The 47,106-nt window shown below is 72.9% G+C and carries 43 protein-coding genes and 1 pseudogene; 22 read left to right on the plus strand and 22 right to left on the minus strand.

The window, feature by feature from the left end; genetic code table 11:
• Positions 1 to 153: 153 nt before the first annotated feature.
• Entirely contained in the window at positions 154 to 1,020 is an 867-nt protein-coding gene (locus tag ACFWJO_RS27425; protein WP_386869274.1) for a hypothetical protein, read from the plus strand.
• Complete coding sequence (locus ACFWJO_RS27430; protein ID WP_386869276.1) at positions 983 to 1,669, plus strand: PhzF family phenazine biosynthesis protein; 687 nt, start codon at positions 983 to 985, stop codon at positions 1,667 to 1,669. Before ACFWJO_RS27425 ends, ACFWJO_RS27430 begins: the two co-directional genes overlap by 38 nt.
• Before the next feature lie 21 nt (positions 1,670 to 1,690).
• Here ACFWJO_RS27430 and ACFWJO_RS27435 read toward each other — a convergent pair whose 3' ends face one another.
• Positions 1,691 to 2,344 (minus strand): heme oxygenase (biliverdin-producing), encoded by a 654-nt coding sequence (locus ACFWJO_RS27435; RefSeq protein WP_386869278.1) that lies wholly within the window; start codon positions 2,342 to 2,344, stop codon positions 1,691 to 1,693.
• A 123-nt stretch (positions 2,345 to 2,467) separates the two neighbouring features.
• Complete coding sequence (gene map, locus ACFWJO_RS27440; protein ID WP_384413844.1) at positions 2,468 to 3,325, minus strand: type I methionyl aminopeptidase; 858 nt, start codon at positions 3,323 to 3,325, stop codon at positions 2,468 to 2,470.
• Positions 3,326 to 3,382: 57 nt separating this feature from the next.
• Between map and ACFWJO_RS27445 the strand changes: the two genes are divergently transcribed.
• Entirely contained in the window at positions 3,383 to 3,646 is a 264-nt protein-coding gene (locus ACFWJO_RS27445) for a hypothetical protein (RefSeq protein WP_386869280.1), read from the plus strand.
• Positions 3,647 to 3,678: 32 nt separating this feature from the next.
• Here the strand turns inward: ACFWJO_RS27445 and ACFWJO_RS27450 are convergent, their stop codons facing one another.
• Both ACFWJO_RS27450 and ACFWJO_RS27455 read right to left on the minus strand, forming a co-directional pair.
• Entirely contained in the window at positions 3,679 to 4,374 is a 696-nt protein-coding gene (locus ACFWJO_RS27450; RefSeq protein ID WP_386869282.1) for a zf-HC2 domain-containing protein, read from the minus strand.
• Positions 4,371 to 5,042 (minus strand): RNA polymerase sigma factor, encoded by a 672-nt coding sequence (locus ACFWJO_RS27455; RefSeq protein WP_386869284.1) that lies wholly within the window; start codon positions 5,040 to 5,042, stop codon positions 4,371 to 4,373. Before ACFWJO_RS27455 ends, ACFWJO_RS27450 begins: the two co-directional genes overlap by 4 nt.
• Before the next feature lie 113 nt (positions 5,043 to 5,155).
• Here ACFWJO_RS27455 and ACFWJO_RS27460 point away from each other — a divergent pair, with 113 nt between their 5' ends.
• Together ACFWJO_RS27460 and ACFWJO_RS27465 are read left to right on the plus strand one after the other, a co-directional pair.
• Positions 5,156 to 5,716: a plastocyanin/azurin family copper-binding protein gene (locus ACFWJO_RS27460; protein WP_386869286.1), complete on the plus strand. Its 561-nt coding sequence runs from the start codon at positions 5,156 to 5,158 to the stop codon at positions 5,714 to 5,716.
• A gap of 35 nt (positions 5,717 to 5,751) precedes the next feature.
• Complete coding sequence (locus tag ACFWJO_RS27465) at positions 5,752 to 6,243, plus strand: hypothetical protein (protein WP_386869288.1); 492 nt, start codon at positions 5,752 to 5,754, stop codon at positions 6,241 to 6,243.
• Positions 6,244 to 6,253: 10 nt separating this feature from the next.
• Here ACFWJO_RS27465 and ACFWJO_RS27470 read toward each other — a convergent pair whose 3' ends face one another.
• Together ACFWJO_RS27470 and ACFWJO_RS27475 are read right to left on the minus strand one after the other, a co-directional pair.
• Positions 6,254 to 7,555, minus strand: coding sequence for an MFS transporter (locus tag ACFWJO_RS27470; RefSeq protein ID WP_386869290.1), 1,302 nt, complete (start codon positions 7,553 to 7,555; stop codon positions 6,254 to 6,256).
• 70 nt (positions 7,556 to 7,625) lie between these two features.
• Entirely contained in the window at positions 7,626 to 8,231 is a 606-nt protein-coding gene (locus ACFWJO_RS27475; RefSeq protein WP_386869292.1) for a hypothetical protein, read from the minus strand.
• Between the two features lie 101 nt (positions 8,232 to 8,332).
• Between ACFWJO_RS27475 and npdG the strand changes: the two genes are divergently transcribed.
• Both npdG and ACFWJO_RS27485 read left to right on the plus strand, forming a co-directional pair.
• On the plus strand, positions 8,333 to 9,034 hold the full coding sequence (gene npdG / locus ACFWJO_RS27480) for an NADPH-dependent F420 reductase (RefSeq protein ID WP_386869294.1): 702 nt from the start codon (positions 8,333 to 8,335) through the stop codon (positions 9,032 to 9,034).
• A 37-nt stretch (positions 9,035 to 9,071) separates the two neighbouring features.
• Positions 9,072 to 9,296 carry a hypothetical protein gene (locus ACFWJO_RS27485; protein ID WP_384413817.1) on the plus strand — a complete coding sequence of 75 codons (225 nt, stop codon included), beginning with the start codon at positions 9,072 to 9,074 and terminating at the stop codon, positions 9,294 to 9,296.
• A 219-nt stretch (positions 9,297 to 9,515) separates the two neighbouring features.
• On the opposite strand, the gene ACFWJO_RS27490 is transcribed toward ACFWJO_RS27485, so the two are convergent.
• Positions 9,516 to 10,316: a site-2 protease family protein gene (locus ACFWJO_RS27490; RefSeq protein ID WP_386869296.1), complete on the minus strand. Its 801-nt coding sequence runs from the start codon at positions 10,314 to 10,316 to the stop codon at positions 9,516 to 9,518.
• Positions 10,317 to 10,551: 235 nt separating this feature from the next.
• Here ACFWJO_RS27490 and ACFWJO_RS27495 point away from each other — a divergent pair, with 235 nt between their 5' ends.
• The gene (locus ACFWJO_RS27495) at positions 10,552 to 13,917 is read left to right on the plus strand and encodes a BTAD domain-containing putative transcriptional regulator (RefSeq protein WP_386869298.1); all 3,366 of its coding nucleotides are present in this window, start codon (positions 10,552 to 10,554) and stop codon (positions 13,915 to 13,917) included.
• 34 nt (positions 13,918 to 13,951) lie between these two features.
• Here ACFWJO_RS27495 and ACFWJO_RS27500 read toward each other — a convergent pair whose 3' ends face one another.
• The 3 genes from ACFWJO_RS27500 to panB form a co-directional block, all read right to left on the minus strand.
• A complete protein-coding gene (locus ACFWJO_RS27500) occupies positions 13,952 to 14,812 on the minus strand; it encodes an ABC transporter permease (RefSeq protein WP_386869300.1) in 861 nt (286 codons plus the stop codon).
• Positions 14,809 to 15,810 carry an ATP-binding cassette domain-containing protein gene (locus tag ACFWJO_RS27505; RefSeq protein ID WP_386869302.1) on the minus strand — a complete coding sequence of 334 codons (1,002 nt, stop codon included), beginning with the start codon at positions 15,808 to 15,810 and terminating at the stop codon, positions 14,809 to 14,811. The genes ACFWJO_RS27500 and ACFWJO_RS27505 overlap by 4 nt, the downstream gene beginning before the upstream one ends.
• A gap of 146 nt (positions 15,811 to 15,956) precedes the next feature.
• Positions 15,957 to 16,820, minus strand: coding sequence for a 3-methyl-2-oxobutanoate hydroxymethyltransferase (panB, locus tag ACFWJO_RS27510; protein WP_384413802.1), 864 nt, complete (start codon positions 16,818 to 16,820; stop codon positions 15,957 to 15,959).
• Positions 16,821 to 17,067: 247 nt separating this feature from the next.
• Here panB and ACFWJO_RS27515 point away from each other — a divergent pair, with 247 nt between their 5' ends.
• From ACFWJO_RS27515 to ACFWJO_RS27525, 3 genes are all read left to right on the plus strand, one after another.
• Positions 17,068 to 18,642, plus strand: coding sequence for an MFS transporter (locus ACFWJO_RS27515; RefSeq protein WP_386869304.1), 1,575 nt, complete (start codon positions 17,068 to 17,070; stop codon positions 18,640 to 18,642).
• A 22-nt stretch (positions 18,643 to 18,664) separates the two neighbouring features.
• The gene (locus ACFWJO_RS27520; RefSeq protein ID WP_386869306.1) at positions 18,665 to 19,372 is read left to right on the plus strand and encodes a TetR/AcrR family transcriptional regulator C-terminal ligand-binding domain-containing protein; all 708 of its coding nucleotides are present in this window, start codon (positions 18,665 to 18,667) and stop codon (positions 19,370 to 19,372) included.
• 256 nt (positions 19,373 to 19,628) lie between these two features.
• Positions 19,629 to 20,651 (plus strand): endonuclease/exonuclease/phosphatase family protein, encoded by a 1,023-nt coding sequence (locus tag ACFWJO_RS27525; RefSeq protein WP_386869308.1) that lies wholly within the window; start codon positions 19,629 to 19,631, stop codon positions 20,649 to 20,651.
• A gap of 17 nt (positions 20,652 to 20,668) precedes the next feature.
• Here the strand turns inward: ACFWJO_RS27525 and ACFWJO_RS27530 are convergent, their stop codons facing one another.
• Together ACFWJO_RS27530 and ACFWJO_RS27535 are read right to left on the minus strand one after the other, a co-directional pair.
• On the minus strand, positions 20,669 to 22,438 hold the full coding sequence (locus ACFWJO_RS27530; RefSeq protein ID WP_386869310.1) for an NAD+ synthase: 1,770 nt from the start codon (positions 22,436 to 22,438) through the stop codon (positions 20,669 to 20,671).
• Positions 22,439 to 22,558: 120 nt separating this feature from the next.
• On the minus strand, positions 22,559 to 23,407 hold the full coding sequence (locus ACFWJO_RS27535) for a DUF4190 domain-containing protein (protein WP_386869312.1): 849 nt from the start codon (positions 23,405 to 23,407) through the stop codon (positions 22,559 to 22,561).
• 258 nt (positions 23,408 to 23,665) lie between these two features.
• On the opposite strand from ACFWJO_RS27535, the gene ACFWJO_RS27540 reads away from it, so the two are divergent.
• A complete protein-coding gene (locus ACFWJO_RS27540; protein WP_386869314.1) occupies positions 23,666 to 24,490 on the plus strand; it encodes a DUF998 domain-containing protein in 825 nt (274 codons plus the stop codon).
• On the plus strand, positions 24,487 to 25,347 hold the full coding sequence (locus ACFWJO_RS27545) for an alpha/beta fold hydrolase (protein WP_386869316.1): 861 nt from the start codon (positions 24,487 to 24,489) through the stop codon (positions 25,345 to 25,347). Before ACFWJO_RS27540 ends, ACFWJO_RS27545 begins: the two co-directional genes overlap by 4 nt.
• A 109-nt stretch (positions 25,348 to 25,456) precedes the next feature.
• Here ACFWJO_RS27545 and ACFWJO_RS27550 read toward each other — a convergent pair whose 3' ends face one another.
• The 4 genes from ACFWJO_RS27550 to ACFWJO_RS27565 all read right to left on the minus strand — a co-directional run bounded on the left by ACFWJO_RS27550 (position 25,457) and on the right by ACFWJO_RS27565 (position 27,720).
• Entirely contained in the window at positions 25,457 to 25,873 is a 417-nt protein-coding gene (locus tag ACFWJO_RS27550) for a CBS domain-containing protein (protein ID WP_386869318.1), read from the minus strand.
• Positions 25,874 to 26,013: 140 nt separating this feature from the next.
• Positions 26,014 to 26,634, minus strand: coding sequence for a DUF305 domain-containing protein (locus ACFWJO_RS27555; protein ID WP_386869320.1), 621 nt, complete (start codon positions 26,632 to 26,634; stop codon positions 26,014 to 26,016).
• The gene (locus ACFWJO_RS27560; protein ID WP_386869322.1) at positions 26,631 to 27,305 is read right to left on the minus strand and encodes a DUF3105 domain-containing protein; all 675 of its coding nucleotides are present in this window, start codon (positions 27,303 to 27,305) and stop codon (positions 26,631 to 26,633) included. Before ACFWJO_RS27560 ends, ACFWJO_RS27555 begins: the two co-directional genes overlap by 4 nt.
• 76 nt (positions 27,306 to 27,381) lie before the next feature.
• On the minus strand, positions 27,382 to 27,720 hold the full coding sequence (locus tag ACFWJO_RS27565) for a hypothetical protein (RefSeq protein ID WP_386869324.1): 339 nt from the start codon (positions 27,718 to 27,720) through the stop codon (positions 27,382 to 27,384).
• A 303-nt stretch (positions 27,721 to 28,023) separates the two neighbouring features.
• Here ACFWJO_RS27565 and ACFWJO_RS27570 point away from each other — a divergent pair, with 303 nt between their 5' ends.
• Positions 28,024 to 29,385 carry a glutamine synthetase family protein gene (locus ACFWJO_RS27570; protein WP_128983329.1) on the plus strand — a complete coding sequence of 454 codons (1,362 nt, stop codon included), beginning with the start codon at positions 28,024 to 28,026 and terminating at the stop codon, positions 29,383 to 29,385.
• Here ACFWJO_RS27570 and ACFWJO_RS27575 read toward each other — a convergent pair.
• Entirely contained in the window at positions 29,345 to 30,577 is a 1,233-nt protein-coding gene (locus ACFWJO_RS27575; RefSeq protein ID WP_386869326.1) for a TrmB family transcriptional regulator, read from the minus strand. The two genes, ACFWJO_RS27570 and ACFWJO_RS27575, sit on opposite strands and share 41 nt — an antisense overlap.
• A 143-nt stretch (positions 30,578 to 30,720) precedes the next feature.
• Here ACFWJO_RS27575 and ACFWJO_RS27580 point away from each other — a divergent pair, with 143 nt between their 5' ends.
• Entirely contained in the window at positions 30,721 to 31,224 is a 504-nt protein-coding gene (locus tag ACFWJO_RS27580) for a GNAT family N-acetyltransferase (RefSeq protein WP_386869328.1), read from the plus strand.
• Between the two features lie 9 nt (positions 31,225 to 31,233).
• On the opposite strand, the gene ACFWJO_RS27585 is transcribed toward ACFWJO_RS27580, so the two are convergent.
• Complete coding sequence (locus tag ACFWJO_RS27585) at positions 31,234 to 31,665, minus strand: VOC family protein (RefSeq protein ID WP_386869330.1); 432 nt, start codon at positions 31,663 to 31,665, stop codon at positions 31,234 to 31,236.
• A 111-nt stretch (positions 31,666 to 31,776) separates the two neighbouring features.
• Here ACFWJO_RS27585 and ACFWJO_RS27590 point away from each other — a divergent pair, with 111 nt between their 5' ends.
• Positions 31,777 to 34,779: a bifunctional [glutamine synthetase] adenylyltransferase/[glutamine synthetase]-adenylyl-L-tyrosine phosphorylase gene (locus ACFWJO_RS27590; RefSeq protein ID WP_386869332.1), complete on the plus strand. Its 3,003-nt coding sequence runs from the start codon at positions 31,777 to 31,779 to the stop codon at positions 34,777 to 34,779.
• A gap of 15 nt (positions 34,780 to 34,794) precedes the next feature.
• Here the strand turns inward: ACFWJO_RS27590 and ACFWJO_RS27595 are convergent, their stop codons facing one another.
• Positions 34,795 to 35,619: a DUF4344 domain-containing metallopeptidase gene (locus ACFWJO_RS27595; RefSeq protein ID WP_386869334.1), complete on the minus strand. Its 825-nt coding sequence runs from the start codon at positions 35,617 to 35,619 to the stop codon at positions 34,795 to 34,797.
• Between the two features lie 70 nt (positions 35,620 to 35,689).
• Positions 35,690 to 36,298, minus strand: coding sequence for a TetR/AcrR family transcriptional regulator (locus ACFWJO_RS27600; RefSeq protein WP_386869336.1), 609 nt, complete (start codon positions 36,296 to 36,298; stop codon positions 35,690 to 35,692).
• Between the two features lie 308 nt (positions 36,299 to 36,606).
• Here ACFWJO_RS27600 and ACFWJO_RS27605 point away from each other — a divergent pair, with 308 nt between their 5' ends.
• Both ACFWJO_RS27605 and ACFWJO_RS27610 read left to right on the plus strand, forming a co-directional pair.
• Positions 36,607 to 38,157: an APC family permease gene (locus ACFWJO_RS27605; protein WP_386869338.1), complete on the plus strand. Its 1,551-nt coding sequence runs from the start codon at positions 36,607 to 36,609 to the stop codon at positions 38,155 to 38,157.
• Positions 38,067 to 39,630, plus strand: a pseudogene (locus ACFWJO_RS27610) (amidohydrolase). Before ACFWJO_RS27605 ends, ACFWJO_RS27610 begins: the two are co-directional and overlap by 91 nt.
• On the opposite strand, the gene ACFWJO_RS27615 reads toward ACFWJO_RS27610, so the two are convergent.
• Both ACFWJO_RS27615 and ACFWJO_RS27620 read right to left on the minus strand, forming a co-directional pair.
• Positions 39,614 to 40,594 carry a phosphatase PAP2 family protein gene (locus tag ACFWJO_RS27615; RefSeq protein ID WP_386869340.1) on the minus strand — a complete coding sequence of 327 codons (981 nt, stop codon included), beginning with the start codon at positions 40,592 to 40,594 and terminating at the stop codon, positions 39,614 to 39,616. The pseudogene ACFWJO_RS27610 and the gene ACFWJO_RS27615 overlap by 17 nt on opposite strands.
• Before the next feature lie 87 nt (positions 40,595 to 40,681).
• Positions 40,682 to 41,722, minus strand: a complete 1,041-nt coding sequence (locus ACFWJO_RS27620) for a LacI family DNA-binding transcriptional regulator (protein WP_386869342.1) — start codon at positions 41,720 to 41,722, stop codon at positions 40,682 to 40,684.
• A gap of 303 nt (positions 41,723 to 42,025) precedes the next feature.
• On the opposite strand from ACFWJO_RS27620, the gene ACFWJO_RS27625 reads away from it, so the two are divergent.
• Genes ACFWJO_RS27625 through ACFWJO_RS27640 form a run of 4 tightly spaced genes read left to right on the plus strand, consistent with a single transcriptional unit; the run spans position 42,026 to position 46,998 of the window.
• Positions 42,026 to 43,303 (plus strand): extracellular solute-binding protein, encoded by a 1,278-nt coding sequence (locus tag ACFWJO_RS27625; protein WP_386869344.1) that lies wholly within the window; start codon positions 42,026 to 42,028, stop codon positions 43,301 to 43,303.
• 46 nt (positions 43,304 to 43,349) lie between these two features.
• Entirely contained in the window at positions 43,350 to 44,372 is a 1,023-nt protein-coding gene (locus ACFWJO_RS27630; RefSeq protein ID WP_386869346.1) for a carbohydrate ABC transporter permease, read from the plus strand.
• On the plus strand, positions 44,369 to 45,265 hold the full coding sequence (locus tag ACFWJO_RS27635) for a sugar ABC transporter permease (RefSeq protein ID WP_386869348.1): 897 nt from the start codon (positions 44,369 to 44,371) through the stop codon (positions 45,263 to 45,265). The genes ACFWJO_RS27630 and ACFWJO_RS27635 overlap by 4 nt, the downstream gene beginning before the upstream one ends.
• Positions 45,266 to 45,315: 50 nt before the next feature.
• Positions 45,316 to 46,998, plus strand: a complete 1,683-nt coding sequence (locus tag ACFWJO_RS27640) for an alpha-amylase family glycosyl hydrolase (protein ID WP_386869350.1) — start codon at positions 45,316 to 45,318, stop codon at positions 46,996 to 46,998.
• The last annotated feature ends 108 nt before the right edge of the window (positions 46,999 to 47,106 follow it).

The following is a 47,106-nucleotide window of genomic DNA, read 5'->3' on the forward strand; positions in this document are numbered from 1 at the left end:
AGGGGGGACTCGGGGGGGTTGCGGGGTTGGGTAAGGGCTTTGCCAAGTGGGGGGAGTTGTCCAGGTTTTGTTGGTGTAGGGGTGGGTTGGGGTGGGACCGCCCCCGGGAACGGGTGTTGTGCCCCCGCCGTCCACCGCGCTAGCGTGCGGGCCGTGCGCCGCGAGAACCTTCCCCTGGCCCTCGTCCTGACCGGTCACCCGGACCGGGTCCCGGCCCTCCGCCTGGAGACGGCCGCGGACCGTCGGACACTGCTCCGCCAGAACGGCCGTCCCGTCCTCCTCGCCCGCCTCGACGCGGACCGCCACGGCGTCACCGTCCACCGCCGCCACGGCTACCGCTCGCCGGTGTCGCCCCTGCGCGCCGACGAGGCCCGGCACCGTTCCGACTGGCTGCACCGCATCGCGGGGGAACTGTCGGCCTCCGACCGCGGCCCCCTCCACGCCGGCCGCCTGCTCCTCACCCGGCGGTCCGGTTTCCCGCCGTACGTCTGGCACACCGACCTCGTCCGTGCCTGGCCGACCGTCCACCTCGACTGGGACCGTGACGGCTGGAACGGCGTCCTGCCGCTGCGCCCGCTCTCCGCTCCCGACAGCCCGCGCGTCAAGGCGTACCGCCGCCAGGCCCGCGAGGGCGTCCTGCCGCCCGTACTGCTGTGGTGGCTCCCCGAGTTCGACGGCTGGCTGATCCTGGACGGACACGACCGCGCGGTGGCGGCCCTCGCGGAGGGCCGGGACCCCGAGGCGGTGGTGCTGGCCCATGGCGCGGACGAGGAGACCAACGCCCTCGCCCGAGCCGGCGCCATCGAGGCCTACGAGCGGTGGCTGGCGCAACTGGGGCCCGGACAGGGCCCGGCGCGGCGGGCGGTGAGCCGGTCGTACGCCGAGGCGCTCGCCTCCGTCCCGTACGACGAGGACAGCACGCCCACCTGGCCGATTCCGGGTGGAGCCGCCGAATGGGACGCCTGGATGCTTCAATTCCGCCATGAACACGACCGCGACGAGCCACTCCGCCGCCACTGACATCGACGTCCTGCGGGTCTTCTGCGCGGGCGACGGCCGGTACGGCAACGCCCTCGGCGTCGTGCGCGACGGGCGCGCCTTCCCCGACGAGGCGGCCCGGCAGGCGCTCGCGAAGGAGCTCGGCTTCAGCGAGACCGTGTTCGTCGACGACCCCGAGCGCGGGACCGTCGACATCTACACGCCCGGAGTGCGCCTGCCCTTCGCCGGGCATCCGCTCGTCGGCGCGGCCTGGCTGCTCGACGTGGAGGTGGTCTGTCCGCCGGCCGGGGAGGTGTGGGTGCGCGGGGACGGGGAGTTCACCTGGATCGAGGCCCGCGCCGAGTGGGCGCCGCCGCGCACGCTGCGCCAGTACGGCTCCGCCGCCGAGGTCGACGCCCTCGACGTGCCGGAGCCCGGGGAGTGGATCTACGCCTGGGCCTGGGAGGAGGAGGCCGCCGGCCGGATCAGGGCGCGTGCCTTCCCCGGGCGCGGCGACGGCATCGACGAGGACGAGGCGACGGGCGCGGCGGCGCTGCTGCTCACCGCCGAACTGGGCCGCGCCCTCAACATCACCCAGGGCCTGGGCTCGCAGATGCTCACCGCGCCCGGCCCCGACGGCATCATCGAACTCGGCGGCCGGGTCCGCCTTGAGCGGACCCTGACCGTCTGAGTGTGCGTGAGTGCGTGAGCGTCAGGCGGCGCTGAGCGGGAACTCGTCCGACAGCTGACGGAACACCGCGCCGTTGAAGTCGAACGCGCGCTTGCACTCGTCGACGATCCGCTGCTTCTCCAGGTCGTCGGCGTTCACCGCGTCGAGCAGCTCCCGGTACGCCCGCTTGAAGGCGGCCGGGTTGGCGATGTCCTCGAAGACGTAGAACCGCACGCCGTCGCCCTTGCGCGTGAAGCCCCACGTGCGCTCGGCCTTGTCGCGGATGATCTGGCCGCCCGAGAGGTCGCCGAGGTAGCGGGTGTAGTGGTGCGCCACGTAGCCGGCCGGCCAGTCGCGGGCGCACTCGGCGATCCGCGCCGCATACGCCTCGGTGGCGGGCAGCGCGGTCGCGCCGGCGCGCCAGCCGGGCCCGCGCAGGTGGGCGAGGTCCTGCTCCAGGGCCTCCATGCGGAACAGCTCCGGCTGTATGAAGGGCCCGGCGACCGGGTCGGTCCGCAGGGTCTCCGCGCCGTCCTCGAGCGCCCGGTACACGAACCACAGCTGCTCCGTGTAGCGGGCGTAGGCGTCGACGGCCAGCCGTCCGCCGAGGAGGTCGCTCATGAACGACGACGACTCCGCTTCCGTGTGCTGTGCGTGCGAGGCGGTGCGGATGAGCGTCGAGAAGGGCGTGTCCAAGGCGTGCCTCCGGGACCGTCGGGACCGTAGGGGTCGGGAACCACTGCCGATCGTGCCGACTTAGGTATACCTAAGTCAATGGTTCCCGACGTCCTGTCGGTAAAAACGTACCCCTCGGAGGCGTCAGGGCAACGTGAGGATCTCGGCCCCGTTCTCCGTCACCACGAGCGTGTGCTCGAACTGCGCGGTCCGCTTCCGGTCCTTCGTCACCACGGTCCAGCCGTCGTCCCACATGTCGTACTCGTGCGTCCCGAGCGTCAGCATCGGCTCGATCGTGAACGTCATGCCCGGCTGCATCACCGTCGTGTGGTGCGGAGAGTCGTAGTGCGGAATGATCAGTCCGGAATGGAACGACGAGTTGATGCCGTGCCCGGTGAAGTCCCGCACCACGCCGTAGCCGAAGCGCTTGGCGTACGACTCGATGACCCGGCCGATCACGTTGACCTGGCGGCCCGGCCTGACCGCCTTGATGGCCCGGTTCAGCGACTCCCGGGTCCGCTCGACGAGCAGCCGGGACTCCTCGTCCACGTCGCCGCACAGGTACGTGGCGTTGTTGTCGCCGTGGACACCGCCGATGAACGCGGTCACGTCCAGGTTCACGATGTCGCCGTCCTTCAGGACGGTCGAGTCGGGGATGCCGTGGCAGATCACCTCGTTGACGGACGAGCACAGCGACTTCGGGAAGCCGCGGTAGCCGAGCGTGGAGGGGTAGGCGCCGTGGTCGCACAGGAACTCGTGGGCGACCCGGTCCAGCTCGTCCGTGGTGACGCCCGGCGCGATGTGCTTGGCGGCCTCCTCCATCGCCTGCGCGGCGAGGCGGCCGGCGACGCGCATCCGCTCGATCGTCTCGGCGTCCTGCACCTCAGGACCGGTGTACGGGGTGGGAGCGGGCTTTCCGACGTACTCGGGGCGGCGGATGGACCCGGGAACGGAACGGTGGGGGGACAGCTCCCCCGGAACGAGAAGCGACTGGCCAGACATGTCAGCGAGTCTAACGACCGCGTCTGGGGCAGCATGGTGACGGAGGAAGGAGCCGACATGGCCCTGTTCAAGAAGCGCACGTCGGGCAAGCCGGGCGAGTGGTACTACTGCCTGGAGCACAAGAAGGTCGAGGAGGGCCCCGAGTGCCCGGCCAAGAACCGCTTCGGCCCCTACACCAGCCGTGAGGAGGCCGCCCACGCCATGGAGACCGCCCGGGAGCGGAACCTGGAGTGGGACACCGACCCGCGCTGGCACGACAGGGCGGGCGGGGGACCGGTCGGCGACGAGGACCCGGGCGACCGGGACGGCTTCGGCCGCTAGGACTTGTCCGGGGGATCAGGGCCGCACAGGCCCTAGGCCGTTTCTGTGAAGCGGGCCTCGGCGAGGACGGTGCCGTCCGGGCCCAGCAGGCGGGCGCCGGTCACCGATCCGGGATCCACTCCGGAGACCGGCGCACCCCAGTAGCCGTAACCGCCCTTCAGCGGGAACGAGCCCACGGGCGTCGTCGACCCGTCGGCCGCCACGAGGACGCACCGCACCGGGCCGCCGGCGGCCCGTTCCAGGTCGACCGACATGTACACCCAGCCGCCGCCGGCCCCCGCGTGGGCGTAGAACCGGCCCACCTCACGGCCCTCGGCGAGCAGCGCGGCGTCCCGCAGCAGGGTTCCGTCCGTCCGCTCGGCCACCGCCGGCGCGCCCTGGACCGCCGTTCCGACCGCCCAGCCGCCGAAGCCGAAGGCCAGCGCGCCGGCGACGGCCGCCGCCGCGAGCCGCAGCCGCCGCCCACGGACGCGCCCCGCCCGCCGCGGCACCGGGGGCTCCGGCGCCACGGCCCGCACCACCCGGGTCTCGAAGCCGACCGGCGGCTCGGCCTCCGGCAGCAGCCCGAGCAGCCCGTCGCCGACCGCCGTCAGCTCCCGGACCCGCTTCCGGCAGTCCGGGCAGCCGTCCAGATGGGCCACCGCCTCGGCCCGCTCCCGGGCCGGCAGGACCCCGAGCGCCAGCTCCGCGACCCGCTCCCGCAGCCGCTCGCACTCCGCGCCGCTCACCGTCTCCCCTCCTCCCCGTCGTCCGGCTCCCTCTCCTCGCGCTCCCCTCGGCCGCCCCTTCCCGCTTCGCGCACTCCCTCTCCGGGCTCCCCTTCCTCCAGCAGCGCCCGCACCCTGAGCATCCCCGTCCTGATCCGCGTCTTGGCCGTGCCCAGCGGAATGCCCTCGACGGCGGCCACCTCCCGCGCCGTCATCCCGTAGATCCCCGCCATCACCAGCGCCCGGGCCTGACCCCGCGGCAGCGCCGCCACCGCCCGCCGCACCCGCCGCGCGCTCTCGTCGGCGAGCGCCCACCGCTCCGGCGTCTCGGTCACCAGGCCGAGGAGCGCGTCCAGGTCCTCCGGCGGGACCGGGCTGGCCCGTCGCGCCCGTGCCGCGTCGACCGCCAGGTTGTGGGCGACGGCCGTCAGCCACGTCCGTACCGAACCGCGCCGCGGGTCGTACACCGGGGCGTGCCGCCACGCCCGCTCGAAGGTCTGCTGGGCGATGTCCTCGGCGAGCTGGGGATCACGGACGACGGCGACGGCCACACCGAAGACGGTGCGCTGGAAACGGCGCACGAACGCGACCGCGATCTCCGGATCGCCCGTCGTCAGCCCGGAGAGCAGTGCCTCGTCGGACACCCGCCCGAGGGGCAGGCCTCCGAGGGGAAGGGCCATGCGCCGCATACCCGTGGATACGTTCCGTCGCCCCGAGGGGATTGCCTACGGCCATTGTCCGCCGCGTGTGCGCGGCAATCCGTTCCCGCGGCCGCGCCGTATCTCTTGTGGAGGACCGAACCATGACGTACTCACGCACCCCGCCCAGCCCCAGCCCCCGTACCCCACCCGGCCCGCAGGCTCCCCACACCCCGCGCAGCCCCGGCGCTCGACGCCGCCGCCGCGACCGCGTGGCGCTCGGCATGTCGGCCGCCGCCCTCACCGCCCTGCTGGCCGCCGCATGCGGCGGCGACGGAGACGGTGACGGCGGCGCCACCACCCCTCCGCCTCCGGCCGACACCACGGCCTCGACCCAGGTCGACGCCACGCTCTCCGACTTCCGCATCGCCTTCTCCCAGCAGACCTTCGAGCCCGGCGACTACACCTTCACCGCGAAGAACACCGGACAGCACGACCACGCCCTGGAGTTCGAGGGGCCCGGCGGCGAGAACCGCAGCGCGACCATCAGCCCCGGTGAGTCCACGACCCTGAAGGTGACCCTGGAGTCCGGCACCTACGAGGTCTACTGCCCCGTCGACGGCCACAAGGACGCGGGGATGAAGACCGAGATCACCGTGGGCGGCGGCACGAACGGCACGCCGGACCGGAGTCCCGGCACCGACAGTCCCGGCACCGGCTACTAGAGACGGCCGCGAGAACCGGCCACGGGGAGCTCGACATGGCTACGAGAAGGGCGGTGGCGACGGTGCTCCTGCGGGTGACGGCCGCGGGCCTGACCGCCGCGATGGCCGCGATCCACCTGCATCTGTGGGACTCCGGCTACCGGGACCTCGCCACCATCGGCGCGCTGTTCCTCTTCAACGGCGTCCTCGGCTGCGTCCTCGCCGTGGCGCTGCTCGTCACGCCCACGCGCTGGCTCGGACCGGTGGCCGCCGTGACGGCGCTGTTCACGGCGGGGACCCTGGGCGCGCTGTTCCTCAGCCTCACCACGGGCCTGTTCGGCTTCGAGGAGTCGCCGGACGCGGAGCTGGTGCGGCCCACGCTCGGCGTGGAGACGGCGGGAGTGGTCGTCCTGACCACGCTGGCGGTGGCCACGCTCAGCCACCACCACTTCCAGCACCTCCCGCACCCTCCGCACCTCCCGCACCTCCCGCACGAGCCGCACCGCGCTCACCCCCGCCGGCCTTCCGGACGGGAGGACGGCTCGTAAGGCGTGAGCGTCAGGCCGTCGCCGTCCGCGTCGCCGATTCCGGTGCCGTCGCCTGCTGCTGGGCCTTTCGGGCCAGCGCGTCCTCGTCCGTCTCGGCGTCGTACGCGAGGAGCTTCGGCAGGGCGAGGCAGAGCAGCCCGACCGACGCCACGCACGCGACGCCGCCCGACCAGATCGCCGGCCGGGTGCCGGTCCAGCCGGCCATCGTGCCCGCGCGGACCTGGCCGAGCTGCGGGCCGACGCTGTACGACAGGACCTCGATGCCCGCCAGGCGGCCCCGCAGCTCCTCCGGGATCGTCTGGTTCCAGATGGTCGAGCGCCCGAGCCCGCTCAGCATGTCGCCGGCGCCCGCGAACGCCAGGCACAGCAGCACCGCCCACACGTTCCCGAACCAGCCCGCCGCCGCGATCGCGAGCCCCCAGCCGGCCGCCCCCGCCGCCACCAGGACGCCGTGCCGCCGCACCTTCGAGGTCCAGCCGCTGGTGAGCCCGAGGAGCAGCGAGCCCACCGACCCGGCCGCGTACATCAGACCCAGCGACCATTCCGCGTCGAGGTCGTCCGCGAGGAACGGGAAGACCGTGTTGGGGAAGGCGAAGAACATCGCCGCCAGGTCGACGGCGTACGTCCCCAGCAGCACCGGCCGCGACCACGCGTACCGCGCGCCCTCCACGATCCCGCGGAGCGAGGGCTTGTCGGCGTCGTGCGCCGGCGGCGCGGGCGACAGCCGCCGGCACAGCAGCACCGACACCAGATAGCCCGCGACGGTCACGGCGTACGCGGCGGAGTGTCCCGCGTACGCCACGACCAGGCCCGCGAGCGAGGGCCCGGCGATGGAGCCGATCTGCCAGCGCAGCGAGTTGAGCGCGGCGGCGGCCGTCTGCTGCCCGTGCGGGACGATGCGGGAGAGGAGGGAGTCGAGCGCGGGCCGCTGGAGGCCGGAGAGCGCGGAGACACCGGCCGCGACGACGTACAGCGGCCACAGCACGGGCTCCGGCAGCAGCGCGTTCACGAACAGGATCAGGGCGAGCACGCCGAGGCCCGCCTCCGTCGCCAGGATCACCTTCCGCCGGTCGACGGCGTCCGCGAGCGCCCCGCCGTACAGCCCGAACACGACCAGCGGGACCAGCTCCACGACGCCCATGGCACCGACCGCGAACGGCGAGCCGGTCAGCTCCTTGATCTGCAGCGGCAGCGCCACCAGCGCCATGAACGAGGCGAAGACCGTGACGGCGCCCTGCACCCAGAGCAGCCGGAAGTCGGCCGAGGAGCGCCAGGGCGCGAGATCGGGGAGGAGGCGGGCGAGGCGTTTCACGACGTGCCATGCTCGGCACGGTCCGCGCCCCCGGCAACCGATTTACGCGGGGCGGCGAGGGCCGCACCCGTCACCAGCGCGCCGGCGGCGGGGCCGTCAGCTGGTCGGCGAGGCGCGAGAGGCGGTCGCGGAAGCGGAGGCGGCCGCGCGGGGCGGGCGGCAGGCAGTTCTCGCCGGTCGCCGCGCTCACCAGGTGCTGCACCGTGTCCAGGTCGACCTCGGCGTCCGGCGCCACCGTCAGCGCCTCGTGCGCCAGACCGAGCAGCTCGGCGTCGCCACCGTCCAGCGACAGGACCGTCGCGCCCGCCCGGCGGGCGTCGTGGACCCGTTCGAGCAGCCCTTCGTCCGGCCGGGACGGCGCCACCATGAGCAGCGTCGCCCCGCGCCCCGCCGACTCGATCCGCCCGAGCCCGACGGCCAGGTGCGCCGGGTCACCGGCCCGCACCCGGTGCCGCACCAGGGTCGGGGCCAGCTCGGGGCGGCCCGACCAGGCGGACTCGTCGACCAGGTGCGCGGCCAGGTGCCACGGCTCGTACTCCGCCGTGCCGACGAGCAGCAGCCCGCCGCCGTGGGAGACGACGGAGGACCGGAGCGAGCCCGCGAAGCGCCGGGCGGCGGCCGGCCACTCGGTCCCGGCGAGCACTTCACGCAGCAGCGCGACACGTACGGCGTCCATGGCCCCGCATGCTGCCCGCCCGGCCCGCCGCGCGCAGCCCCTTCGCGGCGGACTCACCCGGACGGGGACCACCGGGCCGACCGGCCAGTAATGTCGAGGCCATGACTTCCTCCACGACTGCACCGCAGGCCCCGAAGGACCCCTGGGACCTGCCCGACGTCTCCGGACTCGTCGTCGGCGTCCTCGGCGGCACCGGCGACCAGGGCCGGGGGCTCGCCTACCGGCTCGCCAAGGCCGGCCAGAAGGTGATCATCGGCTCGCGCGCCGCCGACCGCGCCCGGGCCGCGGCCGACGAGCTGGGCCTCGGCGTCGAGGGCGCCGACAACGCCGAGTGCGCGCGGCGCAGCGACATCGTGATCGTCGCCGTGCCGTGGGACGGCCACGCCAAGACGCTGGAGGCGCTGCGCGAGGAGCTCGCGGGCAAGCTCGTCGTGGACTGCGTCAACCCGCTCGGCTTCGACAAGAAGGGCGCCTACGCGCTCAAGCCGGAGGAGGGCTCGGCCGCCGAGCAGGCCGCCGCGCTGCTCCCGGACTCGCGGGTCACGGCCGCCTTCCACCACCTGTCGGCGGTCCTCCTCCAGGACGCCTCGATCGACGAGATCGACACCGACGTGATGGTCCTCGGCGAGGTCCGCGCCGACGTGGAGCTCGTCCAGGCCCTGGCCGGCCGCATCCCGGGCATGCGCGGCGTCTTCGCGGGCCGGCTGCGCAACGCCCACCAGGTCGAGTCGCTGGTCGCCAACCTGATCTCGGTGAACCGCCGCTACAGGGCCCACGCGGGCCTGCGCGTCACGGACGTCTGAGCCGTACGCCCCGGCCGGCCCCGGCGCGGGGCGGGGCATGGGGGACACTGGACGGGCACCATCAGCCGTACCCGGACAGGAGCCGACCCCCATGCCCCGTCTCGCCCTCTACGCCCTCGCCGTCTGCGTCCTCGCGGTCGTGGCCGCCGTCGTCTCCTTCGCCCAGGGCAGCTGGCTGGGAGTGGTGTGGGTCCTGTTCGCCGGCCTGTCCTCGAACATGGCGTGGTTCTACGTCAAGCGCGCCCGCATGACCCAGGACTAGGCGTGCTCTTCCGGATCAGGGCCTAGGGGGTGTCTCGCCGATCATGCCGGGCTCGCGACGCCTGGCACCGCGCCTCGCCGCGTTGCCGAAGCGCCCCGATAGCTCCGCTATCGAGCCACTCCGGCGCCTTGCGATGCGTCCCCTCGGCCCTGGCGGGCCTGGGGAGACCCCATGCACCAGACGCCGCTCCCTGATCCGGCCTGATCGGCGAGACACCCCCTAGCCGACCCCGCAGACGTCCGGCGCCCCGCCCTGCCAGAAGCGGTACATCTCGGAGCCGCAGGCGCGGGACAGCTCCGGCACGTCCAGGGCCCGCATCAGCGCGTCGACGCCGTCGAAGAAGGCGCCGTTGACCGCCGGGACGAAGAGCAGCGCGATGACGACGAAGAAGCCGTACGGCGCGTAGGGCTCGATCTGCCGCTTGACGTTGTACGAGAGCCAGGGCTCGATCACGCCGTAGCCGTCCAGGCCCGGCACCGGCAGCAGGTTCAGGATCGCCGCCGTGACCTGGAGGAACGCCAGGAAGGCGAGCGCGTACTGGAAGGCGGTCGGCACGCCGTCGAGCGCGCCGAGCCAGAACGGCGCCGTGCAGACCACGGCGAACAGGACGTTCGCGAGCGGCCCGGCCACCGAGATCAGGCTGTGCTTCCAGCGGCCGTGCACCCGGCCGCGGTCGACGAAGACGGCGCCGCCGGGAAGACCGATGCCGCCCAGGATCACGAAGAGCACCGGCAGGATGACGCTCAGGACCGCGTGGGTGTACGCGAGCGGGTTGAGCGTCAGATAGCCCCGGGCGCCGATCGTGATGTCCCCGCTGTGCAGGGCGGTGCGGGCGTGGGCGTACTCGTGGAGGCAGAGCGACACGATCCACGCCGCGGTCACGAAGAGGAACACCGCGAGCCCGGGCAGCGCGGCGAAGTCCGTCCACACGGCCCAGCCGGTGACGGCCATCACCGCGAGGATCGCCAGGAAGACGGGGCTGATCCGCCGCTCGTCGTGGCGATGGGTGGTCGTGGACATGGAGCTTCTCCCCGGGGCTGCGGTCCGCCGGCCGGTCGGCCGCGTGTGCGGGAAACGTACCGGCCCGGCTCCGGGGTTCCGGCCCCGGCCCCCCGCACGGGCGGCCAGGGGCCGCGCCACTCGCACCGGCGGTCCGGCTCTCGCCCCAGCCGCGCCGGCGGTCCGCGCGGAGCCCCGTGCGCCCGGACGGGCGGCCCGTGCGCCGGGCGCGGGCGGGCTCGCGGAGAATGGGGGCGTGCGCTATTCCGTCCTCGGGGCCGCTGGGGCTCACACGTCAGAAGGCACCGTCACCGTCGGCGGGCCGCGGGTGCGTGCGCTGCTCACCGTCCTCGCGCTGCGGGCCGGCCGGGCGGTGCCCGTGGGCGTGCTCGTGGACGAGGTGTGGGGCGGCGAGCCGCCCGCCGACGCGGTGGCCGCGCTGCAGGCACTCGTCGGACGACTGCGCAGGGCCCTCGGGCACGAGCGGGTGCTGTCCACCGAGGGCGGTTACCGGCTCGCGGCCGCGCCCGACGACGTCGACGCGCACCGCTTCGCACGGCTCGCGGCCGAGGGCGTACGGGAACTGGACGCGGGGCGGCCGAAGCGGGCGGCCGAGCTGCTGGACGAGGCGCTGGCCCTGTGGAAGGGGCCGGCGCTCGCGGATCTGCCCGACGGCGCGGCCGAGGCCGCCCGTTGGGAGGCGCGCCGGCTCGACGCCCGCCGGGCCAGGCTGGCCGCCGCGCTCGCGCTCGGCGAGGCGGCCGCCGTGCTGCCCGAGCTCGACGCCCTGTGTGCCGGGCATCCGCTCGACGAGCCCCTTCAGGCCCTGCGGATCCGCGCCCTGCGGGACACGGGCCGTCCGTCGGAGGCGCTCGCCGCCTACGAAGCGGTGCGGCGCGAGCTGGCCGAGCGGCTCGGCGCGGACCCGTCTCCGGAACTGCGGGCCCTGCACGCCGAGTTGCTGGCGGGCGCAGCGCCGGCCGTTCGTCCTCACGCCGCCCCTCCGGGCTCCGTGACCGGCTCCGCGACCGGCCCGGCGACGGGCTCCGCTCCCCTCGTGGGGAACCTGCGTGCCCGGCTCACCAGCTTCGTCGGTCGCGAGGACGACATCTCCGCCCTCCAGGACGCCCTGCGGTCCGGCCGGCTCGTCACGCTCCTCGGGCCCGGCGGCGCCGGCAAGACCCGGCTCTCGCAGGAGGCCGCCGAGCGGGCCGGCGCCGGCGGGGGATGGCCCGACGGCGTGTGGCTCGTCGAACTCGCCCCCGTCACCGACCCGGAGGCCGTCACCGAGGCCGTCCTCGGCGCGCTCGGCGCCCGCGAGACCGTGCTGCGCGGCGCGGGCGCCGAGGAACTGCGCATCGGCGAGGAGCCCACGGGCCGGCTCGTCGAACACTGCGCCGGCCGCCGGATGCTGCTCCTGCTCGACAACTGCGAGCACGTGATCGGCGCGGCCGCCGGGCTGGCGGAGACGCTGCTCGCCCGCTGCCCCGGCGTGACCGTGCTCGCGACGAGCCGGGAGCCGCTGGGCGTGCCGGGCGAGGTGCTGCGCCCGGTGGGACCGCTGCCGCCGGAGACCGCCCTCCGTCTCCTCGGCGAGCGCGGCGCCGCCGTGCGGCCCGGCTTCGAGGTGGAGGAGGACCCGGAGGCGGCGGCCGAGATCGTGCGCCGTCTCGACGGTCTGCCCCTGGCGATCGAACTCGCGGCGGCCCGGCTGCGGATGCTGACGGCCCGCCAGATCGCCGACCGCCTGGACGACCGGTTCCGGCTGCTCACCTCCGGCGCCCGCACCGTCCTGCCGCGCCAGCAGACCCTGCGCGCGGTCGTCGACTGGTCCTGGGACCTCCTCGACGAGCCCGAACGCGCGGTGCTGCGCCGCCTGTCGGTCTTCACGGGCGGCTGCGACCTGGAGGCCGCCGAGGCCGTCTGCGGCGAGCCCGCCCAGGGCCCCGCCGGCCCCGGCGCGGGCCCCGCCGGACCCGAGGTGCTCGACGTCCTCGGGTCCCTCGTCGACAAGTCGCTCGTCGTCGCCGCCCCCGACGGTGGTCCCGGGGGCGGCGGCATGCGCTACCGGCTCCTGGAGACCGTCGCCGAGTACGCGGGGGAGCGGCTCGACGAGGCCGGGGACCGGGCGGCCACCGAGCGCCGGCACCTCACGTACTACCGGGAGCTCGCCCGGCTCACCGACCCCGAGCTGCGGACCGGACGACAGGTCGCCGCCATGGGCCGGTTCACCGTCGAGTACGGCAACCTGCGCACGGCCCTGCGGCGGGCGGTCGCCGCACGCGACGAGCACGAGGCCCTGCTGCTCGTCCACGCGCTGCTCTGGTACTGGAACATGCGGGACCTGCGCTCCGACGCCCTGCACTGGGCCGAGGCCGTCGCCGCGCTCGGGCCCGACCCGTTCGGACCGGACGCGGGCGCGGTCGTCCCGCTGCACGAGCCGGTCACCGCCGCGCCGCCGCCGCTGGACGAGGAGCGGCTCTGGGAGGCCCGGCGCGGGGTGCGGCTGGTCGAGCTGCTCAACATGGACCACCAGACCGGCCGGTGGACCACCCCGGAGGGCGTCGCGCGGCTGCGGCGGATCACCTCCGTCTACGCCCCGGGCCTGCCGCAGACCTGCCGGCTGCCCGGCTCCTTCAGCGTCTTCGCCGTCCTGCTCATCGCCGAACCCGGCCGCATGGGCGAGGCCCTGGACGCCCATGTCGCCGCCTGCCGCCGCTACGGCTACGACTGGGAGCTCGGCAACGCCCTCCAGCTGCGCGCCAACATGCGCGCCAACCGGGCCGACCTGGCCGAGAGCGCGGCCGCCGACGCCGAGGAGAGCCTGGAGATCTTCGTACGCCTCGACGACGCCTGGGGCGCGGCCGAGGCCCTGTCCTCGCGGGCCGAGGCCCGGGAGCGGCGGCTCGAGTTCCAGGGCGCGGCGGAGGACTTCGCGGCGGCCATCGAGTACGCGCGGCGGATCGGCGCCCAGTCCCAGATGGCGCTGCTGCGCGCCCGTTACGCCGACATGCTGATCGAGACCGGCCGGAAGGACGAGGCGGAGCGCATCCTGCGCGAGGTCGTCGAGGGCGAGCACGGCCGCGGTCACGAGCCGATGCTCGCGGCCCGGATCTTCCTCGCGCTGCTGCTCGGCCGGACCGGCCGCACCGCCGAGGCGCGGGTCCATCTCCACCGGCTCCTCGACGAGTTCAGCTCGGAGACCTTCTCCCTCTTCGAGGGCTTCACGCTCGGCAGCCTGGGCTGGGTGTACAACCTCGACGAGGAGTACGGCCCGGCGTTCGAGCTGTCCCGGAGGGCGTACCGACGGTCCCTCGGCGCGCTGTCGATGATGGTGGCCCCGGCGATGCCGGCGATCCACCTCGTCAGCGCCGCGTGGGCACTGGCCGGACTCGGAGGCCCCGGGGCCCGTACGGCGGCCGTCCTGCTCGGCGCGTACGAGGCACTGCTGCCGCCCGCTCACCAGGCGCCTCCGCTCGAGCGGGAGAACGTGGCGCGGGCCACCGCGCTGACCCGGGCGGCGCTCGGCGACGACACCGTGTTCGAGGCCGCGTACGCCGAGGGCGGCGGCCTCTCCCTGGAGGAGGCCGCCGCCCTGCTCGAACGCGCCGACGCGATCTGAGGCGCGCCGAGTACCGTTCCCCCGCGTCGGCGGATCAGGTCTTCTTGCGGAACTTGGCGACCGCGAGCGGCGCGGTGACCACGGTGATGCCGACGGCCCAGGCGAGCGTCATCCACACGGAGTGGGCGACGGGGCCGCCGTTGATGAGGGCGCGGGCGGCGTCGGCGAGGTTGGACAGCGGGTTGTAGTCGGTGAAGGTCTGCAGCCAGCCGGGCATCGTCGTCGGCATCGCGAAGATCGAGGAGCCGAACTGCAGCGGCATCAGGACCAGCATCGCCATCCCCTGGACGGCCTGGGCGGTCTTCAGCGTGAGGCCGAGCAGGATGAAGATCCACATCAGGGCGGCGCCGAAGACCATGGACAGGCCGATGGCGGCGGCCAGGTCGAGCACGGAGGTGCGGATCTCCAGGCCGAGCAGGAAGCCCATGCCCAGCAGGATCGCCGTGGCGACCAGCATGCGGCCGATCTCGACGACGATCTTCGCGATGAGGACCGAGGAACGGGCGATCGGCATGGTCCGGAACCGGTCCATGACGCCCTTCTTGAAGTCGTCGTTGATGCCGGTGCCGACGGCCATCGCGATGTTCATGCCCATCATGGCCATCATGCCGGGCACCAGGTAGTTCACGTACTCCTGCTGGTTGCCCTTGCCGGCGACGGCGCCGCCGAAGACGTACACGAACAGCAGGATGAAGACGATCGGCATCAGGACGGCGTCGAACATCGACTCCGGGTCCTGCTTGATCTGGAGCGCGTTGCGCCGGACCAGCGCGCCGATGTGGCGGAGGTTGGCCCGCAGGCCGATCCGGCCGTCGGCGGCGCCGCCGACGGGCGTCCGGGCGGGCGTGGCACCGGAGGCGCCCACGGGGGACTTGGAGAGGGTGGGGGCGCTCATGCGGCGACCTCCTCGCGGATCGCGTCGGACACGTTCGTCTTCTCGCCGGTGATGGCGAGGAACACCTCGTCGAGGCTGGGCAGATGGGTGCCGATGTGGCTGATGCCGAAGCCGCGGGCGCCGAACAGGCCCACGACGGCGGTCAGCTGCTCGTCGCTGAGGATCGGCACGTACAGCAGGCCCTCGTCGGGGACGACGGACGCGCCGCCGATCCCGTCGAGGCCGGCCTCGCGGATCGCCGCCGCCATGGCGGACAGGTCGGCCGGGTCGGCGGGGCGGACCTGGAGGGTGCGGCCGCCGACGCGGGCCTTGAGCTCGTCGACACCGCCCTTGGCGATGACCCGGCCGCGGTCGATGACGGTCAGCTCGCTCGCGAGCTGCTCCGCCTCCTCCATGTACTGGGTGGTGAGGAGCACGGTCGCGCCCTCGGCGACCATCCGCTGGACCTCGTCCCAGACCTCGTTGCGGGTGCGCGGGTCGAGACCGGTGGTGGGCTCGTCCAGGTAGAGCACCGCGGGCTGCCCGACCATGGAGGCGGCCAGGTCGAGGCGGCGCCGCATGCCGCCGGAGTAGTTCATCGCCGGGCGCCTGGCGGCCTCGGTGAGGGAGAAGCGCTCCAGCATCTCGTCGGCGCGGCGGCGGGCGTCCTTGCGGGAGAGGTCGAGCAGCCGCCCGATCATGTACAGGTTCTCCCAGCCGGACAGCTTCTCGTCGACCGAGGCGTACTGGCCGGTGAGGCCGATGGTGCGGCGCAGCTGACGGGGCTGGCGCACCACGTCGTAGCCGGCGACGACGGCGGTCCCGGCGTCCGGGACGAGGAGGGTGGACAGGCAGCGGACGAGGGTGGTCTTGCCGGCGCCGTTGGGACCGAGGACGCCGAGGACGGTGCCCTCGCGGACGTCCAGGTCGATCCCGTCGACCGCCCTGGTCTCGCCGAAGTGCTTCACGAGGCCCCGGACCTCGACGGCGTTGGTGTGTGATCGCGTCATGTCCACCATGGAACAGCCCTCCACCGACAAGCCCCCGACAGGCGGCCGACAGCCCCGCCGACGCGATGTCGGCGGGGCTGTCGGTGGGCTGTCGGCGCGGGCCGGGCGTCCCCGGCCCGCGGCCGTCGGGACGGGGGACGGGTGTCCCGCGCGTCTCAGTGGAAGGTGTGCTCCTCGGCGGGGAACGCCCCGCCGGTCACGTCCTCCGCGAAGGCGCGGGCGGCGTCGCCGAGCGTCTCGCGCAGGTTGGCGTACTGCTTGGTGAAGCGCGGCACCTTGCCGCCGGTCAGACCGGCCATGTCGGTCCAGACGAGGACCTGGGCGTCCGTGTCGGGACCGGCGCCGATGCCGATGGTGGGGATGTGCAGGGAGCGGGTGACCTCGGCGGCCAGCTCGGCCGGGACGAGCTCCAGGACCACGGCGAAGGCGCCCGCGTCCTGCGCGGCCTTGGCGTCGCGCAGCAGCTTGTGGGCGGCCTCGTCGGAGCGGCCCTGCACCCGGTAGCCCATGGTGTTGACGGACTGCGGGGTCAGGCCGAGGTGGGACATGACGGGGATGCCGGCCTGGACGAGCAGCTCGGTCTGCGGCAGCGAGCGCTCGCCGCCTTCCAGCTTGACCGCGCCGACGCCCGCGTCCTTGACCAGCCGGGTGGCGTTGCGCAGGGCCTGGACGGGCCCTTCCTGGTACGAGCCGAAGGGGAGGTCGCCGACGACGAGGGCGCGCCGGGTGCCCCGTACGACGGCGGCGGAGAGCAGCGTCATCTCGTCCATCGTGACGGGCACGGTGGTGTCGTAGCCGAGGTGACAGTTGCCCATGGAGTCGCCGACGAGGATCACCGGGATCCCGGCCTCGTCGAAGACGGAGGCGGTCATGGCGTCGTAGGCGGTGAGCATGGGCCACTTCTCGCCGCGGGTCTTGGCGGCGGCGATGTCGTGGACGGTGATGCGGCGGGTGCCCTTCCCTCCGTACAGCGCCTTGCTGCTGTCGGCGGGCGGTTTCTGGGCAGCCTGAAGCGTCATGGTGAACGGCTCCTTTTGTCATCTCGAGGCGCCCTGTGGCGTCCCCGGACCACATCCATGGTGGCACCTCGCGGGGCGGGCGGGGAAGCGGGGCGGGGCAGCGGAGCGGCGTGGCGCTGTTCACACCGCGGAAACACCGGGCGAGGGGGCCTCCGGGCGCCGGCGGGAGGCCGGCCGGAACGTAAAGAGTCCGTCAGCTTTTTCGATACGAGACGGTCTCGTATCGAAATTGACCTAGGGTGGGAGCATGTCAACGTCACACAGCCGTCGCTGGGCGATCCTCGGCGTGCTCATGCTGAGCCTCTTGATCGTCGTCCTCGACAACTCGATCCTCAACGTCGCGGTCAAGACGATCGCCAGTCCCGCCCCCGTCGGCATCGGCGCCACCCAGAGCGAGCTGGAGTGGGCCATCAACTCGTACACGCTCGTCTTCGCCGGCCTGCTCTTCACCTCGGGCCTGCTCGGCGACCGCCTCGGCCGCAAGAAGGTCCTGCTCTTCGGCATCGCCGTCTTCGGCATCGGCTCCGCGCTCGCCGCGTTCTCCACCGGCCCCGGCGAGCTCGTCGCCTACCGGGCCGTGATGGGCCTCGGCGCCGCCTTCGTCATGCCCGCCACCCTCGCCGTCCTGATGAACGTCTTCGAGCGCGACGAGCAGCCCAAGGCCATCGGCATCTGGGCCGGCGGCGTCGGTCTCGCCATCGCCATCGGGCCGATCACCGGCGGCGTGCTCCTGGAGCACTTCTGGTGGGGCTCGGTCTTCCTGGTCAACGTCCCCGTCGTGCTCCTGGCACTCGCGCTCATGGTCTGGCTGGTCCCCGAGTCCAGGGACCCCAGGCCCGGCCGCGTCGACGTGCCCGGCGTGCTGCTCTCCGTCCTCGGCCTGGTCCTGCTCGTGTACGGCATCATCCGCGGCGGCGAGCTCGCCAGCTTCACCGACGTCACCGTGCTCCTGCCGTCCCTCGCGGGCCTCGCGGTCCTGGTCGCCTTCGTGCTGTACGAGAAGCGCAGCGACCACCCGGCGCTCGACATCTCGTACTTCCGCAAGCCCGCCTTCTCCGCCGCCGTCGCCGCCATCGCGCTGGTCTTCTTCGCCCTCATGGGCGTGACCTTCTTCTCCGCCTTCTACCTGCAGAGCGTCCGCGGCTACAGCGCGCTGGAGTCCGGTCTGCTCATCCTGCCGCTCGCCGTCGCCCAGATGGTGTTCGCGCCGCGGGCCAGGCTGGTCGTCGAGCGCTTCGGTGCGAAGGCCGTCTGCACCGTCGGCATGCTCGCCGTCGCCGTGGGCCTGGCCGCCTTCGCCTTCTTCGACGCCGGCACGCCCGTATGGGTCCTCGAAGCCGTCTTCTTCCTCCAGGGCGCGGGCATGGCGCACATCATGCCGCCCGTCACCGTCGCCGTGATGCAGTCGCTGCCCCGCGAGAAGGCCGGCTCCGGCTCCGCCGTCAACAACACCTTCCGGCAGGTCGGCGGCGCGCTCGGCGTGGCCGTCCTCGGCTCCGTGCTCTCCAGCACCTACCGCGGCGAGATCGAGGGCCACCTCGGCGCCGTCCCGGCGGGCCTGCGCGAGACGGCGGGCGAGTCGATCGAGGCGACCCTGGCCGTCGCCGACAAGCTGGGCCCGGCCGGCCGCGGCCTGGTCGCCCCCGCGTACGACGCCTTCCTCGACGCGATGCACGTCACCGCCGTCGGCTCGGCCGCCGTCGCCGTCCTCGGCGCGGTCGTCGTCGCACTGTTCCTGCCCGGCCGCACCCCGGAAGGCCGGCCTCCCGCGGCGGCGGTCCCGGGCAGCCGCGCGAACACGGGAGAATCGGTTCCCAGGTAGCCCAGAAGGAGAGGCGGAAGACGTGTCGCAGGAGAACGGCCGGGCGGTCACCACCGGCCCCGGCCCCGACCCCGCGCGCGCGGCCGCGCCCGCTCCCGCCCGCCCCGGCTCCGGCCCCGAGGCCGGACCGGGCGCGGGCGCGGGGGACACGCGACGCGGGGGGGCCCGCAGGGAGGCGGCGGACCAGGCGATCTTCGACGCGGTGGTCGGACTCCTGGAGGGCGGCGTGCCGCTCACCGAGCTGTCCATCGAGAAGATCGCCCGCACCGCCGGCGTCGGCAAGGCCACGATCTACCGCCGCTGGGCCGGCAAGGAGGAGCTCCTGATCGAGCTCCTGCGCTCGGTCGAGCCCCCGGACCCGGTGCTGCCCGGCACCTCGGTCCGTGACGACCTCGTCAGGCTCCTCGAGTCGCTGCGGCAGCGCGGCCTCGTCAAGCGGACCTCCGCGCTGCTGCACAACGTCTTCTCGCAGATGCAGTCGTATCCCAAGCTGTGGGACGCCTACCACCACACCGTCATCGAGCCCCGCCGCCGCATGGGCCTGGCCGCCATCCGGCGCGGGATGGAGCGCGGCGAGCTCCGGGCCGACCTGGACGTCGAACTCGTCAACGACCTCTTCGTCGGCCCCCTGTTGCTGCGCACCGTCATCCGCCCAGGCGCCCCTCTGTCGCCCGGCCTGCCCGAGGAGATCGTGGACGCCGTCCTGGAGGGGCTGCGCCCCCGCGCCTGAACCGCCGCGACCGCCGGAGCGGGCGATCCGTACGAATGTGCGCGTTCTGTCACAGCCGTACGCCCCGCGCCACCTGCAGGAACCCGCCACGCGCGGTCGTCGTCCCTCGAAGAGTACGACCGGCCCGGGATCGCCCAGGGCCTGTCGTCACTTTCCCGTCGTCCGTCCGGAGGGCGGCAGGCGGGAAGGTGACGACAGGGCCTAGGGTCGACACCGGGTCGCACAGCAAGGCAGCAAGGCAGTGAGGACGACGGCGATGACGCGGGTGGACATGACGGGGACCGAGCACGGCGGAGCGGGAACCGAGCGCTCCGGCTCACGGTTCCGGACCGCCCTGGAGCGCCTGCGCGGCGACCGCGGCATCTGGCGCCGGGGCATCGTCCTCGCGCTGTGCGCCGTGCTGCTCGCCCTGGTGATGGGCCTTCACTCCGACATCCCCAACCGGATCGGCAACCTCGGCAGCCTGTCCGAGACCTTCCTGCCCTGGTTCGGCCTGTTCGTGCCGGTGCTGCTCGTCCTCGCCGTGCTGCGGCGCTCGGCGACCGCCCTGATCGCCCTCGTCCTGCCGGCCGTGGTCTGGCTCAACCTCTTCGGCGGGCTGGTCGTCGACAAGTCGCAGACCGGCGGCGACCTCACCGTGGTCACCCACAACGTGAACGCCGACAACCCCGACCCCGAGGGCACGGCCCGTCAGATCGCCGCCTCCGGCGCCGACGTGGTGGCCCTGGAGGAGCTCAAGGGCGACATGGTGCCGGTCTACGAGCAGGGCCTGGCCGAGACCTACCGCTACCACTCGGTGCAGGGCACGGTCGGCCTGTGGAGCAAGTACCCGCTGCGGGACGCCGGGCCGGTCGACATCCGGATGGGCTGGACCCGTGCCATGCGCGCCACGGTCGCCGCCCCCGCCGGAGAGGTGGCGGTCTACGTCGCCCACCTCCCCTCCGTACGGGTCAGGCTGAACGCCGGCTTCACCGCCAATCAGCGCGACAACAGCGCCAACGCCCTCGGCGAGGCCATCTCCCACGACCCGCACCGGCGGATCGTGCTGCTCGGCGACCTCAACGGCACCATGAACGACCGCTCGCTCAACGCGGTCACCTCGCAGCTGCGTTCCACCCAGGGCGCGGCGGGCGACGGCTTCGGCTTCAGCTGGCCGGCGTCCTTCCCGATGGCCCGCATCGACCAGATCCTGGTCCGCGGCGTGGAGCCGCTGTCCTCCTGGACGCTGCCGGAGACGAAGAGCGACCACCTTCCGGTGGCCGCCCGCGTCAGGCTCTGACCTCCCTCACCGGCCGTCTACAGGGGCGTCTCCCGCCACCGGTTGGTGATCGGCAGCCGGCGGTCCTTGCCGAAGCCCTTCGCGGAGATCTTCGTGCCCGGCGGGTACTGGCGGCGCTTGTACTCCGCCAGGTCGACCATGCGCAGGGTCCGGGTCACCAGTTCCTGGTCGAAGCCGGCCGCCACCAGTTCGTCCTTGCCCTGGTCACGGTCGACGTACAGTTCGAGCATCCGGTCAAGCAGCTCGTAGTCGGGCAGCGAGTCCGTGTCGACCTGGCCGGGGCGCAGTTCGGCGCTCGGCGGCTTGACGATGGAGTTCTCCGGGATCGGCGGCGTCTGGCCGCGCTCCTCGGCGGCCCGGTTGCGCCAGCGGGCGAGCCGGAACACCCAGGTCTTGTAGACGTCCTTGATCGGCCCGAAGGCGCCCACCGCGTCCCCGTACAGGGTCGAATAGCCCACCGCCAGCTCGGACTTGTTGCCCGGGGCGAGGACGAGGTGTCCCTCCTGGTTGGACAGCGCCATGAGCAGCGTGCCGCGCAGCCGCGCCTGGAGGTTCTCCTCGGCGAGCCCGGTGAGGCCCACCGCGCCCATGTAGGCGTCGAACATCGGCTCGATCGACACCGTGCGGAAGTGCAGCCCGGTGCGCCGGGCCAGCTCGGCGGCGTCGCCGCGCGAGTGCTCCGAGGAGTACCTGGACGGCATCGACACGCCGTACACGTTCGCCGCCCCGAGCGCGTCGCAGGCGATCGCGGCGACCAGGGCCGAGTCGATGCCGCCGGACAGGCCGATGAGCACCGAGCGGAAGCCGTTCTTGTTCACGTACGCGCGCAGGCCGACGACCAGGGCCGAGTAGACCTCCTCGTCGTCGTCGAGCCGCTCCGCGTAACCGCCCGTCACCTCGGGCTCGTAGGCGGGCAGCGGCTCCTCGGAGAGCACCACCCGGTCGATGCGCAGCCCGTCGTCCACGACCGTGCCGTCCGCGGGGGCCTCCGCGAGCGGGAGCGCCGCCGGCAGGTCGAGGTCGACCACCACGCAGCCCTCGGAGAACTGCGGGGCGCGGGCGATCACTTCGCCGGCCGCGTCGACGACGATCGAGTCGCCGTCGAAGACCAGGTCGTCCTGACCGCCGGTCATCGCCAGGTACGCGGTGGTGCAGCCGGCCTCCTGGGCCCGCTTGCGGACCAGTTCGAGCCGGGTGTCGTCCTTGTTCCGCTCGTACGGAGAGGCGTTGACCGACAGCAGCAGCCCGGCCCGGGCGCTGCGGGCCGCCGGCACCCGGCCGCCGTCCTGCCACAGGTCCTCGCAGATCGCGAGGGCCACGTCCACGCCGTGGACGCGCAGCACGGGCATGGTGTCGCCCTGGACGAAGTAGCGGTACTCGTCGAAGACGCCGTAGTTGGGCAGGTGGTGCTTGGCGAAGCGCAGCACCACCTCGCCCCGGTGCAGCACCGCCGCCGCGTTCTCGGGCGACCCGGCGGGCCGCCCGAGCCGCGGCTTCGCGCGGTCGGAGCGGTCGAGGTAGCCGACGACCACGGGCAGCTCGCCGAATCCCTCGTCCGCGAGCCGCCGCGCGAGCGCCCGCAGGGCGGCCCGCGAGGCCTCGACGAACGAGGGGCGCAGCGCCAGGTCCTCGACGGGATAGCCGGTCAGTGTCATCTCGGGGAACGCGACGAGGTGCGCACCCTGTCCGGCCGCGTGCCGGGTCCAGTGGACGACGGCCTCGGCGTTCCCGGCGAGATCGCCGACCGTGGAGTCGATCTGATTCAGAGCGAGGCGTAGTTGAGGCACGCCCTCAGTTTATCGTCAATTCGACGCTATGTCGTGGCGAACGGCGGAAGCTCTCGCCCGGCGCGGCCCGCCGTGGTCGATACGCCCCGGGTCGCCCGCTCCGGGGCGGATCGCCCGGCGTCACTTCGTCGGGCCGGTCCAGAACTGCGCGTCGTGCTCCAGCACGGTCGGGGACATCTCGACCTGCATCTCCCCGGCGGCGTCCGCCGGGAGCGAGAAGGTGAAGTCGGACTTGGCCTGCTTGCCCGGGAGGATCTTGCCGCTGAACGGCGCGCTCGCGAGGCTGCCGTCGAAGACCATCTCGGCCGCCGCGCCGTTGGCGTCCGTCGCCTCCGGCAGGACGACGGCGGCGTCCAGCGGCTGCTTGCCGCCGTTGACGACGGTGACCGTCACCTGGAAGGCCTTGTTGCCCTTCTTGTGGCTCACGGCGAAGCCGTCCGGCTGGTAGGCGCGCGGCTTGGAGACGGTGACCTTGATCCCGTCCTCGTACGTGAAGGTGTCGCCGAACTTCAGCGCCTTGGGCGCCTGCTCGGTCGGCTCGGCGGTGGGCTCGCCCGTCGCCTCGCCGCCCGGCGTGGCGGAGGCGGTCGTCCCGCCCTTCTGGTCGAGCTCCTTGTCGAGCTCGTCGGCGACGTCCTTCACCGCGGTCGCGACGGCGATCGTCCACGCGATCGAGGCGACGATCGAGAGGGCGCCGAGGATCAGGCCGGCGAGGGCGCTGCCCTTGTTGGTGGCCAGGCCCTTGCCGGCCCGGGCGGTGCCGATGATGCCGAATATCAGGGCCAGCAGGCCCAGGATCCCGCCGAGCCAGAAGGTGAGCGGGATGATCGCGAAGATCACGCCCAGGATGCCGAGGACCAGCGCCGTGGTGCCGAGCCCGTTGCGGGGCGGCTGCGCGGGCGCCTGCGGCACGCCGGGCATCCCGGGCGGGCCGTAGGGCTGGTCGGGGGAGTGGGTGGGCATGGTCATGCGCGGTCCTTCGTGGCAGGTGCACGGGGATGCCGGCACGAGTGCCCCACCCCCTGGAAGATCACGACCGTAAGCCAGCCGCTTGTGAAGTCACCACTTGATTTGTGAACGAGATGTGTTCGTGATCCACTTCCCGGCGGGACCCGGCGGTTTCCCCCTGTTTTCCGCCGACATGCGCACCTCGTCCGGCCCGTCGAGCATGGGCCCATGACGAGGGACGCCGGGAACCCGCGGCCTCACCCTGACGTTCGACCCACTGTGTCCAGGAATGCCGCGAGGCCGAACGCCGCGAGGCTCACCCGAGCCGCCGCCGCGCTGCTCGGCCTCGGCGCGCTCGCGTACACCGCCTGGGTCCTCGAAGTCGTCGTGCGGACCGGTCTCGACCCGGTCCGCACCTACGTCTCCGAACTCGCGGCCGCCGACCAGCCGCTCGGCGGGCTGTTCCGCGCCACGGACCTGACGGCCGGTCTCCTCGTCCTCGCCGGAGCCCTCACAGGCCTCCTGTCCCGTCCGGCGGGCCCGGGCCGGACGGACCGCCCCGCCGCCGGCTCGCGCCGGCCCTGGACGGTCGTCGGCTGGCTCGCCCTCGCCGTCTTCGGGGCCGCCACCGTCGCCGACTCGCGGCTGCCGCTCAGCTGCACGCCCACCGCCGATCCGGAGTGCGCCGCCCGGGAGACGGCCGGGCTCGTGCCCGCCACCCACACCGCGCACGCCGTCAGCTCCACGCTCGCCATGCTCGGCGCGCTGACCGCGATGGTCGCGCTGACGGCGGCCGCGCGGCGGTACGGCATCTGGGCGCCGCTCGCCCGTACCGGACCCGCCCTCGTCGTCCTGGAGTTCGCCGCCACCGCCTGGACGCTGGCCGCCGTCGCCGCCTTCGAGGCCGGCCGCGGCACCTGGTCGCTCGGCGCCGGACAGCGCCTCCAGGTGCTGCTCGTGGCGGTGTGGCTCGCGGTCCTCGCGGTCTCGGTGGCGAGGGAGGCGGCCGCCGGGGCAGGAGCTGGAGCCGGGGCTGGGGCCGGGGCCGAGGCCGGGGCCGGGCGGGCCGCCGGCAGGAGGACCAGGGACGAGGAGCCACGGTGACCACCACGTTCGTACGGATCGGAGGCGTCGCCCACCACGTCGTCGTCGACGGCGCGGGACCGGTGTGCGTGCTCGCCGCCGGGCTGGGCATGAGCTGGTTCGACTGGGACCCGGTGGTCCCCCTGCTCGCCCCCCACCGCACCGTCGTCCGCTTCGACCGCCCCGGCCACGGCCTGTCACAGCCCTCCGCCGCGCCGAGCACCGCCGCCGCGGAGGCCGACCGGATCGCCGCCGTCCTGGACGCCGTCCTCGACGTCCCGGCGGCCCGGATCGGCCGCGGCGGCCCGCACCACGCACCCGTCACGGTCGTCGGACACTCGATCGCCGGCTTCCACGCCGAGGCCTTCGCCCGGCTCCACCCCGCCCGCACCGCGGCGCTCGTGCTCGTCGACTCCTCGGTGGAGGAGCGGCCCCGCGCCTCCCGCACCGCGCCGGCGCTCGCCCGGGCGCTCGGCGCCGCCCTCTGCGCCGCCGGAGTCCCGGCCGCGCTGGGGCCCGCCGGCCGCGCCCTGACCGTACGCCTCTCGTCCCACCGCCGGCCCGACCCGTCCCCGCCCGCCGAGGTCCGCCGGGTCTACCGCACCTCACGCGTGCTGCGCGGCACCCTCGACGAGAACGCCCGCTACGGTGCCGTCGCCGCCGAGCTGCTCGCCCTGCGTGAACGGGCCCCGCTGCCGCCGGGACTGCCGGTCACCGTGCTCGCCGCACCCGACGGCTCGGCCCGCTGGGAGCGGCGCCAGCGCGCGCTGGCCCGGCGGCTCGGCGCCCGCTACGAGGCGGCCGGACCGTCGGGCCATCTGGTCATGCTGGACCGCCCGGACGCGATCGCCCGGGCGGTCCTCGACGCGGGCCGCTGAGCGCGGGAGCCGGGCGAGGGGGTCGAGGGCGGGAGTTGAGGGGCGGGGAGCCGGCGGCTGGAGCCGAGGGCGGGAGCCGGGGCCGAGGGGCGGGGAAGCCGAGGAACCGTCAGGAGGCGTACACGCTCTCGCAGAAGGCCTTCAGCTGGTCGTCCGTCAGGTGCTGGGCCAGGTCGGCCTCGCTGATCATGCCCACCAGCTGCTTGTTCTCGATGACCGGGAGCCGCCGGATCTGGTGGCTCTGCATCTCCTCCAGGACCGCGCCCACGTCCGCGCCCGCCTCGATCCAGCGCGGGGTGCCCTTGGCCATGTCACCGCACGTCACCCTGGCGGGGTCGTGGCCCATGGCCACGCAGCCGACGACGATGTCGCGGTCCGTGAGGATGCCGCAGAGCCGTTCGTTCTCGTCGGCGATGGGCAGCGCGCCCACGTCGAGGTCGCGCATCATCTGCGCGGCGCGGTCGAGCGTCTCGTGTGCCGGGACCCACTGGGCCCCCCGGTGCATGATGTCCCTAGCCGTGGTCATGGGGTGCGTACCTTTCGTAGAACGTCGTCGTACTGCGGTCGTACGTCCGTGTCCCCGAGCGCTCCCATTCTCCGGTGACGACGCGGCCCCCGCGACCGCAGAGGTCACGGGGGCCGTCGTACCGGCTGCCGTCGCGGCGGCTACGCGCCGCGCGCCTTCAGCATGTCCGCCATCAGCTTGATCTCGGACTCCTGGGCGTCCACCATGCCCTGCGCGAGATCCCGCTCGACACCCGGCACACAGCGCTCCACACAGCCCTGGGCCATGTGGATGCCGCCCTTGTGGTGCTCGGTCATCAGCTTCAGGTACAGCACCTCGGCCTCGCGGCCCGAGGCCTTGCCCAGCTGCTCGATCTCGGCGCGGGTCGCCATGCCCGGCATCAGCTCGCCGTCCTCGCCGGTGTCGACGCCCATGCCCATCCAGGTCATCGGCGGCACGCCGGACTGCACCTTCGGCAGGCCCCACATGTCGAGCCAGCCCAGCATCATGCCGCGCTGGTTGGCCTGGGTGTTCGCGATGTCGTAGGCGAGGCGGCGGACCTCCTCGTCCTTCGTCCGGTCACGGACGATGAACGACATCTCCACGGCCTGCTGGTGGTGGACGGCCATGTCACGGGCGAAGCCCGCGTCGGCCGACTCCGCCGTGGGCGTCCGCGGGGCCTCGTCGCGGTCCGCGGAGGCGACGGTGACCGCGCCGCCGGCGAACAGCACCGCCAGGGCCACCGCGGTGACGGACGCCCACTGCGTCCGGTTCAGCCTCACTGGCCCATCCCGGCGCCGCCCTGGCCGTCGGCGCCCACGCCGCCGGTGCAGGCGGCGCCCGGCTCCGGCGTCTGCGGGCCGTTGACGTACTTGGTGAAGAAGGCGTCCACGCGCGGGTCGTCCGCGCCGTCCACGGTCACCTGCTTGCCCCAGGCGCTCAGCATGATCGCGCCGGACTGGTTGTCGACCGGGCTCATCAGCGAGTACGGGGTCTTCTTGACCTTGGCCCGGAGCTTGTCGAGGTCGCCGGCCGCGGCCTTCTTGTTGTACGTCACCCACACCGCGCCGTGCTCCAGGGAGTGCACGGCGTTGGTGTCGTTGACCGGCTTGTCGTAGACGTCGCCGTTGCAGTTCTGCCAGACCGGGTTGTGGTCGCCGCCGACCGGCGGGTTCATCTCGTACTTGACCGGGGTCTGGACGTGGTTGCGGGTCAGCTTCTTGGCGTCCCAGGACTTCTCGTCCTTGATGGGGGCCTTGGCGGCGGCCTCCTGCTGCTCCTGCTTGGTGTTCTCCTTGTTGATCACCCAGCCGCCGAAGCCGACGAGGCCGAGCACGACGACGGCGCTGATGCCGATGGTCAGGACGCGGTTGCGGCGCTCGCGGGCCAGCTCGGCGCGGCGCATCTCCTCTATCCGGGCGCGGCGGTCGGCGGTGGTGGAACGGTTCGCCATGGTGATGTCGTCCTTCTGAAGTGAGAAAAGGCGGGGGGTCGCGGAACGGAACGAACGTGACGGAAAGCCCGGCCGCTCACGTCCGCAGGACTTGAAGGACGTGGAGGTCCGGCGCACGGGGCCGTGCGCCGGCGAGGAGCACCCGGCCGTCGTCGGCCGAGGCCGCGGGACGCGGGAGCCGGCCCTCCGCGTGCAGCGGCGGGTCGAGCGGCGGCGCGCTGAGCACGGCGGGGGAGAGCGCGGGGAAGAGGGAGCAGTCGCCCCGGTCGTACGGGCAGGCGTACTGGACGTACCGGTCGCCCTGGGTCACGTGCGCGGCCGCCCGCTCGTGCTCGGCCCGCTCGGCCGGGTCGCCGGCGCCCAGACAGAGGAAGAGCGCGCCGAGGAGCGTCGCCACGGCACTCGCCAGTGCCATGGGACGCGGGTTCCGGGACGGGCGTGTGCGCCGTGGGCCCCCCATGGGCGCAGATCGTAGTGCCAGAAGGGGGGCCGTGGGCCGAACGGGGTACCCGTCGGTACCGGTCCTGGCCGAGCGGGTGCCGGGAGGCCGCCGCACAACCGCCGCTTTTCGGCCGTTCCCCCGTTACCTGTGTCACAGCGGAGCAGGCAGTATGGGTGTGCAACGTGCACGAAACCATGTGGTGGGATGCTCAGGCGCCCCCCGAAGTGCTCGAGGCGGTGGGAGCAGGCGGCCTGACCAGCGAGGATGGGTGTGGAAATGGACAAGCAGCAGGAATTTGTGCTCCGTACGCTCGAGGAGCGCGACATCCGCTTCGTGCGTCTGTGGTTCACCGACGTGCTCGGCTTCCTGAAGTCGGTCGCGGTGGCGCCCGCCGAGCTGGAGCAGGCCTTCGACGAGGGCATCGGCTTCGACGGCTCGGCGATCGAGGGCTTCGCCCGCGTCTACGAGTCCGACATGATCGCCAAGCCCGACCCCGGCACCTTCCAGATCCTGCCCTGGCGCGCCGAGGCCCCCGGCACGGCCCGGATGTTCTGCGACATCCTGATGCCGGACGGCTCGCCGTCCTTCGCCGACCCGCGCTACGTCCTGAAGCGCGCCCTTGCCAAGACCTCGGACCTGGGCTTCACCTTCTACACCCACCCCGAGATCGAGTTCTTCCTCCTGAAGGACAAGCCGCTGGACGGCACGCGCCCGACCCCGGCCGACAACTCGGGCTACTTCGACCACACCCCGCAGAACGTGGGCATGGACTTCCGCCGCCAGGCCATCACCATGCTGGAGTCGATGGGCATCTCGGTGGAGTTCTCCCACCACGAGGGCGCGCCGGGCCAGCAGGAGATCGACCTCCGCTACGCGGACGCGCTGTCGACGGCCGACAACATCATGACCTTCCGCCTGGTCATGAAGCAGGTCGCGCTCGAACAGGGCGTCCAGGCCACCTTCATGCCGAAGCCGTTCTCCGAGTACCCCGGCTCGGGCATGCACACCCACCTCTCGCTCTTCGAGGGCGACCGCAACGCCTTCTACGAGAGCGGCGCCGAGTACCAGCTGTCGAAGGTCGGCCGCTCCTTCATCGCGGGCCTCCTCCGGCACGCCGCCGAGACCGCCGCGGTCACCAACCAGTGGGTCAACTCGTACAAGCGCATCTGGGGCGGCTCGGGCCGCACCGCCGGCTCGGGCGGCGAGGCCCCCGCGTACATCTGCTGGGGCCACAACAACCGCTCCGCGCTGATCCGCGTCCCCATGTACAAGCCGGGCAAGATGGGCTCCTCCCGCGTCGAGGTCCGCTCCATCGACTCGGGCGCCAACCCCTACCTCACCTACGCCGTCCTCCTCGCGGCCGGCCTCAAGGGCATCGAGGAGGGCTACGAACTCCCGGCCGGCGCCGACGACGACGTCTGGGCCCTCAGCGACGCCGAGCGCCGCGCGATGGGCATCGAGCCCCTCCCGCAGAACCTCGGCGAGGCCATCACCCTGATGGAACGCAGCGAACTGGTCGCGGAGACCCTGGGCGAGCACGTCTTCGACTTCTTCCTGCGCAACAAGAAGCAGGAGTGGGAGGAGTACCGCTCGGAGGTCACGGCCTTCGAACTCCGCAAGAACCTGCCGGTGCTGTAGCGGCGGCGTGCGGGGCATGGACCTCCGGCCCGCCACTGCGAACCGGATCGCGAACGCCTCCCTGGGCGGCGGGACGGCCCTTGCTCTCGTCCTCGCGTACTACGAGGCGGGTGGCGGCGTGGCACGGACCGCCGCCGCGGCCGGTGCCCTGGCCGGCGTAGGGCTCGCGGTGCGGGGCTGGCGGGTGGGCGTACGGTGCGAGGGCGACCGGCTCGTCGTGCGGGGCTTCGTGTGGAGCCGTACGGTCGAGCGGTCCCGGATCACCGCCGTGACGGACTTCCCCGCCGTACGCTGGACCGCCCCGGGCGGCGGCCGCCGGTGGACGCCGCTGACCGGCTTCGTCGTGACCGCCGAGGAGACGGCCTGGACGTCCGGCCGCAAACGGGAGAACCTGGCACGCCTGCGCCGGTGGGCGGCGGGACGCCGCCGCTGACGGTTTTCCGACCGCTGCGACGACGAGGGCTTCCCAGACGAGGTCGAAGACGCCGCCGAGATACGCGGCGATCGCCGGGTGCTCGATCAGCAGGGCGTGATCGGGGCGCGAGTAGCGGTGATCGGGGATCAGGGCCACGGACCGGTCGTAGAGGATCACCCGGTCGACGAGCAGGTCCGCGGTCCGGAACTCCCCGCCCGCCTTCTGGATGGCGGTCATGAACTCGATCATCGGGCGGTGTGCGCGGACCGTGTGCTGGTAGAGCGTGCGGTGTCGCACCCCGCGGGCGATCACGCCCGGCAACTGCCCAAGCGCCTCGGCGAGCGCGGGCGCGGACCGGGGCCCGCCCGGCTGGACGGCCTGCAGCTCGTGGCGGCACGCGGCGTTGAGCTGGCGCAGCTTCTTGTGGATGACGTCATTGCCGCGCAGCAGCTGTACCGGCGCGGGAGTCTTCTGCGTCTCCTCCCGGTACACGGACTCCACCTGGGCCAGGGCCTCGCGGATGGAGCGCAGCGTGCTCCGCCCCGCGTGCATGGCCTGCTCCAGTGGCTGGACGAGGTGGTGCTCGGCCACGTCGGGCGGTACGGGCACGAGCCGCCCGGTGTCCTCCGGGTGCGGACGGAGCAGTTCGAGACCGTTCAGACAGGGCGGAGGGGCCTCCTCCAGCCCGTTGTTCGCGACGGCGGTCCGGTAGACCTCCAGTGCCTCGGGACACAGAGCGGGACTCTCCGTCGGGCAGTGGTCCTTGCACAGGCGCATCAGGCCCCCCATGGCGCGTGAACTCGGCGAGCCGAGTCTCGTGCCGCGTGATCACCCTTTCCATGGTGGGAAAGCGCAGGTAATGGGGCCCTGGCCGGGCAAAATCGGTTGCGCGGCCCACCTTCCGGGCCAACACTGCCGCCGTGACAGACGTGAAGATCATCGAGACGGACCGGCTGCTGCTGCACCCGCTCTCCGTCGACGACGCCCGGCGGATCGTCGAGGGCGTGCCCGGGGCCGGGGACCGCTGGGCCGAGGGGTATCCCGGGGACGGGGACGCCCGTAGCGCGCGGGGCTTTCTGAACGGGGTCGCCGAGCGCGGCGACCCCGGGGCGTACCGGCCGTACCGGATACAGCTCCTGGCGGACGGCACCACCGTCGGCGGGATCGGGTTCCACGGACCGCCGGACGAGGACGGGGTCGTCACGGTCGGGTACGGGCTCGTGCCCGGCGCGCGCGGACGGGGCTACGCCTCCGAGGCGCTGCGCGCGCTGATCGGCCGCGCCCGCGAGTCCGGCGCCACGGCGGTGCGCGGTGACGCCGACCTCGACAACGTCGCCTCGCACCGGGTGATGGAGGCGGCGGGCATGGCGTACGAGGGCGAGGACGAGAACGTGCGCCACTACCGTCTGGTGTTCGCCGCGTAACGCCGGTCCTCAGCGCTCCGACAGCTCCGAGGGCGCCTCCTGGACCCACCACCCGTTGCCGTCCGGGTCCCGGAAGGTCAGGAACGAGTTCCAGGTGCCGCCCTTGCCGGCCTCCCAGCCCGACGCGCCCACGTGCATGACCGGCGTCGCGTGCACCCCCGCCGCGAGCAGCCGCTCCCGCGCCGCCTCGATGTCGGTGACGCACAGCTGCAGGCCGTGCAGGGTGCCGGGGGCCATGACCTCGGTGCCCGGGAACGGCGGCATGCCCTGGACGAGGGAGATCGAGCAGCGCGAGCCGGGCGGGGTGATCTGGATGACGCGCGTGCCCGGTGCCACCTCCTGGTCCAGGTCGACCGTGAAGCCGAGCCTCTCGCCGTAGAACTCCTTCGCCCGGTCCAGGTCGGCGACGGGAACGGCCACCACTTCGAGGGTCCAGTTCATGCCGCCGATTCTGCCGCCAGGGACCCGTCCCGCGCTCCCCGGCACGCCCGGGAGCCGGTTCGCCGGATAGGCTCGGGCCGGGGCTCGATCGACCGGTGGAGGAGCGGCGGGATGACGGTGCCGGGACGCAGGAGCAGCACGTTCACCCGGCTGCTGCGGCACGGATTCACCGATCCGTCCGCCGCCGAGCGGCTGCTCGACCTGGACGAGCTCGCCTCGCTGCGCGGCGACTCGGTGCTCCTGGACGCCCTCGGCGCCACCGCCGACCCCGACCTCGCGCTGCGCGGCCTGGTCCGGCTCGTCGAGGCCCAGCCGGAGGCCGAGCGCCCGGCGCTCACCACCACCCTGCTCTCCGCCAAGCCGTTCCGCGACCGGCTGCTCGGCGTGCTCGGCACCTCCGAGGCGCTCGCCGACCACCTGGCCCGCCACCCGCGCGACTGGCAGGCCCTCGTCACCTACGAGGCCGCCGATCTGCACCCGGGCGTCGCCGAGTTCGAGCGCGGGCTCGCCGAGGCCACCGACCTGGTGTCGCTGCGGATCGCCTACCGCCGCTGCCTGCTGTCCATCGCCGCCCGGGACGTGTGCGGCACCACCGACGTCGCCCAGACCGCCGCCGAGCTCGCCGACCTCGCCACCGCGACCCTGCGCGCCGCGCTCCGCCTCGCCCGCGCGGCGGCGCCCGAGGACGCGGCGCAGTGCCGGCTCGCCGTGATCGCCATGGGCAAGTGCGGCGGCAACGAGCTCAACTACGTCTCCGACGTGGACGTGATCTTCGTCGGCGAGGCCGCGGACGAGGCCGCCGCCCGGGACGGCGGCGAGGCCAAGGCGCTCCAGGCCGCGACCCGGCTCGCCTCCCACCTCATGCGGATCTGCTCGGAGACCACCGTCGAGGGCAGCATCTGGCCCGTCGACGCCAACCTCCGCCCGGAGGGCCGCAACGGCCCGCTCGTGCGGACCCTCTCCTCCCACCTCGCCTACTACCAGCGGTGGGCCAAGACCTGGGAGTTCCAGGCCCTGTTGAAGGCCCGGGCGGTGGCCGGCGACGCCGAGCTCGGCGCCGCGTACATCGACGCCGTCTCCCCGCTGGTCTGGCAGGCCGCCGAGCGCGAGAACTTCGTCCCCGACGTGCAGAAGATGCGCCGCCGGGTCGTCGACAACATCCCCGCCGCGCAGATCGACCGCGAGCTGAAGCTCGGCCCCGGCGGCCTGCGCGACGTCGAGTTCGCCGTGCAGCTCCTCCAGCTGGTGCACGGCCGCAGCGACGCCTCGCTGCACAGCGGCACCACGCTCGACGCGCTCGCAGCCCTCGCCGCCGGCGGCTACGTGGGCCGCGCCGACGCCGCCCAGCTCGACGACGCCTACCGCTTCCTGCGCGCCATGGAGCACCGCATCCAGCTGTACCGGCTGCGCCGCACCCACCTCGTCCCCGAGGGCGAGGACGACCTGCGCCGCCTCGGCCGCTCCCTCGGACTGCGCACCGACCCGGTCGCCGAGCTGAACCGCGAGTGGAAGCGGCACGCGGCCGTGGTGCGCCGGCTGCACGAGAAGCTGTTCTACCGGCCGCTCCTCGACGCCGTCGCCCAGCTCGCCCCCGGCGAGACCCGGCTCAGCCCGCAGGCCGCCGGACAGCGGCTCGAAGCGCTCGGTTACGCCGATCCCGCCGCCGCCCTGCGCCACCTGGAGGCGCTGTCCTCCGGGGTCAGCCGCAAGGCCGCGATCCAGCGGACGCTGCTGCCGGTGCTGCTCGGCTGGTTCGCCGACTCGGCCGACCCGGACGCCGGGCTGCTCGGCTTCCGCAAGGTCTCCGACGCGCTCGGCAAGACGCCCTGGTACCTGCGGCTGCTCCGCGACGAGGGCGCCGCCGCCGAGAACCTGGCCCGGGTCCTCTCGGCCGGCCGGCTCGCGCCCGACCTGCTGCTCCGCGCACCCGAGGCGGTCGCCATCCTCGGCGACCCGGAGGGCCTGAAGCCGCGCGGCCGGGACCACCTGGAGCAGGAGGTGCTCGCCGCGGTCGGCCGCGCGGAGGGCGCCGAACACGCGGTGGCGGCGGCCCGCGGAGTGCGCCGCCGGGAGCTGTTCCGCACCGCCGCGGCCGACCTCATCGGCTCGTACGGCACGGAGGACAGCCCCAGGGAGCCCGATCCCGGCGCGCTGGTCGACCGGGTCGGGCAGGCCGTCACCGACCTCAACGCGGCCACCATCGCCGGCGCGCTCCGGGCCGCCGTGCGCGCCGGGTGGGGCGACGAGCTGCCGACCCGCTTCGCCGTCATCGGCATGGGCCGCTTCGGCGGACACGAACTCGGCTACGGCTCCGACGCGGACGTGCTGTTCGTGCACGAGCCACGCGAGGGCGTCGACGAGCAGGAGGCGGCGCGGGCCGCGAACCAGGTCGTCACCGAGATGCGCCGGCTCCTCCAACTGCCCACCGCCGACCCGCCGTTGCTGATCGACGCGGATCTGCGCCCGGAGGGCAGGAACGGCCCCCTCGCCCGGACGCTGAAGTCCTACGAGGCCTACTACCGCCGCTGGTCGCTCGTCTGGGAGAGCCAGGCCCTGCTGCGGGCCGAACCGATGGCCGGCGACGTCGAGCTGGGCCGGCGGTTCGTCGACCTCGTCGACCCGCTGCGCTACCCGATGGAAGGCCTCGGCGACGAGGCCGTGCGCGAGATCCGCCGGCTCAAGGCCCGCATGGAGACCGAGCGGCTGCCCCGCGGCGCCGACCCGACGCTCCACGCCAAGCTGGGCCGGGGCGGGCTGAGCGACGTCGAGTGGACCGTGCAGCTGATCCAGATGCGGCACGGCTGGGCCGAGCCGGGCCTGCGCACTCCCCGGACCCGCGAGGCCCTGGCCGCCGCCCACGCGGCGGGCCTCATCGCGACGGACGAGGCGCAGATCCTGGACGAGGCCTGGGTGCTCGCCACCCGGGTGCGCAACGCGGTGATGCTGGTCCGCGGCCGGTCCGGCGACACCTTCCCGTCCGAGCCGCGCGAACTGGCGGCCGTGGGCCGCTACATGGGCTACGGACCCGGCCACGTCGGCGAGATGGTGGACGACTACCGCCGCGTCACCCGCCGCGCGCGGGCCGTCATGGAGGAGCTGTTCTACGGGGCCTGACGCCGGCCCGGCCGGTCAGGCCGTCTTCAGATACGGCTCCAGCAGGGTGCCCCAGGCCTGGTCGATCTGCTCGAACTCGGCGGGGCAGCGCGTGGCCCGGGACTCCGGCAGGACCCCGTCCGGGTTGTCCCCGGTCGCCACGACGCCCTGGTAGGCGTTCGGATCGGAGCCATACAGCCAGCAGATGGCGTTGTAGTAGCGCTGGGCGTCCAGGGAGTGCTCGTCGGCCGGGTCCGGGGCGACGTCGCCCCGCTCGGAGGCGAGGGCCAGTGCGCCCCACGCCTCGATGGCGCTGACCGCGTACTCCTGGTGCAGCGAGTCCCCGGCGAGCATCAGCGTGGTGAGCTGGTCGGCGGCGTCCTCCTCGCGGCCGGTGATGGGCAGGTCGTAGAGGGTGATCAGGGCGTGCGCGAGCTCGTGGAAGACCACGCTGTTGGAGATGCCGATGACGTCGTCGTCGACGGCCCGGCTCCGTTCGGCCTCGCTGCCCTCGGTGTTCAGCTCCGTGAACAACGACCGGTAGGCTCCGGCGAGTTCGTAGCAGAAGGCGATGGTCTCGGTCTCGGGATCCCAGAACGCGTTCTCCTCGCCGCAGCTCAGCGCGGTGAGGGACACGTCGCGCGGCAGGCCGATCAGCGCGTTGGCGTGCGCGGCGGCGCTCTCCAGGACCTCGTTCTGCTCCAGGAACTGCTGCTCGGCCTGGTCCGCCTCCGTCTCGCCGGGCTCGTAGCTCACGACGAGAACTCCCGGTCCTGGCGCGGCCGTCGAGGCGGGAACGCCGAGGGACAGCAGGGCGAGGGCGGCCAGCAGGGCGGTCGCCCCGTGTCGAAGCAAGAGCATCCCTGCCTCCGACCGTCTCCGATCGTCCCGATCAGTTCCGAGCGGGGCCCCACAGAAAAAGCATAGGCCTCTACCGGGAGTCCAGCAGCTTCCGGCAGTGCGCCATGTATCCCGCGAGCGCCAGCTCGAAGGCCGCGTCGGCGCGGCTGCCCGCGACCGCGGCCAGGGCGTCCGCCAGGTGCGGCGTGGCGGTCTCGTCGGTCAGCTCCCACATCATCTCGGGCGCCGCCATGTCGAGGGCCGACCCGAGCACCAGGTTCTCCAGGCCGATGATCACCGGCATCACGTCCGCGAGCGGGAAGCCGGCGTCCAGGAGGCGGACAACGGCCTTCTCGTACTGCTGGAGCACCTTCGGGGCGCGCACCGGCGAGGTGGTGAGCAGCGGGATCGTGCGCGGATGGGCGGCGAAGGCGGCGCGGTACGAGCGGGCCCAGGCGGTCATGGCGGCGTCCCACGGCGCCAGCGCGAACGCGCCGTCGTCGATGGCGTCGCAGACCCGCTCCCGCAGCAGCTCCACGATGCCGTCCCGGCCGTCCACATGGTGGTACACCGAGGCCGTCTGCACGCCGAGCGCCCGGGCGATCTGCGGGACGCTGAAGTCGCCCTGGTCATCGACGAGTCGGAGCGCCGTGGTGGTGATGCGCTCCCGGTCGAGGAGGGGCGTGCGCGGCCGGCCCATGAAGGTTTTCCCCCAGTCGAGGTCTTCCCGAATCGTCGGACCCGAGGCTACATTGCGCCAACCGAAAGGCTTTAGGTTTCTGCTCCGACATCCCGGCCCCGGCACCCCGGGTCTGCAATCCGGATCCCGACATCCCGGCCCCGGCACCCCCGGGTCCTGCATCCGGTCCCGGCAACCCGGCCCCGGCATCCCGGGTCCCGGCATCCCGCTCCCGACTCCTGCTGTGTCGTCCCCGCTCCGACCTCCTGCTCCCGTCGTCCCCCGCTCCCGTCGTCCCCGTTTTCCGTCGCGGAAGGGCTTCCCCACCCATGTCCTCCAGCACCCCCGACAAGCCGCCCGGCCTCCGCACCGGCACCCTGACCACCGCGGACATCTCCTTCTTCGTCGTCTCCGCCGCCGCCCCGCTCACCGTCATGGCCGGAGTCGCCCCCATCGCCCTCGTCCTCGGCGGCATCGGCGCCCCCGCCGGCTATCTCCTCGCCGGCATCACCCTCGCGGTCTTCGCCGTCGGCTTCACCACCATGAGCCGCCACGTCCGCAGCGCCGGCGCCTTCTACGCGTACATCGCCCAGGGCCTCGGCAAGCCCCTCGGCATCGCCGCCGCGCTCGTCGCCATGGTCGGCTACAACGGCATGGAGATCGGCGTCTACGGCCTCCTCGGCTCCGCCACCGCCGACACCGCCCACTCCCTGTGGGGCGTCGACCTGCCCTGGCTGCCCATCGCGCTCGCCGGCCTGCTGCTCATCTGGTACGGCGGCTACCGCTCCATCGACTTCGGCGCCAAGGTCCTCGGCGTCCTGCTCGTCGCCGAGACCGGGATACTCGTGCTCCTCGCCGCCGGGGTCCTCCTGGAGGGCGGCGCGCACGGGCTCTCCCTCGCGTCCTTCGCCCCCGGCAACGTCCTCGTCCCCGGCACCGCCGCCGTGCTCGCCTTCGCCTTCTCGGCCTTCACCGGCTTCGAGTCGACCGTCATCTACCGCCGCGAGGCCCGCGACCCGGCCCGCACCATCCCCCGCGCCACCTACATCGCGGTCGGCTTCCTCGGTCTCTTCTACGCCTTCGTCGTCTGGACCGTCATCCAGGCCTTCGGCGACGACAAGGTCGTCGAGGCCGCCGCGGGCGACACCGGCGGGCTCTTCTTCGCCGCCATCACCACCTACGTCGGCGCCTGGGCCGCCGACCTGATGCACGTCCTCATCGTGACCAGCATCATCGCCTCGCTCCTGGCCTTCCACAACGCCATCAACCGCTACGGCCTCGCCCTCGCCGAGGAGGGCGTGCTGCCCGCCGCGCTCGGCCGGATCCACCCGCGCCACCGCTCCCCGTACGTCGCCGGACTCGTCCAGACCGCGCTCGGCGCCGTCGTCGTCCTCGGCTTCGCCGTCGCGGGCGCCGACCCGTACACCCAGCTCCTGCTCTGGGTGAACACCCCCGGGATGCTCGGGCTCATGGCGCTGATGCTGCTCGCCGCCCTCGCCGTCGTCCGCTACTTCCGGCGCGTCCCGCACCAGGAAGGCGCCCTGCGGACCCTCGTCGCCCCGGTCGCGGCCGCCGTGCTGCTGGCCGTCGCCCTGTGGCTGGTCGCCTCCAGGGTCGACCTGTTCACCGGCGCCTCCACCACCGTCAACACCGTCCTCCTCGCCGTCGTCCCCGCCGTCCTCCTCCTCGGGCTCCTCCTCGCGCACCGGCTCCGCCGCACCCGCCCCGAGGTCTACGCCCGCTTCGCCGCCGAGCCCACCGCCGAGTCCACCGAATCCGGAGATCCCGCGTGTCCGCACCCGACCTCGTCCTCGTCAACGCCCGCGTCCGAGACCCCGGGCCGACCGGGCACACCGCTGTCGCCGTCCGCGACGGACTGATCACCGCCCTCGGCGACGACACCGACGCCCGCGACTGGCGCGGCCCCGGCACCGAGCTCGTCGACCTCGCCGGAGCCACCCTCACGCCCGGACTCACCGACGCCCACAGCCACCCCGTCTGGGGCCTGGAGATGTTCACCGGCACCGACCTCTCGGACGTCACCGACCTCGACGGACTGCGGGCCGCGCTGCGGAACGCCGACCGGCGTGAGCTGGATCCTCGGCTTCGGCCTCGACCACAACGTCTTCGCCGGCCGGCGGATCCACCACGACCTGATCGAGGACGTCCTCGACGGCGCCCCCGCCTTCCTCCGGCTCTACGACGGCCACTCCGCCCTCGTGAGCGCCACCGCGCTGAAGGCCGCCGGCATCGACGGGCCGCGCTCCTTCGCCCAGCGCTCCGAGATCGTCTGCGACGCGTCCGGGCGCCCCACGGGCCATCTCAACGAGCACGCCGCCATGGACCTCATGACGCCGGTGCTCCCCGCCCAGCCGTACGCCGAGCGCCGCGACCGGCTCGTCGCCCTGCTCTCCGCCATGGCCGCCACCGGGCTCACCGGCGCCCACGTCATGGACCTCGGCGGCCACGACGTGCCCGGCCTGCTCGCCGCGATCGAGGCCGACGGCGACCTGCCCCTCCGGCTGCGCCTCGCCCCCTGGTGCATGCCCGGCGCGAGCACCGAGGAGCTGGACGAGCTGGTCCGGCTCCAGGAGCGAGCCGGCCGGCTGTGGCGGGTCGGCGGCGTCAAGTTCTTCATGGACGGCACCGTCGAGGGCGGCACCGCCTGGCTGGAGCACCCCGACTGCCACGGCCAGGGCACCGACGCCTTCTGGCCCGACCCGGCCGCGTACGCGGCCGCCGTACGGCACCTCCACGGGGCCGGCGTCGGCACCGCCACCCACGCGATCGGCGACGCGGCCGTACGGCACGTGCTGGACACCGTCGAGACCCTCGGGGAGGGCCCCCGGCACCGGATCGAGCACATCGAGACGGTCCCGGACGACCAGCTCGGCCGCTTCGCCGCGCTCGGCGTCGTCGCCTCGATGCAGCCCCCGCACACCGCCTACACGCGCGCCGACCGCACCGACGAGTGGTCCAGGCGGCTCGGCGACGAGCGGGCCGCCCGGGCCTGGCGCTGCCGTGACCTGAGGGACGCGGGCGCCGTTCTCGCCCTCGGCTCGGACTGGCCCATCGCCCACTACGACGCCCGCCAGGTCCTCGCCACCGCGCGGGCCCCGCGGGGTGCCGCCTCGGTCCGGCCGGGACTGACGGGTCTGATGGCTCTGGAGGGCATGACCACGCACGCGGCACTCGCGGCGGGGGAGGAGCGGTTCGCCGGCCGGATCGCGCCCGGCCACCGCGCGGACCTCACGGCCCTCACGCTCGACCCGGCCGAGGCAGCGCCCGACGAGACCGCCGAGGCGCCGGTCCGCCTCACCGTCGCCGGCGGGCGGATCACCTGGAGGAGCTGACCCGCTCCGCGTCGCGCTCGTCGGCTTCCCGGGTCTTCCCGGCACCGGCCTTCGCGGCCGCGGTCTCCTCGGACGCGCGGTCCGCCCCCTCCCGGGGCGGGCCGCCCGGCGTGTCACCCTGGGTGACGCCCTGCGGCGTGGACGCGGCCGGCTCCACCAGCTTCGGGAGCTTGTGGGGGCGCGAGCCGTACCAGACGTACGAGACGGCGAAGCCGAAGGCCAGGCAGATGATGCCGCCCACCGCGTCCATCCAGAAGTGGTTGGCCGTGGCCACGATGACGACCAGCGTCGCCATCGGGTAGACCAGGCCGAGGATCCGCGCCCAGGGCGCCTTGGCGAGCAGGAAGATGGTGACGCCGCACCACAGCGACCAGCCGATGTGCATCGACGGCATCGCCGCGTACTGGTTCGACATGTGCTTGAGGTTGCCCGAGGCCATCGAGCCCCAGGTGTGGTGCACCAGCACCGTGTCGACGAAGTTCTGCCCGTTCATCAGACGGGGCGGGGCCAGCGGGTACAGGTAGTAGCCGACCAGGGCCACGCCCGTGGTCGCGAACAGGACGGTGCGGAACGCCGCGTAACGGCCCGGCTGCCACCGGTACAGCCACACCAGCACACCGATGGTCACGACGAAGTGCAGCGTGGCGTAGTAGTAGTTCATCGACACGATCAGCCATGTCACCGAGTTCACGGCGTGGTTGACGGTGTGCTCGAAGGCGAGGCCGAGCGAGTGCTCCGCCTCCCAGATCCAGTCGGCGTTCCTGAGCGCCTGTGCCTTCTGCTCGGGCACCGCGTTGCGGATGAGCGAGTACAGCCAGTAGCTCACCGCGATGAGCAGGATCTCGAACCAGATCCGCGGCCGCCGCGGCGTACGGGCGCGCAGCCGCGCCCACCGTCCGTCGGCCACGATGGGTGACGACGGGGTCGTCCGGCTTTCCAAACTCTTCACGGTCGTTTCACCCATAGGAGGAGAGTCTGCCAGATCCCGTCCCCCTGACCGATCATCCTCCAGTCGGGTTCGGGGCGCACCCGGTCCATCTTCGGAGGGACCTCAGCCCTGAGGGGGCCGGGGCGGCGCGGCCGGGGCCGAGGCGGTCGAACCGCGCACCACCAGCTCCGGCATGAAGACGAACTCGCTGTGCGGGGCCGGGGTGCCCCCGACCTCCTCCAGGAGCGCGCGGACGGCCGCCTGGCCCATCGCCTGCACCGGCTGGCGGATGGTGGTGAGCGGCGGGTCGGTGAACGCTATGAGCGGGGAGTCGTCGAAGCCGACCACCGAGACGTCCTTCGGCACCTGGAGGCCCTGCTGGCGGGCGGCCCGGATCGCGCCGAGCGCCATCATGTCGCTCGCGCAGACGACCGCGGTGCAGCCCTTGGCGATGAGCGCGGAGGCGGCGGCCTGGCCGCCTTCCAGGGTGTAGAGGGAGTGCTGGACGAGCTCCTCGGTCTCCTCGGGAGCGAGGCCGAAGCGGTCCTGCATGCCCTTGCGGAAACCCTCGATCTTGCGCAGGACGGGCACGAAGCGCTTGGGACCGACGGCGAGGCCGATCCGGGTGTGGCCGAGCGCCGCCAGGTGCGTCACGGCGAGCACCATGGCGGCCCGGTCGTCGGGGGAGACGAAGGGGGCCTGGACCTTGGGGGAGAAGCCGTTGATGAGGACGTACGGGACGCCCTTGCCGCGCAGCTGGTCGTAGCGGGTGGTGTCGGCCGTGGTGTCGGCGTGCAGCCCGGACACGAAGATGATGCCGGCCACCCCCCGCTCCACCAGCATGTCGGTGAGCTCGTCCTCCGTGGACCCGCCGGGGGTCTGGGTGGCGAGCACCGGGGTGTATCCCTGCCGGGTGAGGGCCTGCCCGATGACCTGCGCGAGCGCGGGGAAGATCGGGTTGTCCAGTTCGGGGGTTATGAGTCCGACGAGGCCCGCGCTGCGCTGGCGCAGCCGTACGGGACGCTCGTAGCCGAGCACGTCGAGTGCGGCAAGAACGGATTCACGGGTGGCCGCGGCCACACCGGGCTTGCCGTTGAGCACGCGGCTGACTGTGGCTTCACTGACCCCCGCCTGGGCTGCGATGTCGGCGAGCCGCGCGGTCATGGGAGTGGACTGTACCGGTCAGGCGTCGGATTGCCCACCGAACGCGGGTTCCGGCCGCTGTCGTCCCGCTTTCGCAAGTTCTTGCAAGAGAAGAAAGGTCCCGGGAGCTGTCAAGCGGCTCGTCGGCAACCTTAGGGACACGTGGATGTAACGATCAGCGTGTCTTGCAGAAATTTCCCGCAAGCTCTTTCGGCTCGTTTTCATCCCTGTTACGTTCCTGCCAACCCGGCGCGCCGCGAGGGAGCGGTCGCATGAGGAAGGTTCCAGCCCCTCGTCCATCCGGGACCATCTGAAGGAGTTCACATGCGGCGTGGCATAGCGGCCACCGCGCTGGTCGCCGCCCTGGGCGTGACCCTGGCGGCGTGCGGCAGCGACAGCGGTTCGAACGACGGCGGCTCGAAGAGCTCCGGCGAGCTCTCGGGCACCGTGACCTGGTGGGACACCTCGACGGTCGGCTCCGAGGACAAGGTCTTCAAGAAGATCGCCGAGGACTTCACCAAGAAGCACCCCAAGGTCACCGTCAAGTACGTCAACGTGCCGTTCGGCGACGCCCAGAACAAGTTCAAGAACGCGGCCCAGTCCGGCTCCGGCGCCCCCGACGTCATCCGCTCCGAGGTCGCCTGGACCCCGGACTTCGCGAACCTCGGCTACCTCGCCCCGCTGGACGGCACCCCGGCCCTCAAGGACCAGGACGACTTCCTCAAGCAGGCCGCCGCGTCCACCAAGTACAACGGCAAGACCTACGCCGTGCCGCAGGTCATCGACTCCATGGGCATCTTCTACAACAAGAAGATCTTCAAGGAGGCCGGTGTCGAGGTCCCCAAGACGGTCGACGAGCTGAAGGCCGTCTCCGCCAAGATCAAGCAGAAGACCGGCAAGACCGGCCTGTACCTGCGCGGTGACGACGCCTACTGGTTCCTCTCCTTCCTGTACGGCGAGGGCGGCGACATGGTCAACGCCGACACCAAGACCGTCACCATCGACAACCCGGCCGGCGTCAAGGCCTTCAAGACCGTCAAGGACCTGGTCGACTCCAAGGCCGCGATCACCGACGCGACCAACGGCTGGGACAACATGCAGGCCGCCTTCAAGGACGGCAAGGTCGCGATGATGATCAACGGCCCGTGGGCCGTCGCCGACACCTACACCGGCAAGGAGTTCGCCGACAAGGCGAACCTGGGCATCGCCCCGGTCCCGGCCGGCTCCGCCGCCCAGGGCGCCCCGCAGGGCGGCCACAACCTCGCCGTCTACGCCGGTTCCAAGAACCTGAACGCCTCGTACGCCTTCGTCGAGTACATGAGCTCGCCCGAGGTCCAGGCCCAGGTCGCCAAGGAGCTCAGCCTGCTCCCGACCCGTACCTCCGCCTACGGCAAGACGGAGGTGGCCACCAACGAGATGATCACCTTCTTCAAGCCGGTCGTCGAGAAGGCCGTCGAGCGCCCGTGGATCCCGGAGGGCGGCAGCCTCTTCGCCCCGCTGGTCACCGAGTACACCAAGGTCCTCACCAACCAGAGCACCCCGGAGCAGGGAGCGAAGACGGCGGGCGAGTCCTACCGCAAGCTCCTGAAGGACTGGAAGTAACCAACCCCGTGCCGGAGACGGAGCACGAAGGAAGGCAGACCGGCTGATGGCTGTGGACACCAGCAGCCAGTCGGTGGCGAAGGCCGCGGGCGACAGCGCCCGCGGCCGGAGCCGCGGAACTGGCAAGCGGAACGGTGGATCCCGGGGCGCCGTACGGCGTTCCCTCTCCACCCACTGGTACGCCTGGGCGATGGTCGCCCCGGTGGTGCTCGTGATCGGCGTGATCATCGGATACCCGCTGGTCCGCGGCATCTGGCTGTCGCTCACCGACGCCAACGAACGCAATGTGGAGCGCTCCATCGGCGTCAACCACATCCCGGCGAGCTACGAGTTCGTCGGCGTCGACAACTACGTCGACGCGCTCACCGGAAGCCAGTTCCTGGCCACCCTCGGCTGGACGCTGGTGTGGACGGTGGCGTGCGTGTCGGTCACCTTCGCCCTCGGCCTCGTCCTCGCGAACATGCTCAACCGCAGGATGGCCGGCCGCGGCGTCTACCGCATGCTGCTCATCCTGCCCTGGGCCGTCCCCGGCTTCGTCTCCGTCTTCGCCTGGCGCTTCCTCTACGACGAGCGCCGCGGCATCCTCAACCAGCTGCTCGCGGGCGGCGGCATCGACGCCGTCCCGTGGCTCAACGACCCCACCTGGGCCAAGTTCTCGGTCATCGCCGTCAACGTCTGGCTCGGCGTGCCGTTCATGATGGTCGCCCTCCTCGGCGGCCTGCAGTCCATCCCCGGCGAGATGTACGAGGCCGCCGAGATGGACGGCGCCAACGCCTGGCAGCGCTTCCGGCACATCACCCTGCCCGGACTGCGGTCCGTCAGCACCACGGTGATCCTGCTGAGCACCATCTGGACCTTCAACATGTTCCCGGTGATCTTCCTGCTCACCCGGGGCGGTCCCGGCGAGGCCACCCAGATCCTGGTGACCCAGGCCTACAAGTTCTCCTTCGAGATCAGCCCGCGCGACTACGCGCAGTCCTCCACGTGGGGCGTGCTGATCCTGATCCTCCTGATGGTCTTCGCCGCGGTCTACCGGCGGGTCCTCCGCAAGCAGGGAGAAGTCTGGTGACCACCGCAACCGCCACCGGCCCGGCCCGGCACCGGGCCCAGGCCCCGGCCAGGACCAACCCCCCGCGCCGCGGCCGCCGCTCGCCGCTGGCCTCCGTCGGGCTGCACGTCAGCCTGATCGTCGCCTCCGTGATCGCCGTGTTCCCGGTCCTCTGGGTGCTGCTGACCTCGCTCAAGCCCGCGAAGTTCGCCACCACCACGGACTTCGTGAAGGACCCGACGCTCGAGAACTACACGAACCTGCTGAACGACACCCCGTTCCTCACCTGGTTCGGCAACTCGCTGCTCGTCGCCGCCCTCACCACCCTGCTCGGCGTCTTCGTCTCCTCCACCACCGGCTACGCCGTCAGCCGCTTCCGCTTCCCCGGCAAGCGCGGGCTGATGTGGACGCTGCTGATCACCCAGATGTTCCCGGTCGCCGTCCTCATCGTGCCGATCTACAACATCATGGCGTCGATGGGCCTGCTCAACACCTCGACCGGCCTGGTCATCACCTACCTGACCATCGCCGTGCCGTTCTGCGCCTGGATGATGAAGGGCTTCTTCGACACCATCCCGAAGGAGATCGACGAGTCGGGCTACGTCGACGGCCTCACCCCGTTCGGCACCTTCTGGCGGCTGATCCTGCCGCTCGCCAAGCCGGGCATCGCGGTGACCGCCTTCTACTCCTTCATCACCGCCTGGGGCGAGGTCGCCTACGCCTCCGCCTTCATGGTCGGCGACGAGAACATGACCCTCGCCGGCGGACTGCAGAAGTTCGTCAACCAGTACGGCGCCCAGTGGGGCCCGATGACCGCGGCCTCCGTGCTCATCGCCATCCCCGCCGCCCTGGTGTTCCTCTTCGCCCAGCGCCACCTGGTGACCGGCATGTCCGCCGGCGCCGTCAAGGGCTGACGGCCCTGAACACCGAACCCGTACGCCCCTCCTTACCTCCCAGGGAAGACATGACCCAGCACCTCGCCGCCCCCGCCGACGCCGCAACCGCCACCGGCACGCAGTCGGGCTGGTGGAGAGACGCGGTGATCTACCAGGTCTACCCGCGCAGCTTCGCCGACGGCAACGGTGACGGCATGGGCGACCTGCCGGGCATCCGCAGCCGGCTGCCGTACCTCAAGGAGCTCGGCGTCGACGCCGTCTGGCTCTCCCCGTTCTACGCCTCCCCGCAGGCCGACGCCGGCTACGACGTCGCCGACTACCGGGCCATCGACCCCATGTTCGGCACGCTCCACGACGCCGACGCCGTGATCCGCGAGGCCCACGAACTGGGCCTCAGGATCATCGTCGACCTGGTCCCCAACCACTCCTCCGACCAGCACGAGTGGTTCCAGCGCGCCCTGCGCGAGGGCCCCGGCTCCCCGCTGCGCGAGCGCTACCACTTCCGGCCCGGCAAGGGCGCGAACGGCGAACTCCCGCCCAACGACTGGGAGTCCATCTTCGGCGGCCCCGCCTGGACCCGTACGGAGAACCCGGACGGCACGCCCGGCGAGTGGTACCTCCACCTCTTCGCGCCCGAGCAGCCCGACTTCAACTGGGAACACCCGGCCGTCCGCGACGAGTTCCGCTCCATCCTGCGCTTCTGGCTCGACATGGGCGTCGACGGCTTCCGCGTCGACGTCGCCCACGGCCTGGTCAAGGCCGCGGGCCTGCCCGACATCGGCGCCCACGACCAGCTGAAGCTGCTCGGCAACGACGTCATGCCCTTCTTCGACCAGGACGGCGTCCACGAGATCTACCGCTCCTGGCGCAAGGTCCTCTCGGAGTACGACGGCGAGCGCGTCCTCGTCGCCGAGGCCTGGACCCCCACCGTCGAGCGCACCGCCAACTACGTGCGCGCCGACGAGATGCACCAGGCCTTCAACTTCCAGTACCTGGGCACCCACTGGGACGCCGCCGAACTGCGCGGCGTGATCGACGCCTCGCTCGCCGCGATGCAGCCGGTCGGCGCGCCCACCACCTGGGTGCTGTCCAACCACGACGTCACCCGGCACGCCACCCGCTTCGCCAACCCGGCGGGCCTCGGCACCCAGCTGCGCACCCCCGGCGACCGCGAGCTCGGCCTGCGCCGGGCCCGCGCCGCGACCCTGCTGATGCTGGCGCTGCCCGGCTCCGCGTACGTCTACCAGGGCGAGGAGCTCGGCCTGCCCGACGTCACCGACCTGCCCGACGAGGTCCGCCAGGACCCGTCGTTCTTCCGGGCCACCGGCCAGGACGGCTTCCGCGACGGCTGTCGGGTGCCGATCCCGTGGACCGTCGAGGGCTCCTCGTACGGCTTCGGCGCCGGCGGCTCCTGGCTGCCGCAGCCCGGCACCTGGGGCAGCCTGAGCGTCGAGGCGCAGACCGGCGACCCCACCTCCACCCTCGAGCTGTACCGCAGCGCGCTCGCCGTGCGCCGCACGCAGCCCGGGCTCGGCGCGGGCGAGTCCGTCGAGTGGCTGGACGCCCCGGAGGGCGTCCTCGCCTTCCGGCGCGACGGCTTCGTCTGCGTCGCCAACACCACCGGCCGGGCCATCTCCGTCCCGCTGCCCGGCCGGCTGCTCCTCTCCAACGAGGAGATCAGGATCGTCGACGCCGACGGCGAGGGCACAGCCGAGGTGCCCGCCGACACCACCGCCTGGTGGGCGGTGTGACGATCCCCCTGCCGCGGGGGGGCGGAGGCGGAGTCCCCCCGAGCTCCTAAACCCCCGCCCCCCCCCAGGCCAACCAAGAGAACCCCCACCAGGTCCCCCCCCACAAAG

It is taken from the genome of Streptomyces sp. NPDC127092, from assembly GCF_042722475.1.
GTDB lineage: Bacteria > Actinomycetota > Actinomycetes > Streptomycetales > Streptomycetaceae > Streptomyces.

Bases quoted from the DNA above. Each gene is read 5' to 3' on its own strand.
- ACFWJO_RS27630 (WP_386869346.1), top strand. From the start codon at position 43,350: ATGGCTGTGGACACCAGCAGCCAGTCGGTGGCGAAGGCCGCGGGCGAC.
- ACFWJO_RS27615 (WP_386869340.1), bottom strand. From the start codon at position 40,594: ATGGGTGAAACGACCGTGAAGAGTTTGGAAAGCCGGACGACCCCGTCG.
- map (WP_384413844.1), bottom strand. From the start codon at position 3,325: ATGTCTGGCCAGTCGCTTCTCGTTCCGGGGGAGCTGTCCCCCCACCGT.
- ACFWJO_RS27625 (WP_386869344.1), top strand. From the start codon at position 42,026: ATGCGGCGTGGCATAGCGGCCACCGCGCTGGTCGCCGCCCTGGGCGTG.
- ACFWJO_RS27505 (WP_386869302.1), bottom strand. From the start codon at position 15,810: ATGGTGGACATGACGCGATCACACACCAACGCCGTCGAGGTCCGGGGC.
- ACFWJO_RS27575 (WP_386869326.1), bottom strand. From the start codon at position 30,577: ATGCGCCTGTGCAAGGACCACTGCCCGACGGAGAGTCCCGCTCTGTGT.
- npdG (WP_386869294.1), top strand. From the start codon at position 8,333: ATGACTTCCTCCACGACTGCACCGCAGGCCCCGAAGGACCCCTGGGAC.
- ACFWJO_RS27430 (WP_386869276.1), top strand. From the start codon at position 983: ATGAACACGACCGCGACGAGCCACTCCGCCGCCACTGACATCGACGTC.
- ACFWJO_RS27605 (WP_386869338.1), top strand. From the start codon at position 36,607: ATGTCCTCCAGCACCCCCGACAAGCCGCCCGGCCTCCGCACCGGCACC.
- ACFWJO_RS27585 (WP_386869330.1), bottom strand. From the start codon at position 31,665: ATGAACTGGACCCTCGAAGTGGTGGCCGTTCCCGTCGCCGACCTGGAC.
- ACFWJO_RS27490 (WP_386869296.1), bottom strand. From the start codon at position 10,316: ATGTCCACGACCACCCATCGCCACGACGAGCGGCGGATCAGCCCCGTC.
- ACFWJO_RS27445 (WP_386869280.1), top strand. From the start codon at position 3,383: ATGGCCCTGTTCAAGAAGCGCACGTCGGGCAAGCCGGGCGAGTGGTAC.
- ACFWJO_RS27600 (WP_386869336.1), bottom strand. From the start codon at position 36,298: ATGGGCCGGCCGCGCACGCCCCTCCTCGACCGGGAGCGCATCACCACC.
- ACFWJO_RS27640 (WP_386869350.1), top strand. From the start codon at position 45,316: ATGACCCAGCACCTCGCCGCCCCCGCCGACGCCGCAACCGCCACCGGC.
- ACFWJO_RS27535 (WP_386869312.1), bottom strand. From the start codon at position 23,407: ATGACCATGCCCACCCACTCCCCCGACCAGCCCTACGGCCCGCCCGGG.
- ACFWJO_RS27515 (WP_386869304.1), top strand. From the start codon at position 17,068: ATGTCAACGTCACACAGCCGTCGCTGGGCGATCCTCGGCGTGCTCATG.
- ACFWJO_RS27500 (WP_386869300.1), bottom strand. From the start codon at position 14,812: ATGAGCGCCCCCACCCTCTCCAAGTCCCCCGTGGGCGCCTCCGGTGCC.
- ACFWJO_RS27455 (WP_386869284.1), bottom strand. From the start codon at position 5,042: ATGCGGCGCATGGCCCTTCCCCTCGGAGGCCTGCCCCTCGGGCGGGTG.
- ACFWJO_RS27620 (WP_386869342.1), bottom strand. From the start codon at position 41,722: ATGACCGCGCGGCTCGCCGACATCGCAGCCCAGGCGGGGGTCAGTGAA.
- ACFWJO_RS27550 (WP_386869318.1), bottom strand. From the start codon at position 25,873: ATGACCACGGCTAGGGACATCATGCACCGGGGGGCCCAGTGGGTCCCG.
- ACFWJO_RS27475 (WP_386869292.1), bottom strand. From the start codon at position 8,231: ATGGACGCCGTACGTGTCGCGCTGCTGCGTGAAGTGCTCGCCGGGACC.
- ACFWJO_RS27595 (WP_386869334.1), bottom strand. From the start codon at position 35,619: ATGCTCTTGCTTCGACACGGGGCGACCGCCCTGCTGGCCGCCCTCGCC.
- ACFWJO_RS27465 (WP_386869288.1), top strand. From the start codon at position 5,752: ATGGCTACGAGAAGGGCGGTGGCGACGGTGCTCCTGCGGGTGACGGCC.
- panB (WP_384413802.1), bottom strand. From the start codon at position 16,820: ATGACGCTTCAGGCTGCCCAGAAACCGCCCGCCGACAGCAGCAAGGCG.
- ACFWJO_RS27565 (WP_386869324.1), bottom strand. From the start codon at position 27,720: ATGGCACTGGCGAGTGCCGTGGCGACGCTCCTCGGCGCGCTCTTCCTC.
- ACFWJO_RS27570 (WP_128983329.1), top strand. From the start codon at position 28,024: ATGGACAAGCAGCAGGAATTTGTGCTCCGTACGCTCGAGGAGCGCGAC.
- ACFWJO_RS27560 (WP_386869322.1), bottom strand. From the start codon at position 27,305: ATGGCGAACCGTTCCACCACCGCCGACCGCCGCGCCCGGATAGAGGAG.
- ACFWJO_RS27525 (WP_386869308.1), top strand. From the start codon at position 19,629: ATGACGCGGGTGGACATGACGGGGACCGAGCACGGCGGAGCGGGAACC.
- ACFWJO_RS27485 (WP_384413817.1), top strand. From the start codon at position 9,072: ATGGGGGACACTGGACGGGCACCATCAGCCGTACCCGGACAGGAGCCG.
- ACFWJO_RS27590 (WP_386869332.1), top strand. From the start codon at position 31,777: ATGACGGTGCCGGGACGCAGGAGCAGCACGTTCACCCGGCTGCTGCGG.
- ACFWJO_RS27460 (WP_386869286.1), top strand. From the start codon at position 5,156: ATGACGTACTCACGCACCCCGCCCAGCCCCAGCCCCCGTACCCCACCC.